Source organism: Bacillus sp. FSL R5-0585, from assembly GCF_038004545.1.
In the GTDB taxonomy this organism is placed as follows: Bacteria; Bacillota; Bacilli; order Bacillales; family Bacillaceae_G; genus Bacillus_A; species Bacillus_A cereus.
Genome location: NZ_JBBORJ010000004.1, coordinates 1 through 57,671 on the forward strand (window position 1 = coordinate 1; position 57,671 = coordinate 57,671).

The window sequence follows — 57,671 nt, forward strand, 5'->3', positions numbered from 1 at the left end:
CGCAATGCAAAAGCTAGGGGTTAAAGGACGTTCACAAGCAGTTGTGGAGCTTCTTCGTATGGGAGAGCTCGAATTATAAGAAAGCAGCCGACTTTTATATAAAAGTCGGCTATTTTTTTGTTTGCTTCACTTGCTATATGAATGATAAAAACGTTTCATACATAAATAGGTAATAAGGAGGGGATATGTTGAAAAGGATACTGTTAGTTTCAACAAGTGCTCATGATATGAATGGACACCCGACTGGTTTGTGGCTTGAAGAGCTCGCAGCTCCTTATCATGTATTAAAAAAGGCTAAGTTTGATGTTGATATTGTGTCAATAAAAGGCGGGAGAGTACCTATAGATAGAGTGTCTATTCCGAATGGTATACCTCGCGAATTCAAGCATGTAGCTTCTTTATTGCAAAATACGAGGCTGATTTCAAATGTTCATTTTTCGGATTATGATGCGGTTTTATTTGGTGGTGGGCACGGGGCGATTGTAGATTTTCCAGGTAATCCATATGTAGCAAATTTGATTGAGAATATGTATAACAATAACCGGATTGTAGCGGCTGTTTGTCACGGAGTAAGCTCTTTAGTCGGTGTGAAAAATAAGGATGGCTCGTTTTTTGTTGCGGGTAAGCGTATAACAGGTTATACAAACGATGAAGAAAGAGCTGTACATTTAGAAAAGCGCGTTCCGTTTTTGCTAGAAAGAAAGTTGAAAGAAGAAGGAGCTTTGTTTTATGTAGCACCCAATTTTACGCCGCATGTAGTAGTAGATGGTCATTTAATTACAGGACAAAATCCACAGTCTAGCGTGGAAATAGGTAAGGCTATAAAAAGGGCTGTAAATAAATTATAGAAAAAGTACCCGCTACTAACAAAGGTAGTGGGTATTTTTATACCTCTATTTTCCAGGTGGTAGGACCGCGATTGGTGAGGGCTAATAATCAGTGGGGGATGAACAAAACTCCCACTGAATAAAGTTTCACTTTATTCTAAAATTCCCGCCTCAAAATTGGTTTGTAACCGTCCAGTTGGTAATAATTGATTATAGTTTTTTATGTATAGTATATGAAAATGTAATAAACTAAAAAGGCATAATGAGTATAATAACTTCATTTATAATCATTCGTGAATTTGCTATACTATTTTGTATGGACAAAAGGGGAGGCTCTTTTAAATGAGAAAAGTCGCATGTGCAAATACTTATATTAATAAAATAAAGCCCATTATTAGAAAGACAAGTTTTAGCCAATTGAAAATAGATGAAATAGCGAAATATATGGATATTAGTAAAGCTACTTTATATAAACGTTTTTCTTCGAAAGATGAAATTATTGAGGCGGTAGTAGAGGATTTCATGAACTATCTACTCGAAGGTGATGCGGATAATCAAGATGAAAGTATGTCATTTACAGAACGTTTCCAAAAGACGTTTATCCATTCTTTAAAATGTGTGACATATATTTCGGATGTTTTTTTGCAAGATTTGAAAGAAGCATATCCGCATTTGTCGGATCAATTAGTCGCTGCCCAACAAAATCGTAATCATAATTTGCAAATGTTTTTTGAAGCGGGTATGGAACAAGGTTATTTTAATAAAATGAATGCACAATTATTTATGGTACAAGATGATGTGATGTTAAGACGTATTATAGATCATTCTTTTTGTATTCAGTACGATATTACGTTAAAGAAAGCGATACTTGATTTTTATCAACTAAAGAAGTATCAACTTTTTAAACCAGAGTATATAGAAGCAATTGATGATTCTGAAATTGAAAAACAAGTTATTGCTATTTTGCAAATGATTTCGTAAAAAAGCAGATCTCCCTTAATAGAGGAGAATCTGCTTTTTTAGTACATATTATTTTTGCAACTGTTTTAATACTAATTCGGCTACTGGACCACCTGAAGCTGGGTTTTGACCAGTGATAACACGATTATCTTCTAGAGCATAAGCTTCCCACGGTTGCGCGGCTTTTTCGTAAAGTCCTCCATTTTTAATGAGTTCATCTTCTGTTAAAAATGGAACGAATTGATCTAATTCAGCTAATTTTTCTTCTTCATTTGAAAAGCCTGTTACCTTCTTATCGCTAATTAAACGATCCCCATTGCTTAATGTAATATGAAATAAACCAGCAGCTCCATGACAAACGGAAGAAACAATTCCGCCGTTTTCATAAATATTGCGGCTAATATTTTGAAGTTCTTTATTTTCTGGGAAGTCCCAAATAACCCCGTGGCCACCTGCGTAATAAATAACAGCGTAGTCTTCTGGATTCACTTCACTTGGTTTCATTGTAGAACCGAGGCGATTCATAAACTCTTTCTTTTGATACCATTCCCAATCGATGCTCTCCGCCATTGCTAAACTATGTGGATCAATTGGTGTATAACCGCCTTGTGGACTGACGTAATCAACTTCGTAACCCGCTTCTTCTACTTTTTTTACGAAATGTACAGCTTCACCAAGCCAAAGTCCGGTAGCCCTATTTAAATTTGGATATTTTTCTACGCTTGTTAATACAACTAACATTTTTCTCTTCATCATAATCCCCCTATAATGTCTCTTCTATATAAAAGTTCTGTATGCGTTTCATTTTATTAAGTTAAAAAATGTAAATTTTAATAATCATGCCAGTCCTCCTTATATCGGCTTCGAAATTAGTGTATAATAACTTTTGAACAAAGTAAACTAAAAAGACTTAATTAGTTTACTTTGTATATTTTTCGTTGACAAACTGTAATGCTGAAACTATGATAGTTCCATGAATATCGAACAACATACGTGTTTCGTTTCGAATTCAATTTACCCCGCTATTTTCCGGGCAGTAAGACCCCCATCTCAAAATTCAGCGGAAGCAAAGAAGTTAGGTGGGGGTTGGGCTGCCCGTAAAAGCCCGATTGGTGAGGGCTAATAATCAGTGGGGGATGAACAAAAACCTCACTGATTAAAGTTTCACTTTATCGCGCGATAAATTAGCAACTTTTACACATTTAATGAAGTTGTTTAGTGGTGATACAACATTTAAATAACTTCATTTTTTTATCTATAGTTTGACAGTTTTAAAATTGCAATCAGGAGAGTGTTACACATGGGGAAAGATATAAGAAACCATTCGAAATGGTTTGTTTTTACATTATGTTTTATTGTTTTGTTAGGACCGATGAACGCTGTGTTATTTAATGTAGCGCTAGAGGATATTGCCAATGATTTATCAATTAGTCAATCGAAAGTAAGCTGGGTTGTAGTAGGGTATTCCTTAGTTGTCGGTATTGGTTCGGTAATATATGGAAAGCTGGCTGATCGTTACAGTGTAAAAAGACTATTAATTATTTCTATTATCATATTTGTAGCTGGTTCTATTGTTGGATTTGTGAATCAATCTTATGAAATTATCATTTTCGCAAGGTTAGTGCAGGCGAGCGGGGGAGCAGCGTTTATTGCGCTTAGTATGATTGCGGTGGCGAAATTAGTTGCTCCAGCTAAAAAAACAGGTGCGTTAGCAATGATTAGTTCTTCTATTGCATTAGCGGTTGGTATTGGACCTTTAGTAGGTGGGGCAATTACAAATACGTTAGGGTGGCCGTATTTATTTTTATTTATGGTTATTTCAATGATTGGTATTTTCTTACTCGTAAAATTTATGCCAGAAGAGGCGCGACATACAGATGAAGTGTTTCGCTTTGATTTCATTGGAGCAGTTTTATTATTTGTATTGATTACGACCATTTTATTAGGAGTTAATATTAATAGTTGGCTTTTTGTGTTATCTGTTGTTTTTCTATTTTTATTTAAGGCTCATATGAAGAGAACAGAGTCGCCGTTTATTGATATTGAGTTATTTACAAATAAACCATTACTTCGTTTAATAGCGGTCGGATTTATCATTAATGTGGCGTTATGTGCTAGTTTATTATTATTACCATTACTGTTAGGAAGAGGACATGGATTGTCTCCATTCGTTATTGGAATTGTATTGTTTATTGCATCTCTCTTTGGTATTGTATCTAGTTTTATTACCGGAAAGATTATTCCTTCGTTTGGGAATGTGAAGATGATGTATGTAGCTTCTGTAGCTATGATCATTGGCTTTTTAATTTTAGGGATTATTCCGGACGGGAACTTACTCTTTATTTTATTTGCGGTTATTTTAACATTTATGAGTTATTCGGCAATTCAAGTATCATTAAACACATTTATCCCCAAAACATTAAATCCAGCTAAAGTTGGAGTCGGTCTTGGTTTATATAATTTAATTAACTTTTTCGGTATGGCATTTGGACCAGCTGTAGCGAGCAAAATTATGGAATCTACAAATAGTTATCGATTGAATTTTATTTTGATCGTCATTTTAATTGCTGCTCATTTCTTCTTATTAATGGGAATGTCTTCTTTTCAAAAAAAGATGGAGCAATGAATATGCACTTTATATAGAAGAAACCGACTTTCTTATAGAAGGTCGGTTATTTTTCTATCTTGCAAATTACGAAAAAAAGGAGCAAAATAAAAAAGGTCCTAGTCTATACATGGGAAAATGAAAATTTTCATACAGAAGCATTTGAAGTGAGCGAACTTAAAGTGTGTAAAATATAATGATAAACATAAAAGATGATGAATGAGAAAACGGGTGATGAAGTTGAATAGAGCAATCGGTGTTATCGATTCAGGAGTTGGCGGTTTAACAGTAGCGAAGGAATTAATTCGTCAGTTGCCGAAAGAGCGTATCATATATTTAGGAGATACAGCACGTTGTCCTTATGGTCCACGTTCTCGAGAAGAAGTACGTCAATTTACGTGGGAAATGACAGAGCATTTACTAGATTTAAATATTAAAATGTTAGTTATTGCGTGTAATACAGCAACTGCAGTTGTATTAGAAGAGATGCAAAAACAATTACCAATTCCAGTAGTAGGAGTTATTCACCCAGGATCACGTACAGCTTTAAAAGTGACAAACACGTATCACGTTGGGATTATTGGAACGATTGGAACGGTGAAAAGTGGTGCATACGAAGAGGCGTTAAAGTCTATTAATAACCGTGTTATGGTAGAGAGTTTAGCTTGTCCACCTTTCGTTGAACTTGTAGAGAGTGGGAATTTCGAAAGTGAAATGGCGTATGAAGTTGTAAGAGAAACGTTGCAACCACTGAAAAGTACCGATATTGATACACTTATATTGGGGTGTACACATTATCCGATTTTAGGACCTGTTATTAAAAAAGTAATGGGAGATAAAGTGCAACTAATTAGTTCTGGTGATGAAACAGCACGTGAAGTAAGTACAATCTTATATCATAGTAAAATGTTGAATGAAGGAGAAGAACAAAGCGATCATCTCTTCTTAACAACAGGAAAAATAGGCTTGTTTAAAGAAATTGCATCAAAATGGTTCGGTCAACCGATTGAAAATGTGAAGCATATTCATTTAGAAAAAGAATAATAGTAGAATTTATATAAGTGAGCTCCTGAGAAATCAGGAGTTTTTGTTTTATCTTGCTATTTGCTGGGGAGTAAGACCCCTGTTGATTAAAGTTTCAATTTATAAGAGGCGCAGCTTGTTCTAAAACGTGAAACAGCTCGTATACATAATAGTACAAACTTAGATTTTAGGGGGGAATGGCATGCCTAAATCCACTTTTAAATGGGTTGTTGGTGCTACTGTGAGTGCTGTTTTACTAACAGGGTGTGGCTTTATAAATCAAGAGAAAGCAACTGAACAAATTGATCCGCCAAAACAAGTTACGTATACAGAGGGTGGGAAGAAAGAAGTAGCTAAAAAAGATAAGCAAGGGCAAATGGTAAATAGAGAACTATACCTTGTTGATAAAAATGGTTATGTTGTACCACAAACGTTAGCTATACCTACTCCGAAAGCAAATGAGACTGTGAAGCAAACGTTAGAATACCTTGTGAAAGATGGACCGGTAACAAATTTATTACCGAATGGGTTTCGTGCAGTCATTCCGGCGAATACAACGATGACCTTAGATTTGAAAAAGGACGGAACGGCAGTTATTGATTTCTCTAAAGAAATGAAAAACTATGCGAAAGAAGAAGAGCGTCAAATCGTTGAATCTATAGCTTGGACGTTGACGCAATTTACAGAGATAAAACAAGTGCAGTTCCAAATAAATGGTGAGAAATTGGCAAAGATGCCGGTTGGTGGTACACCGCTTGGTGAAGGAGTGAGCCGTGCAAATGGTATTAACTTCGATGATGAACAAGTAGCAGATGTAACAAATACAAAACCAGTCACACTGTATTTTATGGCGCAAAATAATAATAAACAGCAATACTACGTACCAGTCACACGCCGCGTTGCGGAAGGTAAAGAAAATGACTATGCAACAATTATAGATGAACTTGTAAAAGGTCCGATCCATCAATCGCTCCTGAATGATTTTAATCCAGGCGTTAAGCTTATTACGAATCCGAAATTACAAGACGGAAATCTTACATTAAACTTTAATGAAAATATATTTGTAAACCCAGATAAAAATATGATCTCAAATTACGTATTGAAGTCGTTAGTTTTATCTTTAACAGAAAAGAAAGGTGTGAAAAATATTTCTATTGAAGTGAATGGAAAAGCAAATCTTATAGATGAAAAGGGCGGAAAGTTAATAAAACCTGTAGATCGTCCAGAAAACGTGAATACAGGTAGTTTTTAATCGTCAATAATTTGATATACTTAAGTAAGAAAGAGGAATTGCTTTTTGGGTTCCTCTTCTTTTATTGTATACATATCATACATTTAAATTTGGCTATACTAACAAGTAGTTATGAGGAGGTTATTTTTATGCGAGTAGATGGTAGAGAGAAAACAGAATTACGCCATATACATATTCATACGAATTATTTAAAACATCCAGAAGGATCAGTGTTAATTGAGGTTGGGGATACAAAGGTAATTTGCTCAGCGACAATTGAAGAGCGTGTCCCGCCATTTATGCGTGGAGAAGGAAAGGGCTGGGTAACAGCTGAATATGCGATGATTCCACGTGCGACAGAACAACGTACAATTAGGGAGTCAAGCAAAGGGAAAGTAACAGGACGTACAATGGAAATCCAGCGCTTAATAGGACGAGCATTACGTGCGGTAGTTGATTTAGAAGCGCTTGGCGAGAGAACAGTTTGGATTGACTGTGATGTCATCCAAGCAGATGGTGGAACGAGAACAGCTTCTATTACAGGTGCATATGTAGCGATGGTATTAGCTTTCGAGAAATTATTACAAGCAGAAAAAGTATCTAAAATTCCAGTAAAAGATTATTTAGCAGCAACATCAGTAGGAATTGTTGAAGAGCAAGGTGTTGTTTTAGATTTAAACTATGCAGAAGATTCTAAAGCAGACGTTGATATGAATGTAATTATGACTGGAAAAGGTCAGTTCGTTGAAGTGCAAGGAACTGGAGAAGAAGCGACGTTTAGTAGAGCACAGTTAAATGAATTACTTGATGCAGCAGAACAAGGCATTTTCCAACTGATTGATATGCAAAAAGAAGCGTTAGGTGACATCGTATCTCATATAGAGTAGAGGTGGAAAGTATGAAACAAGTTGTTGTAGCGACAAAAAATATGGGGAAAGTACGTGAATTTGCTGAGTTATTTGAGCGATTTGATTTAGAAGTGAAATCATTACACGATTTTCCTCATATTGAAGAAGTCGAAGAAACTGGTGAAACATTTGAAGAAAATGCGATCTTAAAAGCGGATAGCTTGAGTAGACAGTTGAATGCAATTGTAATTGCGGATGATTCAGGTCTTATTGTAGATGCGTTAAACGGGAAACCAGGCGTGTATTCAGCTCGTTTTGCTGGAGAGCCAAAAGATGATCAAGCGAATATTGATAAAGTTTTACAAGAATTAAATGAAATACCGTTTGATAAGCGTAAAGCTCGCTTCTACTGTGCATTAGCAGTAGCTTTCCCTGAAGGTGATAAAAAGCCTGTCATTGTAAACGGGACATGTGAAGGATTTATTTTAGAACAACGCCGCGGAGAAAATGGCTTTGGATACGATCCGATCTTTTATGTGGAAGAATACAAAAAAGCAATGGCGGAATTAAGTTCAGATGAAAAAAATGCTATTAGTCACCGCGGACGTGCTCTTCGTAAGCTAGAAGAAAAAATCCCTGAATGGTTTTTAGGAGAATAAGGGAGAGAGATTGATGAAAGCTTTAATCGTAAGCGATAGTCATAGCTCTGTGAAGGAATTACAGCAGTTAAAAGAGAAGTATGAAGGGAAAGTAGATATCATGATTCATTGCGGTGATTCAGAGCTAACGCCTGCTCATGAAGAGCTGCAAGGTTTCCATGTTGTAAAAGGAAATTGTGATTATGCTAACTTTCAAGATGAAATTGTAACTGATGTAGATGGAATTCGCTTCTTAGTTGTACATGGGCATCGACATAATGTAAAAATGACATTACAAACGCTAGCGTACCATGCTGAAGAAGTGGGAGCGCAAGTTGCATGCTTCGGACATTCTCACGTATTAGGTGCGGAATTAATCGAGGGCGTTTTATTTATTAATCCAGGCAGTATTTTATTACCACGTCAGCGTGTAGAAAAGACATTTGCTTTATTAGAAATGGATGAAAATCAAATGGAAGTTCGTTTTGAAACGTTAGACGGACAACTAGTTGAACAGGCAATTTTTAAAAGAGGATAAGAAAATTTATCCTCTTTTAAAAAAGGTGTTGACTTTATGTGTGGTTATACATATAATAAATATTGTCGATAGGGCAACGGCGCTAACGAAGAAAATGAAATAACATATGCGGGTGTAGTTTAGTGGTAAAACAAGAGCCTTCCAAGCTCTGGTCGAGAGTTCGATTCTCTTCACCCGCTCCATGTCCCAGTAGCTCAGCCGGATAGAGCATACGCCTTCTAAGCGTACGGTCGGGAGTTCGAATCTCTCCTGGGACGCTAACAAAACCTTGTTATCTTTTGATAACAAGGTTTTTTGTTTGGGTTATAAGTGTAGTTCATGCTTAATATCTGCGACCTTTCCTTTGATACTAAGCAGTTGCATATGTACTTCTTTTTCTTAAATAAAAAGAGCGCCATTTATGCGCCCTATTCATCTTATTTAATTTAAAGAATTAATAGGTTTATGATGGAACTCAAATCCATATCCAGATTCTCTTAATTGTTTATTTACAATATTATAAAACTCTTTACCATTCTAGTACGGTTGAGCAGCAGTTATCGGAACTTATCCCCGGCAGTGTGTTACAATTAATAAAAGCGGAAAATGAGAATCTCCAATTGACTGGACCTGTGATTGGTTAGATGGTTTAAGAAGGTCGTATAAAAAAGGGAGATGGCGCAAAGATGGCGAGATCAAATGAGAATGATTTAACGGAGAAATTGGCAGAAGGCCACCGAAAATATGGTGATGGCAATTTTACAGTGCAGAACATCGGTGATGAAACTAACCCGAATTGGACTGTCGTAAAAAATGTGAGGAAGGGATCGGCAGGCATTCGCGAAGGAGAAGATATATTAAGACTGCGATCAAAATATATAAAATAGTACGGAAATGGGCGGAGCGGGAGTTCGAATCTCTCCTGGGACACTAACAAAACCTTTTGCGATGACTTCAAAGTCGGCAATATATAAGCTCTCTAATTCGTAAGTTGAATCGTACAATGTGCGGTCGCTAACGAGTTAGGGGGCTTTTTTTTTTCAAAAAATGTGATTCTTTAATGATTAGTGAGAACTTATCGAATATTTTGGGGGATAGATTGAAAAGTGATCAGCGAAAGAAAGAGACTGCAGAAAATCGTTATACGTTCAACCTAACAATCGGTAAAGCGCTCGAGATAATTGTGCGTTAAATAAAAAATACACCCCCAATTGTTAGTTATGTCTAACAATTGGGGGTGTTGTTGGCAGATGTTGCTGGATTAGCAGTCACATGTTCTTCAGATTTTTTTGTATGCTTCAAAAAAACTTTGATGAAAAATCACATACATAAAAAACCTCATCGGATTTTATGCCTTCTACAAAACAAACCGTTCGTTTTTCATCAATTGTGTAACCGTGGATTAAAGTTTCTAATTTTTCTTCGGCTACTATAGTAATAATATATTGTGAAGGTTTCTTATTTCTTGTTAGGTTATTCATTGGGGTTTGTATACATGCCAAAATTAAAATAAGAAGTACTATGGAAGGTATCATCTCATAATTCCATTTCCTAAAAATTTGAATAGTAATGAGATAGGAAAAAATAATTACACTACTTATGATTTGAAGGGAAATTAAAACTTTAAGAATAATATTAAACTTCTTGTTTTTATGCAGAGAAAACAAAAACAGAAAATATAGTACAACTAATAGAATAACACTAATAATTAAAGCTCCTCCGATGTACCAAACTTTTTCGTTGTTACGCCAAGTTTTATTAAGGTTATCATATAATCCAAAGTTAAAAACACAGCAGCAAATAGATATAAAATAGCACCTAACAGTGTAAATAAAATTACATTCCAAAAATTCAATTTTACTAGTGTGGCTTTATTTAAATACAATTTATCAATTTCCTTAGTTGTTGCCGCTATTACAAATTGATTAACACTATATAATACAGCTGGTATAAGTAAGGTGGCTATAATTGTAGTGAATACAGGTGCAAACTTGCCTATTGTCTCTATTGTTAGTCCGCTAAACATTTTCGTTGTTTAACCCTTTCAAAGTTAAAGTTAGATAAAAAAGAACGCTGTCCTAAGAATAGGTAAGCGTCCTATGTTTTTAATAAATCAACCTGTATCACCATCAGCTAAACTTTGTATAATATTAATAGTTGTTTGAGTGTTAACTGAGGTATGTGTGCCTATTGTTACAAGTGTAATCAATAGCATTCCTAATAATACTTTCTTCACTTTAACGCCTCCTTTTTAAAAATTTCTTTTTTAGCTTCATAACTTAAATAGAAATATTTACTTCCTTGTTCAAAGTTTCCTTCGTTATGAAATTGGACTGCGACTGCTTCCGCGTATTCTTGGACATACTCCCATAATCTTTCGTTTTTAAAGTAGTTCATTCCTGCTAGCACAGCTTGTTCTAATTTTTCGGCAGTAACTTTTTTATTAATTTTTCTTAGAATTGTAAAGCGGTATTGATATTCTTGATTTCCTAATTCATTGCAGATAGTTAAACCTTTTTCAATGAGTTGAGATGCAATTTCTTCTTCATCTAGCTTGACGTGTTCCTTGGCTTTAACAAAAATAGCTTTATAATTATGAGGTTTCTTTTCGACAACTTCTGAAAGGTATCGAATTGCCGAAATAGAGAGGTTTTGACTCGCATACATTAAGCCTAAATTATGGCGAACTAGTAAGATTGCTTTCTCATTTTTTTGCTTTTGGAATGTGTTCATTGCAGTAACAAAGTATTCTTCAGCTAGTTCAAATTCTCTTAAATGCGTACAAGCTAATCCTAATAAATTATCGCAATAGGCTGTTTTTAATTCATAGCTTTCATGTTTAGAAAATATGTCCCTAGCTTTTGTACTGTGCTTAATGGCTAAAAGTGCTTGATAAATATGATAATGATATGTTGCTAAGTTATAATGAAATTCTGCTTTTTCAAGTTCATCAGGAATGTGTTTAAGTAAAATTTCTGCTGTATCATAATGTTCTTTAGCAAGGCTATAATTACCGATTGCGTTAGAATGAATAGCCTTATAAAAATGGTAGTAGTAAGATAAAAAGTTATCTGTGGGAATATTAAAAGATTCAATTTTATCAAAGCTATTTTTTGAAATACTTAAATTATCCACTAAATATTTATAACCGAAATCTAAAAGGTAATAGTAGAGTAACAATTTTGGGTCTGCTTCGTTAGTGTGAATGATCGAATTAATTTCTTCTTTTAAACAATGGGCATTATCTATATTACGTGAACGTATTTCTTGATACCATCTGTTAAGTAGTTTTGAAATTTGTTCATTCCCCTTTATTAGAACGTCCATGAAATCCCACCCCTTTTTGAATATTCTTATAAATAATGATAGCAAGAATAGAATTTGATGGGAATTGAATTTCAATATTTCTCAACATTTGTGTAAAAAATTTATTTTCAATTATGTAACTAATTGCATTCATTCTCTCTGTTAGTAATTTCAAATATTGGGCACAGTGAAATAACCAGACATAATATAATCTTCTTATAAAATACTTTATAAAGATGGAAGGTTAACACTTCAAAATATCCTAAAGGCGATTGAGGAAGCGAAAGAAGCTCGTGAAAAATTAAAACTATTCTCACCATCAGAAGTAGTGTGGGACATTGAAGGTTTATCTAAGCAACTACCATGGAGAGATAAATCTTCAACAAATATAACAGATCTATCTAACTACTTTTACACAAGTGGTGGTAAAGACATGTTTGAAATGTTATTTAAAGCATGTGACGAAGCTCTAGAATTAGAAGTAGATTTAGAAATAGAGACATTATAATAGGAAAAAGCTTCATCTTGACGATAAGGTATATAATAAGGCAGAATTTTAACAAATGGTTAGTTAACCGAAACAATGAACGATTCAATAAACGAATTATACTAGCGTTTATATATTTTGGTTAAAGACGAAGCGGGAGCTCGAATTTCTCCTGGTACGCTACAAAAACCTTGTTATCTTTTGATAACAAGGTTTTCTGTTTAGTTATTAATAAACTTCTCAAATACAAAACCATAATCTTTCACATTATATTGTTTCTTCGTATCAACAAGCCAGTTAAAGGCAATCTCGTTCATTTCTTTAAATTGCTCTGCTAAATTTACTTGTGCGTTTGAAATGCGGCTAAAGGCATTAGATGCCATATCTAAACTTTTATGTGCATATTGTAATGTAATATCGTTGTCGTATGAAATTTCTTCGATTTTAAGTAAAGCCTTATATAAATCTTTTAATTCTTCAATATGTTTTTTATGAACATCAATTGAGTAATGTTCATCGCCCATTTGAAACTTAATTTCTACATCTAAATCAATCGTTCCTGCAGTTTCAAGTGCTACGTTTTTAATTTGGTATTTACTATAACTAAAGCGGCGTAGTGTACGTTTTTTACTTGTTGCGCTTGTACCGTCTAAGTGAATTAACCCTTTGTTTGTGAAGCAATATTCATCTGATTTCGATTTAATTAGAAAGTAAATTTTCTCCCCATCTTCATGCATTACATAATCATCGGCATCGACCTTATCATAGTCTTTAGGTGTAATAACAGAACCTACATCGCTTAGTCCTAATACATCTGTGGCCATTTTTTTAAACATATATAATCCCCCTTGTAAATTAAATTCTTAATTGTACAAAAATATATTAACATGATTTTCATCCTTTGTTTTCTTGTAATACGAAAATATCTGAAGGTAAGTTAAGAAAAGTAATGAATAATTATTTTGATCCTAAATCATTTAGTAAATCTATTAGTTTAAGAGTCGATTCGCCGAAAAATAACCAAGAGAAAAAAGTTAATTTTGCAAGTGATTATAAATAAATTCCGTGAAAGCACCTCAAGTGATATGAGGTGTTTTTCAATCTCTTTTTGAAATCTTACAATTCTGTAAGGTAACTGTAAGGTAGTTCGATGGTAACAAATTGCTAATCTTTTATAATGAAGATAACAACGATAAAACGAGGAGGCAGAAATGATGAAAGGTTTAGTTGTAACGGGCTTAACGGTTGCTTTTGGATTTGTAGCGTATGAGAAATTAACGTATGTAGTTGATGTTGTGAAACATTTGATTGCTTAGAGAAAACAGCCATAAGAGGGAAAGGGAATGAGTGAATGAATGGAATGGTTATTTGGAATTATAGGTACTTGTAGTGTAGTGTTATTGTTCTTTGTCCCAAGTGGTATACTTAGTTCGACAACAAGTTTGTTCTTCTTAAGTTTGTTTGCTTGTACGATGCTTATTATTATGTTTTTAATGAAGCGAAGTAAACCAATCTTCTATTTTAGCATGATTGTTATGGCAATTATTGTTCTCCAAATTATTACCCTTGTAATATACCCCACAATTATAAAAGCTTTCCATTAATGATGAATCCTCTGCGCTTGTTGCTGGGGATTTTTATTTGTACAATTTTAATTTTTAGTAGAGATTTATTCGTATTGGAATATAAAAATTAAATATTTTTATATTTCAAACAAATGGTTTTGGGATGTTGTGTTCTCATTACGCATTTGATATATTTACTTTGAACATAATTAAAATCAAGAAAAAGAGGCGGACGTATGGATAAAAAAGAAAATACGGTCGTATTGTTTCCACAACTATCAGAGCGCTATATTGATGAAGGTTTTTTAGCGCTGAAAGAGCGGAAGTTCGAAGATGCATTGCGCTGCTTTGAAATATTACGTCAGTATAATGCGGAAACGGAACAAACGGAATTAGCTTCAGTTATTTGTTTACTCGAATTAAAACGTATGGAAGAAGCGAAAGACAAATGTGAACAGTTGCTTAAAACAGGAGTTGTCTTATTTGGTGATATTCTTGAAACGTACGTGACTATTTTAGTTCAAACAAATGATTATGAAGGTGTTATTGAAACTGTTGAAAAGGTTTTACAAACGAAAGATATAATGCCTGATCAAAAGGAAAAATTAGCGCAACTTGCTTTATTTGCAGAAGGTATGCTCAATGAGGGAGACGCATCGCTAGTGGATTCAAATTTTGAGTTGGATGAGTTTACTAATGAAATTTTTGGAGAAAACTTTGGACAGAAGCTAAGAGCGATTCAGCGACTTTCGTTAAAAGACTTAGATCTTGCATTACCTGCTTTAAAGAAATTTTTAATAGAAGAAGAGCAACACCCCTATTTGAAAACTTCTATTTTGTATAAAATGATAGAAAGTCAGGTAGAAGAGGAAATAGAGGTAGAAAAGTTTGGGAATACGATTAAGGTAATTCCAGCATTTACAGGTCATAATGAGGAGCAATCCAATAACATTATACATAAATTATCAAGTCGATTAGAGCAAAATTATCCCGATATATTTGAAGCAATGGTTACATATTGGAAAGAATTGCAAATTAGTGTTTTCCCATTTGCTCTATTAATGGATAAGGAAGAGATTTGGTCAGCTGTTTTAGAGAGAATTGGAAGAAAGCGTTTCGGATTGGCTATTGATGAAGAAGAGCTTATGGCAGCATACAATATCGAATTGGAAGAGTTTCATATTGCCTATCAATGGTTATTACGTGTTGAAAGAGAAGGATATTTGCCCGTATAATTATGAAAAAGAATCGTTCAGTTCTTGAAACGAGCATATTCTATGTTATAATGTAAGGGTTGCAAAAGGCAGAAAACTGCCTGTTTGTAAGAGAAGAGAAGTGTAATTCTCTTACTTAATATGTTTCATATTATTCTCGAACAAAATATACCGTAGTTGTCTTCTGGGCAATTAGTAGATTGGAACATTATATCTGAAAGCTTTTGCTAGAGGATTATTTGTGTATTTGTTATTTCAAAAAAGAGATAATGAAGATCTTAATCTATAGAGGTATGTGCATACATTATTATAGTTGGAGGGAAAGAATAAATGTCTACAAAATGGGAAAAATTAGAAGGTAACGTTGGCGTTTTAACAATCGAAGTTGATGCTAAAGAAGTAAACAACTCTATCGACGCTGCGTTCAAAAAAGTAGTAAAAACAATTAACGTACCAGGTTTCCGTAAAGGAAAAATGCCTCGTCCATTATTCGAACAACGCTTTGGTATTGAATCTTTATACCAAGATGCTTTAGATATCATTTTACCAAAAGCATACGGTGAAGCGATTGAAGAAGCTGGTATCTTCCCAGTTGATCATCCTGAAATCGACATCGAGAAGTTCGAAAAAAATGCTAACCTTATCTTCACTGCAAAAGTTACAGTGAAACCTGAAGTTAAATTAGGTGAGTACAAAGGTTTAGCAGTAGAAAAAGTTGAAACAACTGTAACTGACGAAGATGTAGAGAACGAATTAAAATCTTTACAAGAACGTCAAGCTGAACTAGTTGTTAAAGAAGAAGGAACTGTTGAAAACGGTGATACAGCTGTAATCGACTTCGAAGGTTTCGTTGATGGCGAAGCATTTGAAGGCGGAAAAGGCGAAAACTACTCTCTAGCAATCGGTTCTGGTACATTCATCCCAGGTTTCGAAGAGCAAGTAATCGGTCTTAAATCTGGTGAGTCTAAAGACGTTGAAGTATCATTCCCAGAAGAGTACCATGCTGCTGAATTAGCTGGCAAACCAGCAACATTCAAAGTAACAATTCACGAAATCAAAACAAAAGAACTTCCTGAGTTAAACGACGAGTTCGCTAAAGAAGCAGACGAAGCGGTTGCAACTCTTGATGAATTAAAAGCAAAACTTCGCACAAACTTAGAAGAAGGCAAAAAGCACGAAGCTGAGCACAAAGTACGTGACGAAGTAGTAGAATTAGCTGCTGCTAACGCTGAAATCGAAATTCCAGAAGCTATGATCAACACTGAGTTAGATCGTATGGTTCGTGAATTCGAGCAACGTTTAAGCCAACAAGGTATGAACCTTGAGCTTTACTACCAATTCACAGGTACTGATGCTGACAAATTAAAAGAGCAAATGAAAGAAGATGCACAAAAACGTGTAAGAATCAATCTTGTTCTTGAAGCTATCATTGAAGCTGAAAACATCGAAGTTACTGAAGAAGAAGTAACTGCAGAAGTTGAAAAAATGGCTGAAATGTACGGTATGCCAGTAGACGCTATCAAGCAAGCTCTTGGAAGCGTAGATGCTTTAGCTGAAGATCTTAAAGTGCGTAAAGCTGTAGACTTCTTAGTAGAAAACGCTGCATAATAAAATAACAAGGCACGATTAAAATCGTGCCTTGTTTTATAAATATAGAAATATATTTATAAAACTTTTCGATGGAGAAGGAAAAGTTCCTTTACAAGTCGAATATACATATTTCAAAAGTTTTAAAAAATTTTTATTTGTACATAACTAGTCATATTATTTGTATTTCTCGCCACGTAGTGACATAATATGTATTTACATACGATACATTTATCGTGTACATACGAAGGCAAGAGGTTAGCACTTTGTAAGGGGTGTGAAAATATGTTTAAATTTAATGATGAAAAAGGGCAATTAAAATGTTCTTTCTGTGGTAAAACACAAACGCAAGTTCGAAAGTTAGTGGCAGGTCCAGGTGTTTACATTTGTGACGAGTGTATCGAACTTTGTACTGAAATTGTACAAGAGGAGCTTGCGAAGGACGAAGAAGTAGAATTCAAAGATGTACCGAAACCGGTAGAAATTCGTGAAATCTTAGATGAGTATGTCATCGGGCAAGATAGCGCGAAAAAAGCACTAGCGGTAGCGGTATATAACCATTACAAACGCATTAATTCTAACAGTAAAATTGATGATGTAGAATTAGCGAAGAGTAATATCGCACTTATCGGGCCAACAGGTAGTGGTAAAACATTACTGGCACAAACTTTAGCGCGTATTTTAAATGTTCCATTTGCAATCGCAGACGCAACATCTTTAACAGAAGCTGGATATGTTGGGGAAGATGTAGAAAATATCTTACTAAAGTTAATTCAAGCAGCTGATTATGATGTAGAGAAAGCGGAAAAAGGAATTATTTATATTGATGAGATTGATAAAGTGGCACGTAAGTCCGAAAATCCATCAATTACACGTGATGTATCTGGTGAAGGTGTGCAGCAGGCACTTCTGAAAATTTTAGAAGGTACTGTAGCAAGCGTTCCACCTCAAGGTGGTCGTAAGCATCCGCACCAAGAGTTTATTCAAATTGATACAACGAACATCTTATTCATTTGTGGTGGAGCGTTTGATGGCATTGAGCCGATTATTAAACGTCGCCTTGGTGAAAAAGTAATTGGATTTGGTTCTGAGAAGAAAAATGCTGATGTAAATGAGAAGCATGTTTTATCTCACGTATTACCAGAGGATCTTTTAAGATTTGGTTTAATTCCAGAGTTTATCGGTCGTCTTCCAGTTATTGCGAACCTAGAGCCACTTGATGAAGATGCTCTTGTTGATATTTTAACGAAACCGAAAAATGCACTTGTTAAGCAATTCCAAAAATTATTGGAGCTTGACGATGTTGAGTTAGAGTTTGAAGAAGGTGCACTAATCGAAATTGCGAAAAAAGCAATTGAACGTAAAACGGGTGCTCGTGGACTTCGTTCTATTATTGAAGGCTTAATGCTTGATGTAATGTTCGAACTTCCATCTCGTAAAGATATCGAGAAGTGTATTCTTACAAAAGAAACAGTAGCTGATAATGAGCCGCCAAAATTGGTGTTACAAGACGGTACTGTACTTGATACAAAAACATCTGCATAATGCGAAAGGGAAACAGCAATTTTTATAATTGCTGTTTTTCTTTATGTTTAGCTACGTTCCTCCGCGGAAATACTAAGAGATAAAATATTGCGGGAGGAAATAAATAATGAGCTGGACAAATATATTTTTAGTTGTTCAACTTGTTTTTGGTGTAATTGTCGGATTGTATTTCTGGCATTTACTTCGAAATCAACGAACACAAAAAGTTTCAATTGATCGAGAATCGAAAAAAGAATTAGAACAGCTTCGTAAAATGCGTGAGATTTCTTTAACAGAGCCGCTAGCAGAAAAGGTGCGTCCTACAACCTTTTTAGATATTGTAGGGCAAGAGGACGGAATTAAGTCGTTAAAAGCGGCTCTTTGTGGTCCGAATCCGCAACATGTAATCATATATGGCCCGCCAGGTGTTGGGAAAACAGCGGCAGCACGTCTTGTATTAGAAGAAGCGAAACGAAATCCTAAATCTCCATTTCGTACGAATGCAACATTTATTGAACTTGATGCGACAACAGCTCGGTTTGATGAACGTGGTATCGCAGACCCTTTAATAGGTTCGGTGCATGATCCGATTTATCAAGGTGCTGGGGCGATGGGGCAAGCAGGTATTCCGCAACCGAAAAAAGGTGCTGTAACAGATGCACATGGTGGTATTTTGTTTATTGATGAGATTGGCGAGCTCCATCCGATTCAAATGAATAAAATGTTAAAGGTGTTAGAAGATCGAAAAGTATTTTTAGAAAGTGCGTACTATAGTGAAGAAAATACGATGATCCCAACATATATACATGATATTTTCCAAAAAGGCTTACCGGCAGATTTTCGCTTAGTTGGAGCAACGACACGTTCGCCAGAGGAAATTCCTCCTGCTATTCGGTCACGTTGCTTAGAAGTATTTTTCCGTGAATTAGATACAGAAGAAATTCAAAAAGTAGCGAAAAATGCCGCGGAAAAAGTGGAAATGCAAATAGGTGAAAATGGTATTGAAATGATCGGGATGTATGCAAGGAATGGACGAGAAGCGATTAATCTCGTGCAAATCTCTGCTGGTATGGCGATAAATGAAGAACGTTCTTTCATTAAGGATGAAGATATAGAGTGGGTTGTTCACTCAAGTCAGCTTACACCGAAATATGAAAAGCACATTTATCCGATTCCAAGGATTGGTCTTGTAAATGGTCTTGCTGTATACGGACCAAATACAGGTGCGTTATTAGAAATTGAAGTAACAGCAATCAAGGCGAAAGATAAAGGATCGGTAAATGTTACCGGAATTGTAGAAGAAGAAAGTATTGGTAGTCAAACGAAATCGATTCGTCGTAAAAGTATGGCGAAAGGCTCTGTTGATAATGTATTAACAGTACTTCGTTCTTTAGATGTGTTGCCAGAAGGATATGATATACATATTAATTTTCCAGGTGGTATCCCAATTGATGGACCTTCTGCAGGAATCGCTATGGCAACAGGTGTATATTCTGCGGTGCACCGCACGTATGTAAATAATGAAGTAGCGATGACAGGGGAAATAAGTATACACGGAGAAGTAAAACCTATTGGTGGCGTGTACGCGAAAATAAAAGCTGCGAAAAAAGCGGGAGCTAAGAAAGTCATTATTCCTGCTGAAAATATGCAACCATTTTTGTATACGATCAAGGGAATTGAAATTATTCCTGTCCGTAAGTTAAAAGAAGTATTTGAGTTAACGTTTATGCAAGAAAATATGCATAGAGAGCTAGATGTACATACTCACGTAGACGAAACAGATGCACAATCTATGTAAAAATAAACAATAATAAAATTTGCCAGACTTCGTTTAAGTTTGTATGCTTAATCGGAGTCTTTTTTCTTTTCGTGAGGTAGAAAAACAAGCTATTTACAATTGCGCGGAATCTCAGCAATTGCATCTAGGTGTATTGTAATATAAAATAGTTGAACAGGAGTTTAATTTATTATGGAGGTGCTATGTCTAGTATGAATACGAACGAAAGAATCGTGCCCCTCCTACCATTAAGAGGCGTTCTCGTATATCCAACGATGGTTTTGCATCTTGATGTAGGACGTGATAAATCGATACAAGCACTAGAGCAGGCGGCAATGGATGAAAATATCATCTTTTTAGCAATGCAAAAAGAAATGAATATCGATGATCCGAAAGAAGATGACATATATAGTGTAGGTACGGTGGCGAAAGTGAAGCAAATGTTAAAATTGCCGAACGGTACGCTTCGTGTCCTTGTGGAAGGTTTACATAGAGCAGAAGTAATAGAGTTTATCGAAGAAGAAAATGTAGTACAAGTGTCTATTAAAACGGTAACTGAAGAAGTAGAAGATGATTTAGAAGAGAAAGCTTTTATGCGTACGTTACTGGAGCATTTCGAACAATATATTAAAGTCTCGAAAAAAGTTTCAAATGAAACATTTGCAACGGTAGCTGATGTGGAAGAACCAGGGAGATTAGCTGATCTAATTGCTTCTCACTTGCCGATTAAAACGAAGCAGAAACAAGAGATTCTAGAGATTGTATCTGTAAAAGAACGATTACAAACACTTATTTCAATTATTCAAGATGAACAAGAGTTACTTAGCCTAGAAAAGAAAATTGGGCAAAAAGTGAAACGTTCCATGGAGCGCACGCAAAAAGAATATTTCTTACGTGAGCAAATGAAGGCGATTCAAACTGAACTTGGCGACAAAGAAGGCAAGGGCGGAGAAGTAGAAGAACTTCGTGAGAAAATTGAACAGTCAGGAATGCCGGAAGAAACAATGAAGGCTGCGCTGAAAGAATTAGATCGTTATGAAAAGTTACCAGCAAGTTCTGCGGAGAGTGGTGTTATTCGCAATTATATTGATTGGTTATTAGCGCTTCCGTGGACAGAGGCAACAGAAGATATAATTGATCTTGCTCATTCGGAAGAGATTTTAAATAACGATCATTACGGTCTTGAAAAAGTGAAAGAGCGTGTACTTGAATATTTAGCTGTACAGAAGTTAACGAATTCATTAAAAGGACCTATCCTTTGTTTAGTAGGCCCTCCTGGGGTCGGCAAAACTTCGTTAGCGCGTTCAATTGCAACATCATTGAATCGTAACTTCGTCCGTGTATCTCTTGGTGGTGTGCGTGATGAATCTGAAATTCGTGGTCACCGCCGTACATATGTTGGAGCAATGCCAGGACGCATTATTCAAGGTATGAAAAAGGCGAAAACAGTTAATCCAGTCTTCTTATTAGATGAGATTGATAAAATGTCTAACGATTTCCGTGGAGATCCATCAGCGGCATTACTTGAAGTATTAGATCCAGAACAAAACCATAACTTCAGTGATCATTACATTGAAGAACCATATGATCTATCAAAAGTTATGTTTGTAGCAACTGCTAATACACTTTCAAGTATTCCAGGTCCATTACTTGACCGTATGGAAATCATTTCGATTGCTGGCTATACAGAACTTGAAAAAGTACACATTGCTCGTGAGCATTTATTGCCGAAACAATTAAAAGAACATGGCTTACGAAAAGGTAATTTACAAGTGCGTGATGAAGCGCTGCTTGAGATTATTCGTTATTATACACGTGAGGCTGGTGTTCGTACGCTAGAGCGCCAAATTGCAAAAGTTTGCCGTAAAGTAGCGAAGATTATCGTTACAGCAGAACGTAAACGTATCGTTGTGACAGAGAAAAAGATTGTTGATTTACTTGGTAAACACATATTCCGTTATGGGCAAGCTGAAAAAACAGACCAAGTTGGTATGGCAACAGGTCTAGCTTACACAGCAGCAGGCGGCGATACACTTGCCATTGAAGTTTCTGTAGCGCCAGGAAAAGGGAAACTAATTTTAACAGGGAAACTTGGGGATGTTATGAAAGAATCAGCACAAGCTGCGTTTAGTTATATACGTTCTCGTGCAGAAGAGCTTCAGATCGATCCGAATTTCCATGAGAAAAATGATATTCATATTCACGTTCCAGAAGGAGCAGTTCCAAAAGACGGACCGTCAGCAGGTATTACGATGGCAACGGCACTTATTTCTGCGCTAACAGGTATTCCTGTAAGTAAAGAAGTGGGTATGACAGGTGAAATTACACTTCGTGGTCGTGTATTACCAATTGGTGGTTTAAAAGAAAAAACATTAAGTGCTCACCGCGCAGGCTTAACAAAAATTATTTTGCCAGCAGAAAACGAGAAAGATTTAGATGATATTCCAGAGAGCGTAAAAGAAAACCTTACGTTTGTGCTTGCATCTCATTTAGATGAAGTATTGGAGCACGCATTAGTAGGAGTGAAACAATGAAAGTAACAAAAGCAGATATTGTAATTAGTGCTGTTAAACCAGAACAATATCCAGACAGTGATTTACCAGAAATTGCATTAGCAGGTCGTTCAAATGTGGGGAAGTCTTCCTTTATTAATAAAATTTTAAATCGTAAAAAGTTAGTACGTATTTCTTCTAAACCAGGAAAAACGCAAACGCTGAACTTTTTCTTAATTAATGAGATGATGCATTTTGTTGACGTTCCAGGTTATGGATATGCGAAAGTATCTAAATCGGAGCGCGCTGCATGGGGGAAAATGATTGAAACGTACTTTACAACGCGTGAACAATTAGACGCAGCTGTATTAGTAGTTGATTTACGTCACCAACCAACAAGTGATGACGTGATGATGTATGATTTCTTAAAGCATTATGAAATCCCAACAATTATTATTGCGACGAAAGCCGATAAAATTCCGAAAGGGAAATGGCAAAAGCATTTAAAAATTGTAAAAGAAACGCTTGCTGTTGAAATTGGCGATGAAATTGTTCTATTCTCTTCTGAAACAGGACTTGGAAAAGAAGAAGCGTGGAAAGCAATTCATAAATTTACAAAAACAAAAAACGCGTGACGAATGTCGCGCGTTTTTGTTTTGCTAAATTTTTTAGCGTACGTTTAATGTAACTTCAATATTTCCTCGTGTTGCTTTCGAATAAGGACATACACCGTGAGCCGCTTCTACAAGTTCTTGTGCTTCGCTATGTGAAACGCCAGCCACATGTACATCAAGTACAGCAGATAGGCCGAAACCACCATCTGTATCTTTTCCGATAGAAACGTGAGCAGTTACTTCTGTACTTTCTACTTTCACACGTTTTGTACGAATGACAAGTTGTAATGCACTATCGAAACAAGCTGCATAACCAGCTGCAAATAGTTGTTCTGGATTTGTTGCTTCTCCGCCTGCACCACCTAGTGCTTTCGGCATTTTTACATCAAGATTTAATATGCCATCATCTGAAAATACTTTCCCATTTCTTCCACCTGTTGCTGTTACTGAAGCAGTATATAATTTATCCATATTTATTCCCCTTTTCCATCATTAATTGTTTTCATTGTGTCAATCAGTTTATTTAGTTGAATTAATAAAGAGCGATATTCTTGCTCTGTAATTCCTAAGTTTGTAGCCATCGTTGTCGGTAATGAACAAGCCTTTTTCTTTAAATCTTTGCCCTGTTCTGTTAATTCAATACAAACTTTTCGCTCGTCTTCTTTGGAACGAACACGTTTTACAAGTTTTAATGATTCCATACGTTTTAACATAGGTGTTAACGTACCAGAATCTAAAAATAGACGTTCTCCAATTTCTTTTACTGTTAGTCCATCTTGCTCCCATAGTACGAGTAAAGTAATGTACTGGGGATACGTAATACCCATTTCTTCTAAATAAGGTCGATAAAAACGAGTAACCTCTCTAGAGCAGGCGTAAATAGAAAAACAAAGTTGGTTATCTAGATGCAAAGAGTCTTCTGTCATAAATAACTCCCTTCTAATTAAGTTGTGCACAATTTAATTTTGTAAAACTAATATAACGAAAAAGAAATGCAATGTCAAATACATTTTATTGAGAAAGTCTTTGTTACATTTTGGAACAATCATACATATTTTCCTTCATGATGAAAGAAGATAGGGAAGATGATGTTATAATTTATATGGAATAGTTTCCATCACTTGATTATGAGGGCTTTTTTTGGTAACGTACAAATAGAGTTATTAATTTATAATCATTATAAAGTAGAATTTTTTTTATTAGTGTTACTGAATCTCCTTTATTACATACGGAGAATAATTAAAAAATAATCGGTTGTTCACACGATTGTCAGATTCATAAGAGGAAAGTTGTATTATGATAGTAGATAAAGTGATAAAACGGGTGAAGGGGGACATGCTGCGTGCATATTCTTGTTGTTAGTGTAAATTATCGAACAGCCCCTGTAGAATTTCGTGAGAAACTCACATTTCAGGCAGCAGAACTAGAGCGAGCGATGACTACATTACAAAATCAAAAGAGCGTGTTAGAGAATGTCATTGTGTCAACTTGTAATCGCACTGAGATTTATGCTGTTGTCGATCAATTACACACGGGACGGTATTATATTAAGAAGTTTTTAGCTGATTGGTTTCAGCTTGAAATAGAAGAAGTCGCGCCATATTTAACTATTTTTGAACAAGATGGCGCAATAGATCATTTATTCCGCGTAACGTGCGGTTTAGATTCAATGGTAGTCGGAGAAACGCAGATTTTAGGTCAAATAAAAGATAGCTTTTTAGAAGCGCAACAAGTTAAAGCAACAGGCACAATTTTTAATGAATTGTTTAAGCAAGTCATTACATTAGCAAAACGTGCCCACTCAGAAACAACAATCGGGGAAAGTGCAATGTCTGTTAGTTATGCTGCTGTTGAGCTTGGAAAGAAAATATTTGGCGAGTTAACAGATTGTCATGTGCTTATTCTTGGTGCTGGTAAAATGGGCGAACTTGCACTACAAAACTTATATGGAAGTGGTGCTCGTAAAGTAACAGTTATGAATAGGACGCTTTCGAAAGCAGAAGTAATGGCTGAGAAATATATGGGACATGCAAAATCGTTAAGCGAATTACAATGTGCATTATTAGAAGCAGATATTTTAATTAGTTCAACTGGTGCATCGGAGTATGTCATTACGAAAGAGATGATGACAAAGGTAGAGAAAATGCGCTCTGGTCGCCCTTTGTTTATGGTTGACATTGCAGTGCCACGTGATATTGATCCAGCGATTGATGAGCTAGAAGGTTCTTTCTTGTATGATATTGATGATTTACAAGGAGTAGTGGAGGCAAACCGTGCTGAGCGTTTGAAAGAGGCAGAGAAAATTCAATTTATGATTGAAGAGGAAATTGTTCTATTTAAAACGTGGTTAAGTACACTTGGTGTTGTTCCATTAATATCAGCTCTTCGTGATAAGGCACTTGCAATCCAAAGTGAAACGATGGTAAGCCTAGAGCGAAAAATACCAAACCTTAGTGATCGTGAGAAAAAAGTTATTAGTAAGCATACGAAAAGTATTATTAATCAATTATTAAAAGACCCAATTTTAGTAGCGAAAGAAATAGCTGCTGAAGAGGGAGCGAGCGAAAAATTAGCGTTATTTGCAAAGATTTTTGATTTAGAAACGGAAGACGTAGAGAGTCGTGCGGAAGAAGTAGAACATAAAAGAGTGTGGACACCATCCGTTCCATCTTTATAATTTGGAAGGATGATCGGATGAGTTTTTTAAATAACAGTATTATTTATCATATTGCAATTATTTTATATGCTTGTAGCATTAGTTTATATTTTATAGATTATTTCCAAAGTAACCGAAAGGCGAACCGATTTGCTTTTTGGTTACTTGCGATTGTATGGGTCCTGCAGTCTATTTTTATGTTGCTTAGAGCTACAGATTCAGAAACGAATCCTATTTTAACTTTATTATCAGGGATTTATTTTTATGTTTGGTTATTGATTACGATGTCGTTAGTCATTAATCGATTTATGAGGATTGACTTTTTAGTCTTTTTTACAAATGTTGTTGCATTTGGCGTAAGCGCTTTTTCTATTTTTACACCGCTCGGAAAGATGTCGCCAGTACTTGCGGAACAATTAGTTTCAGAACTTGTATACGTGCATGTCGGTATGGCAATTATTTCTTACGCAACGTTTACTGTATCGTTCATTTTTTCTATTATGTACTTATTACAATATCGCCTATTAAAAAAGAAAAAATGGAATGCGAGATTAAGAAGGTTAGGGAATTTACCGAAGCTAGAATCGATGTCTTACGGATTAAATTTATTTTCTGTTCCATTTTTCTTACTAGCAATTTTATTAGGATGTATATGGGGATATACAAAATTGGATAATTTCCATTGGTATGATACGAAAGTAATCGGATCTTTTGTCGTTCTATTTGTGTATTGCACAGGTTTATATTTACGAGCGGCAGATGTGTTGCAAGGTAAGAAAATTGTACAGTGGAATATCGGATCGTTTCTCGTAATGCTAGTAAACATTTTTCTATTAAGCAGTTTATCCAATTTCCACTTTTGGTATTTATAATGAGGAGAGAGAATTATGCGCAAAATTATTGTAGGATCACGAAAGAGTAAACTAGCATTAACGCAAACAAACTGGTTTATTGATCAGTTAAAAGCCCTAGGTCTACCATATGAATTTGAAGTGAAAGAAATTGTCACAAAAGGTGATGTTATTTTAGATGTTACTCTTTCAAAAGTAGGCGGCAAAGGCTTGTTTGTAAAAGAGATTGAACATGCGCTACTTACGAAAGAAATCGATATGGCTGTACATAGTATGAAAGATATGCCAGCCGTACTTCCAGAAGGTTTAATGATTGGCTGTACACCAAAGCGTGTTGACCCTCGTGATGCTTTTATCTCAAAAAATGGAGCATCGTTTAAAGAGTTAGCGGAAGGTGCTATTTTAGGTACGAGTAGTTTAAGACGTAGTGCACAGCTACTCGCTGCGAGACCAGATTTACAAGTTAAGTGGATTCGCGGGAATATCGATACACGTTTACGTAAATTAAAAGAAGAAGATTACGATGCGATTATTTTAGCGACAGCTGGATTACAAAGAATGGGCTGGGATGATGAAGTTATTACAGAACATTTAGATGAAACGTTATGTGTACCTGCTGTAGGACAAGGTGCATTAGCGATTGAGTGTCGTGAGGATGATAAGGATTTATTGCAATTGTTAGCGCATATTAATGATACGATAACAGAAAGAACAGTGGCAGCGGAGCGAGTATTTCTTCATAAACTTGAAGGTGGATGCCAAGTTCCAATTGCTGGATATGCAACCCTTACAGAAAACGATGCAATCGAATTAACAGCTCTTGTCGGCTCTATGGATGGCTCTGTTTTATTAAAAGAGACAGTAGTGGGTACTAATCCTGAGGAAGTAGGATTAGAGGCCGCGGACCGTTTAATTAAGCAAGGCGCCCAAGAACTCATTCTTGCTGCAAATAAGGAGCAACAATAAATATGAACGCTCTCGCTGGAAAAACGGTATTGATTACACGTGCCCAGCATCAAGCGAAACAAATGAGTGTAGCAGTGAAAGAAAAGAGCGGAATTCCATTGGAAATTCCGCTTTTGCGTATGGAAGGTATGTCTCATAGGCAAATTCAACATACTGAAGAGCAGCTACATTCATACGACTGGGTTATTTTTACGAGCAGAAATGGTGTAGCTTTTTTTCTAGATAGTTTAAAAAAGAAACTACCACTAACCATTAAAATCGCTGCGGTAGGTGTGAAAACAAAATTAGAGTTAGAAAAAAGGGGCTATCAAGTTCATTTTGTTCCGACTTCATTTGTTGCAGAAGCATTTGCAGAAGAGTTTCTAAAAGAATTAAGTGGAAATGAACGTATTTTATTTCCGAAAGGGAATTTAGCAAGAGAGGTAATTCCGGTTGCACTTCGGGAAATTGGTGTTTCTCTAGATGAGCTAACCGTATACGGTACGAAAGTGAATATAGAAAAAAAGCAAGAGCTTATAGCGGCATTGAAGTTAGGGAAAGTAGACATTATTACATTTACGAGCCCTTCAACTGTTACTAGTTTTGTTCGTTTACTTGAGGGTACAAACTGGAGAGAATGGACAAAAAAATGTACAATTGCTTGTATAGGACCTATTACGGAAAAAGAGGCAAGTCTTTATTTTCCGTCTGTTATTGTGCCGAGAGAGTACACTGTAGAAGCATTACTACAATATGTTTGTGAATCTATAAAATGAAAGAATGGGGATAGAAATCTATGAACTCTTTACAATTTAATCGTCATCGTCGTTTAAGACAAAGCGGGGGCATGCGTGCACTTGTGCGTGAAACGTTTTTACATACGGAAGATTTTATTTACCCTATTTTTGTATTAGAAGGTGAAAATGTTCGTAATGAAGTTCCTTCTATGCCGGGCGTATATCAAATGTCTTTAGATTTATTGCAAGCTGAAATGCAAGAAGTTGTTGATTTAGGTATTCGTTCTGTTATTGTATTTGGTTTACCTGCTGAAAAGGATGAAGTTGGATCATCAGCATATTGTGATCATGGAATTGTACAACGTGCTATTCAGCAAATTAAAGGTGATTTCCCTGAGCTAGTAGTAGTTGCAGACACATGTTTATGTCAATTTACAAGCCATGGCCATTGCGGTGTAATTGAAGATGGGATTATTTTAAATGACGAGTCTCTTGCAGTTCTTGCGAAAACAGCTGTAAGTCAAGCGAAAGCAGGAGCGGACATTATTGCGCCATCAAACATGATGGACGGCTTTGTAACAGCAATTCGCCATGCATTAGACGAAAATGGTTTTGGACACGTGCCAGTTATGTCGTACGCTGTGAAATATTCATCAGCATTTTATGGACCATTCCGTGATGCTGCGCACGGTGCACCGCAATTTGGTGACCGTAAAACATATCAAATGGATCCGGCAAACCGTATGGAAGCATTCCGTGAAGCAGAATCAGATGTAATGGAAGGTGCAGATTTCTTAATCGTAAAACCAGCTCTTTCTTACTTAGATATCGTTCGTGATGTGAAAAATAACTTTAATTTACCAGTTGTCGCTTATAATGTAAGTGGTGAATATTCGATGATTAAAGCGGCAGCGCAAAATGGTTGGATTAATGAAAAAGAAGTTGTTCTTGAAAAATTAATTAGTATGAAACGTGCAGGAGCAGATTTAATTATTACGTATCATGCAAAAGATGCAGCAAGATGGTTACAAGAAGGAGGCGCTAAATAATGAAAAAGTTTGATAAGTCAATTGTAGCGTTTGAAGAGGCGCAAGACTTAATGCCTGGTGGCGTAAATAGCCCGGTTCGTGCCTTTAAGTCTGTTGGGATGAATCCGTTGTTTATGGAGCGTGGAAAAGGCTCTAAAGTATATGATATCGATGGAAATGAATACATCGACTACGTATTATCATGGGGTCCTTTAATTCATGGTCATGCAAATGATCGTGTTGTAGAAGCGTTAAAATCTGTTGCTGAAAGAGGTACAAGCTTCGGTGCACCAACAGAAATTGAAAATAAATTAGCAAAACTTGTTATTGAGCGCGTGCCATCAATTGAGATTGTGCGTATGGTTAACTCTGGAACGGAAGCAACAATGAGTGCACTACGTTTAGCTCGTGGTTATACAGGTCGTAATAAAATCTTGAAATTTATTGGTTGTTACCACGGTCATGGTGATTCGTTATTAATTAAAGCTGGTTCTGGTGTGGCGACTTTAGGTTTACCAGATAGTCCTGGTGTACCAGAAGGTGTAGCGAAAAATACGATTACAGTAGCTTATAACGATTTAGAAAGCGTAAAATACGCGTTTGAACAATTCGGTGATGATATTGCTTGTGTAATTGTAGAACCAGTAGCAGGAAATATGGGGGTTGTTCCTCCGCAGCCTGGATTTTTAGAAGGTCTTCGTGAAGTAACAGAACAAAACGGTGCATTGCTTATTTTTGATGAAGTAATGACAGGGTTCCGAGTCGCTTATAATTGTGGCCAAGGTTATTATGGCGTAACGCCTGATTTAACATGCTTAGGTAAAGTAATCGGTGGTGGTTTACCAGTAGGAGCATACGGTGGTAAAGCGGAAATTATGCGCCAAGTTGCGCCAAGCGGACCGATTTACCAAGCTGGTACTTTATCAGGTAACCCACTTGCAATGGCGGCAGGTTATGAAACGTTAGTACAGTTAACGCCAGAATCATATGTAGAATTTGAGCGTAAAGCTGAAATGTTAGAAGCTGGATTACGTAAAGCAGCTGAAAAACATGGCATTCCTCACCATATTAATCGTGCAGGCTCTATGATTGGTATTTTCTTTACAGATGAACCCGTTATTAATTACGATGCAGCAAAATCTTCAAACTTAGAATTCTTTGCGGCTTACTATCGTGAAATGGTAGAACAAGGTGTATTCTTACCGCCATCTCAATTCGAAGGTTTATTCTTATCGACAGCACATAGTGATGCAGATATTGAAGCGACGATTGCAGCAGCTGAAATTGCAATGTCAAAATTAAAAGCGTAATGTATTAGAGAAAATCGCTCTCCATAAGGGGAGCGATTTTTTTTATTCATAAAGTAAGCTTTCCGCACATAAATCTGTAATGACATATAGTTTGGGAGGGGGAAAAGAAGTGGCTGCAGATCATTCATTACGATTTTCATTAAAAGAATCTGTGTGGTTCCAAAAAGGACAGGAAGTCGAAGAACTTTTGTCAATTTCGTTAGATCCAGACGTTGAGATAGAAGAGCTTGATCATGAAGTAATCGTGAGAGGACAATTAGATTTAACGGGAGAGTATGTTGCACGAAAAGATGATTCGGCGTATTCATTAAGAGAACTATCGCCAGCAAAGTCAATTGATTATGTAGAAACAAGAGAAGATGGGGTTAATGAACTTGTACATTCCTTTCCACTTGAAATATCAATTCCGAGAAATCGAGTGAAAGTAATTGAAGAGCTATATGTATCAATCGAGGAATTTGATTATGAATTAAAGGAAAATGGTTGCTTACAATTATTAGCGGATATATCTATTACCGGTTTGTGTGATGAAGAGAGAAGCGAGGATGAAGTTGAAGAGGAAGAAACGGTGTATGCTGAGTTAGAAGAAGATTCAGCGCAAGAGGATGAAAATAGACCGGCGCCGCATGTAGAAGAACCAGCATATAAGGAATCAGATGAGTGGGAAGATTACGCATTTGAACCGTTCCAATTAGAGGAAAGAAAAGAGCAGGAATTAGAAGAAGAGAAAATAGAAGAACATGAATTTGTGGAACGTGAAGAGGAGCAAGAAACAACGCCACAATTTGAACTGTTCGGACGAAAAGATTTCAAGAAAGAAAAAGCGAAAAAGCAGGAAGAACAAGAAGAAGAGTACTCACAGCGAGATGAAAATGCGCTTTATTTAACAAAACTATTTACGAAAGAACCGGAAGAAGAATTTACAAAGTTAAGAATGTATTTCGTGCAAGAAGGGGATACAATTGAATCTATTGCAGACCGTTATGAAACGTCTGTACAAAATTTACACCGTGTCAATCAAACAGAAGATATATTTTTAAATACGGGGCAAATTATTTATATTCCCGTTTCAAGGGTAAAGACGAAATAAGGAAGTGAGTGTTTTCACTCACTTCCTTTCTTAGAGGCTATGTTTTGAATAGAAAGGGTTATTCGTATGGATATTGAGTTGCGAAATCACTATGAACCTATTGTGAGGCAATATAGATTGGATACGCAGCATATGGAAGAGCACGGAAATGTAATGAAAATTTATACGAATCAAGGTCCATATGCACTCAAGAAAATAGAAGGCAGAAAGTTAGAGCGGAATAACTTTCTGCATCATATTCAATATTTGAAGGAGAAAGGTTTTTCAAATTATGTACCTATATATCATGCGACGGATGGAAGTTATATTTTAAGTGACGGGACGTATAATTATTATTTAATGCCTTGGTTAGAACGTGCAGAAGGAAACGGTGAGGACAATGATCAATACCATAAAATGTTTCAGACACTTGGAACGTTGCACCAAAAAACTGTGAAGGAAGAAACGTATACGGAAGAAGATTTAGAAAAACATTATACAAGTATATCCGATCGTTGGGAAAATGATGGTGAGATGTTAGAAGAGTTTCTCGTAGAATCTGAATCAAAATGGTATATGTCCCCGTTTGAATTGCAATATTGTACGTACTATCATCATGTAATGAGAGCGCGTGAATTTGCAACGAAGCAATTAAATGAGTGGAACGATGCGATGAAAGAAAAAGAGAAAACGCGTATTACTTTTGTGCATGGTAATGTGTCACTTAATCATTTTTTATTTGACTATGAGCGGAATGGCTATTTTATTAGTTTAGAAAAATCGAAGTTTGCAACGCCTGTGCAAGATATAGTAGGTTTTTATTCACGGTCTTTAAACACATATCCAATCGCAAGAAGTGATCGGTTTGAATGGTTTCAAATGTATCAAAAAAATTTCCCTTTTACGAAAGAAGAGCAACTACTTATGTTTGCGTATATGACGTATCCATCGCAATTTATTCGGCAAATCCAGTCCTATAAGAAAAGAAGAGATAATCGCAACGAGGAAAATGAACTGCGCGGAGTAAAGAGTTTGCAACAATCGCATTGGCTCGTTAGCAATATAGAATATTTCCTGTCACAATTACAAGCTGCCCAGCAAGGGAACGGGTAAAGTAAAACTTTAATCAGCGGGTGGTGCCAACCTAACTTCTTTGCTTCAGCTGAATTTTGAGGTGGGGTCTTATTGCCCGCAAATAGCGGGATAAAGAAGATAAGTAGAGAATGCTACTTATCTTCTTTATATTCACCCGAAAAGTCATAGTTTTAAATTTATCTTGACGAATAAGGTTTCGTTTTTTACACTATTGTATATAATAATTAACAATCATATAAATGCCTTGAAGGGGAAGAGTATAACATGAAACGTCTTCAGAGAGGAGAATCAGTAGCTGGGAGATTCTCTAGATAGTTATGTTAGAAGGTAGCCCTGGAGCATCTTTTCTGAACAGAATAGTTCTCATTAGGAAAAGACGGATTTGTCCGTTATCAAATTAAGAGTATAAGCAAATTATGAATTTGTTTGTAAATAAAGGTGGTACCGCGATGTCCCTCGTCCTTTTTGGATGAGGGACATTTTTTATTTTAAGGAGGGAAAATAATGTCAAACACGGAAAAGAATTTACCAACTAAATATGATCATATGTCCGTTGAAGAAGGCCTTTATCAATGGTGGCTTGAAGGCAAATATTTTGAAGCAACAGGAGACGAGAAGAAACAACCGTATACAATTGTAATTCCACCTCCGAACGTAACTGGTAAGTTACACTTAGGTCATGCTTGGGATACAACTCTTCAAGATATTTTAACTCGTACGAAGCGTATGCAAGGATACGATGTACTATGGCTTCCAGGAATGGACCATGCTGGTATCGCAACACAAGCGAAAGTAGAAGGAAAACTTCGTGAAGAAGGTATTTCACGTTACGATCTTGGCCGTGAAAAATTCCTTGAAAAAGCTTGGGAGTGGAAAGAAGAGTACGCTTCTCACATTCGTCAACAATGGGGGAAAGTTGGTTTAGGACTAGACTATTCTCGTGAACGCTTCACATTAGACAAAGGTTTATCAGATGCGGTTAATAAAGTATTCGTTCAATTATACGAAAAAGGCTTAATTTACCGTGGTGAATATATCATCAACTGGGATCCAGCAACACGTACAGCTCTTTCTGATATTGAAGTAATTCATAAAGAAGTTCAAGGTGCATTCTACCATATGAACTATCCGTTAACAGATGGTTCTGGTCACATTCGTCTTGCGACAACTCGTCCAGAAACGATGCTTGGTGATACAGCAGTAGCAGTTCATCCAGAAGACGATCGTTACAAGCATTTAATCGGAAAAACAGTTACACTTCCAATCGTAGGCCGTGAGATTCCGATTATTGCTGATGAGTACGTAGAAAAAGATTTCGGAACGGGCGTTGTAAAAATTACACCAGCTCATGACCCGAATGACTTTGAAGTAGGTAACCGTCATGACTTACCACGCATTTTAGTAATGAACGAAGATGGAACAATGAACGAAAAAGCTGGTAAGTATAACGGTATGGATCGTTTCGAATGCCGTAAAGAATTAGTGAAAGACTTACAAGAAGCTGGCGTATTAGTAGAAATCGAGCCACATATGCATTCAGTAGGTCATAGTGAGCGTAGCGGTGCAGTTGTTGAGCCTTATTTATCAACACAGTGGTTCGTAAAAATGGCTCCACTTGCTGAAAAAGCAGTAGCGCTTCAACAAAAAGAAGAAGAAAAAGTAACGTTCGTACCAGAGCGTTTTGAAAACACATATTTACGTTGGATGGAAAATATTCATGACTGGTGTATTTCTCGTCAATTATGGTGGGGACACCGTATTCCAGCTTGGTACCATAAAGAAACTGGTGAAGTATACGTAGGTACAGAAGCACCAGCAGATATTGAAAACTGGAATCAAGATAACGATGTACTTGATACATGGTTCAGTTCAGCATTATGGCCATTCTCCACACTTGGTTGGCCAAATGAAGATTCAGCAGACTTCAAACGTTACTATTCAACAGATGCACTAGTAACGGGTTATGATATCATCTTCTTCTGGGTATCTCGTATGATTTTCCAAGGTTTAGAGTTTACAGGCGAGCGTCCATTTAAAGATGTATTAATTCACGGTTTAGTTCGTGACGAGCAAGGTCGTAAAATGAGTAAATCTCTTGGTAACGGTATTGACCCAATGGATGTTATCGAGAAGTACGGTGCAGATGCAATGCGTTTCTTCTTATCAACAGGAAGTGCACCAGGTCAAGATTTACGTTTCAGCATGGAAAAAGTAGAATCTACTTGGAACTTCATTAATAAAATTTGGAACGCATCACGTTTCGTATTAATGAACATGGATGATATGAAGTATGAAGAAATCGATTTAACTGGTGAAAAATCAGTTGCGGATAAGTGGATCTTAACTCGCTTAAACGAAACAATCGAAAGCGTAACACGTAACATGGATAAATATGAGTTCGGTGAAGCTGGTCGTTCATTATACAACTTCATTTGGGACGATTTCTGTGATTGGTATATTGAAATGGCGAAACTTCCACTATACGGTGAAGATGAAGCAGCTAAGAAAACGACTCGTTCTATTTTAGCTTACGTATTAGATCAAACAATGCGTCTATTACACCCATTCATGCCATTCGTAACAGAGAAAATTTGGCAACATTTACCGCATGAAGGCGAATCTATTACAGTAGCTGCGTGGCCAACAGTTCGCGAAGATTTACAAGATACGGAAGCTGCGGCAGAAATGCACCTTCTAGTTGATATCATTCGCTCTGTTCGTAACATTCGTGCAGAAGTAAATACGCCAATGAGCAAAAAAGTTCAAATGCAAATTAAAGCAAAAGATGAGGCTGTACTTGCTCAACTTACGAAAAATAGCTCTTACATTGAGCGTTTCTGTAACCCAAGCGAATTAACAATTCAAACGGACTTACAAGCGCCAGAAAAAGCAATGACTGCAATCGTATCAGGTGCAGAGTTATTCTTACCGTTAGCTGATCTTATCAATCTTGATGAAGAGAGAGCTCGTCTTGAGAAAGAACTTGAGAAGTTCGATAAAGAAGTAGAACGTGTACAGAAGAAACTTTCTAACCAAGGTTTTGTAGCGAAAGCTCCTGCAGCGGTTATTGAAGGAGAGCGTGCGAAAGAGCAAGATTACCTAGAAAAACGCGAAGCAGTTCGTCAACGTCTAGCAGATCTTGAAAAGTAAAAATATTTTTAGAGACTCACTATATTGGTGAGTCTCTTTTCTTTGCGTATAATAGAACTATGAAAGTTGTCTTTTGAAAGGGGAAAAGCATACGTGATACATACATACGAAGAAGCGATAGGGTGGATTCATAGCCGATTGAAATTTGGTATTAAACCAGGATTAGAAAGAATGAATTGGATGCTAGAAGAGCTCGGAAATCCAGAGCGTCATATAAAATGTATTCATCTTGCTGGTACAAATGGAAAAGGTTCAACGTTAACATATATGCGTTACATGTTAGAAGGCGCGAAATATAAGGTAGGAACGTTTACCTCTCCTTACATCGAAACATTTAATGAACGCATTAGTGTGAATGGAACACCAATTGCAGATGAAGAGATTACTGAACTCGTAAAGATGGTAAAACCAGTCGTGGAAAAACTAGATGAAACGGATTTAGGGGAAGCGACTGAGTTTGAAATTATTACTGTTATGGCAATTTGCTATTTCGGTAAAGTCAATTTCTGTGATGTTGTTTTATTTGAAACAGGGCTCGGTGGACGTTTTGATTCTACCAATGTTATACACCCTGTTCTCACGATTATTACGAATATCGGTCACGATCATATGCATATTTTAGGGAATACACTAGGAGAAATTGCATATGAAAAGGCGGGGATTATTAAGTCTGGTGTGCCGGTAATTACTGGTGTAAAAGATGAAGAAGCTTTGCAAGTCATTCAAAATGTTGCAAAGGAAAACCATGCAAACTTATACGAACTTGGCAAGCATTTTACAGTGTTACATAAACAGTCTAACGAAGATGGGGAACAGTTTGATTTTACTTGTCCTTTTACCGCATTTGAAGATTTGCAAATCTCAATGAAAGGTATTCATCAAGTAGGAAATGCAGCACTTGCGCTTATGGCAGTCATGTATGTAAAAACATACTTATCATTTTTAATTGAGGAAGAAGAAATAAGAACTGGATTACAGGAAGCGTATTGGGTGGGGCGCTTTGAAAAACTGCAAAGTAATCCAGATATTATTATAGATGGTGCTCATAATCCAGAAGGTATCGAAAGCCTTGTGAAAACAGTAGAAGCGCATTACAAAGATAAAAATGTAATAGTGTTATTTACTGCCCTTGGTGATAAACAATTACATAACATGGTAGGCCAATTAGAAACCATTGCAGATGAAATTATTTTTACAACATTCGCCTTTGATCGTGCTATTTCTGCTGATAAGCTTGCATCATATTCACAGAAAGAATCAAAATTAGTTTTTGAAAATTGGAAAGAGGCAATTGATACAAAAGTTGAAATGATAGCAGAAAATGATGTTTTTATCATAACAGGTTCTCTTTATTTCATTTCTGAAGTACGAAAATATATTCGCGAGAAAAACTAGATAGTCTTTGCTATCTAGTTTTTTTGTTCTACAAATGAAGTCAAATGCATACATATAAGATAAATATATAGGGTTATTTGGCGAATTCCTCTGACAAATATCTCGTTTTTTTATGAAATGAATATGATATGATGCGGACAACGATAAGAGGTGAGGTGTGAGTGTATGGACAAGCAATCACGAACGATCTCAGTGAAAGTGAATGGAACAGAAGCGAAGTATGAGGAAAAAAAGAAAGATGAATTTGAATGGATGGTAGTAGAAAGTGAACGACCGAAAAATGTTGTTCCGTTTCAAAAAGCGAAATCAATGTCTGTGGAAAAATACCGAAAGAAGTGGAGTAATACATTAATTGTAATCGTTACAACTGCAATCATTATCGGTACGGCGTTTGGAATGGGGATGCTTCATTTACTTACTGGACAAGGAACGACAGGAGGAAGTGAAGTGACAGCTTCAAGGCCGACTGGAAATGGAGAATCAAAGGTGGGTGGAACGGCAGAACAAACACCAGCACCGAAAGAAGAAAAACAAAAAGCACAAGCAGGAACGTCATTGGATCCAATGAAATTATTTTTTGTTCAAGGGGGGCTTTATTCTTCTGAAGAAAAGGGACAGGCAGCTCTTGAAGAATGGAAAGGCAATGGGGGCATTGGTGCTTTGAGACCGAGCGGTGATAAGTATGCAATAGTTGTTGGTATTGCTAGCGATGAACAGTCTATAAATCAATTAATGACTAAGTATAAAAATGATGGTGTCTCCGTTTTAAAAAAGAACTGGGATATAACAGATAAAGCATTGCTGAAAGATGATAAAGAAGTAGGAACATTTTTAACAAAAGTGCAGCCATTATACACTCATTTAGCAAAATATGCTTCTAGCGTACAAGTTGGTGGAAAAAGCAGCGCAAAAGATATAGAAGCAATTGAAAAAGAATGGAAAAAGGTTGAAAAAGAAGGGAAAAGTATGAAACAAGAAGAAGCAAAGAAACTGTATATGTATACGTCGGTAGCTGTACAAACAGTAAAAGATGGGAAGATGGATAAGGAATCTTTGGCGAAATTAAATCAAGTTATTATTGATGGTTTACTCTCGTATGAAAAAATTGTTTCGTAGAAAGTGAAATGATAGGATAATAAAATGAGTAAGAAAGAAGTACATGTACTTCTTTCTTTTCTTTTGAATTTAGAGCAAAGTGCTTTCTCTATGACAGGAATATAATCGTATGCAATAAAGAAGTGTTATTTTAGTTAGAGAAATTAATATTTCTTTCATTTGTGGGCAAACTATTCCTTTGATACGATTAATATAAATTGTTCTGCTTCATGTGAGAAAGGAAGGAGAAAATATGAGAAAAATAATTTTAGCTTCAGGGTCACCTCGGAGGAAGGAATTGCTTGAGTTAGCTAGTGTGCCATTTGAAATCGTTGTAAGTGAAGTAGAGGAAACAATTGGTGCATATTCATCGCCTTCTGATATTGTAATGTCGCTTGCCTTGCAAAAAGCATCAGCGGTGGCAGAAAATAATAGTGATCACATTGTGTTAGGTGCAGATACAATTGTTACATATGAGTCGCGTATTCTTGGTAAGCCTTCTAATGAGGATGAGGCGAAAGAGATGTTACAATTACTATCAGGGAAAACACATGAAGTGTATACAGGTGTTGCGATTATAGCAAAAGAAAAAACGGTTACTTTTTATGAGCGTACAGAAGTTACATTTTGGGAGTTAACAGAAGAGGAAATTGATACATACGTCGCATCGAAAGAACCTCTTGATAAAGCTGGTAGTTATGGGATTCAAGGTAAAGGATCTATTTTCGTTCAAAATATTCAAGGGGACTACTATAGTGTAGTTGGCTTACCAATTGCACGTCTCGTTCGGGAATTAAAACAATTTGATATTGATGTAACCCATGCGTAAAATTGCATGGGGTTTTCTTTGAGAGAACAAATAAAGGGGTGGAGAGATGAACGGTATTCGTGATGTTGTAAGAGAAGAACAGCCACGGGAGCGTTTATTGTTAGAAGGTGCTGGAAGTTTATCAAATCGAGAGCTTCTCGCAGTGTTACTCAGAACAGGTTCTAAAGAAGAAACAGTTTTAAAGTTGTCAGATAAAATTTTACACCAATTTGATGGCTTACGTATGTTGAAAGATGCAACATTAGAAGAGCTAATTAGTATACATGGTATTGGGATTTCAAAGGCATCGCAACTTATGGCAGCCTTTGAACTAGGCAGAAGAATGGTACGTTTAGAATATCAAAATAGATATAGTATTCGAAGTCCAGAAGATTGTGCGAAATACATGATGGAAGAAATGCGTTTTTTACAACAAGAGCATTTTGTTTGTTTATATTTAAATACAAAAAATCAAGTTATACATAGGCAAACGATCTTTATTGGAAGTTTAAACACGTCAATTGTACACCCGAGGGAAGTTTTTAAAGAAGCCTTCCGTCGTGCAGCAGCCTCTATCATATGTCTTCATAACCATCCCTCAGGAGATCCCACGCCGAGCCGTGAAGATATTGCAGTAACAAAACGCTTAGTAGAATGCGGCCAGATTATCGGAATTGAAGTGCTTGATCATATTATAATAGGTGACCATAAATTCGTGAGTTTAAAGGAAAAAGGTCATATTTAAGACTATGCTTTTTACTTATTTTGTTTTATAATGTGATTTATGAGTTTTTTGTAGAAATTTATCTACAAAAAGGATAAAGATATAAAAAACGTACTGTTTTTATAATATAAAGTAAGAAAAAATGAGTCCGTGAAAACAAGAAAGGAAGATAAATAATATGTTTGGATTTGGTGGATTTACTCGCGATCTTGGAATAGACTTAGGAACTGCGAACACGCTTGTATATGTAAAAGGAAAAGGTGTAGTTTTACGTGAACCTTCAGTAGTTGCGTTACAAACTGATACGAAACAAATCGTTGCTGTAGGTAGCGATGCAAAACAAATGATTGGTCGTACACCAGGGAACGTTGTGGCACTTCGCCCGATGAAAGACGGTGTAATTGCTGATTATGAAACAACTGCAACAATGATGAAATATTACATTCAACAAGCTCAAAAATCAAACGGTTTCTTCTCACGTAAGCCGTATGTAATGGTATGTGTACCATCTGGTATTACAGCTGTAGAAAGACGTGCAGTAATCGATGCGACTCGTCAAGCGGGTGCTCGTGATGCTTATCCTATCGAAGAGCCATTTGCAGCAGCAATTGGTGCAAACTTACCTGTTTGGGAACCAACTGGTAGTATGGTTGTTGATATCGGTGGCGGTACAACAGAAGTTGCAATTATTTCTCTAGGTGGTATTGTAACAAGCCAGTCAGTCCGTGTTGCTGGTGATGATATGGACGATTCAATCATTCAGTACATTAAGAAAAGCTATAACTTAATGATCGGTGAAAGAACAGCTGAAGCATTAAAATTAGAAATTGGTTCTGCAGGCGAGCCAGAAGGTATCGAGCCTATGGAAATTCGCGGTCGTGATTTAGTAAGTGGTTTACCAAAAACAGTACTAATTCAGCCAGAAGAAATTGCAGATGCATTAAAAGATACAGTAGATGCGATTGTAGAATCGGTTAAAAATACGTTAGAAAAAACTCCACCTGAATTAGCGGCTGATATTATGGACCGCGGTATCGTATTAACAGGTGGCGGGGCATTACTACGTAATTTAGATAAAGTAATTAGTGAAGAAACGAAAATGCCAGTTCTTGTTGCAGAAGATCCATTAGATTGCGTAGCAATTGGAACAGGTAAAGCATTAGACAATATCGATCTTTTCAAAACTGCTGCTCGATAATATTGCAAAATAAAAATCAGTGAAATTAAGAGGGTGTGAACGTGCCACAGTTTTTCTTAAACAAAAGATTAATTGTTTTGTTGGTTAGTATTATTCTTCTCGTGGCATTGATTGGAATCTCATTGAAAGAACGGAACAGTTTAACATGGCCAGAGCAGTTTGTTAAAGATACTGTCGGTGTTGTAGAACGTGTATTCCAAAAGCCAGCGAAATACGTAGCTGGATTCTTCGAAAATGTAGAGGATGTAAAGCGCACGTATGAAGAGAATAAAGAATTAAAAGCAAAATTAGATAATTATGCAGGTCTATCAGGGAAAGTAAAACAATTAGAAGATGATAACAAGAAGTTACAAGAGCTAACTGGTAAAAAAGAGTTAAATAGCGGGTATACTGAAATTCCAGCTACTGTTGTTTCTCGTAATCCAGATAAATGGTACGATTTAATTGGAATTGATAAAGGGGCACAGCAAGGAATTAAAAAAGATATGGCTGTAGTAACTTCACAAGGGTTAGTTGGAAGAGTGAAAAGTGTATCTCAGTTTACATCATCAGTAGAATTACTAAGTTCTATGAGCCGAACAAATCGCGTTTCTGCTATTGTACAAGGGCAAGAGAAAATCTTTGGATTGATTGAAGGTTATGACAAAGAAAAGCAATTACTTCTTTTCACAAAGATTGGCTCTGATGCACCGGTAGAGAAAGATCAACTAGTTGTAACATCTGGACTGGGTGATATTTTCCCGAAAGGTCTTGTAATTGGAAAAATCGTTGAAGTTCAGCCGGATGCATATGGCTTAACAAAAACAGCTTATGTAAAACCTGCCGCTGATTTAAATGACGTAGAGCATATTACGGTTGCTAAACGTGCAACACCTTCAGCGCCATTAGAATAGGAGGAGAAGAAGAGATGATGAAGATATTAAAAAGAGCAGCTCTTCCTCTTTTGCTCCTTTTTGTGTTTCTATTTGAAAATATGTTTGCTACTGTTGTTCCAACGGATGTGTTTTGGAAAGACAGCATAGCAGCACCGCATTTCTTTATAATCGTCTTATGTTTTATTACAGTGTATTATAGTCCGGTCCAAGGGATTTATTACGGACTATTATTTGGCTTCTTATTTGATACCGTATACACAGAACTTGTCGGGATATATATTTTTGCTTATCCGATTTTAGCTTATTTAGTATATAGTGTGATGAAAGTACTACAATTGAATTTATTTATTGTTGTTTCTATCATATTAGCTAGCGTTGTAGCACTAGAGTATTATGTGTATGGATTCTTAACTTTATTAGGACGTACTCATATGCCAGCGTATGTCTTTTTCACAGATCGTCTCCTTTCTACTTTATTGTTAAATGCTATTTTCTTATTGATAGTTTGTTTCCCACTGAGACGATATATAGTGCGTCTTTCAAAAGCGATGGAAGAAAAAGAAAAAAGGATTTTCTAATTTTATGTCGAATTGAATCGGTGGGGTGAACTTTAGTGGAAGAAAAAAAGCAACAAAATGTAACGATAAAAGGGACAAAAGATGGGATAACGCTTCATTTAGATGATTGTTGTTCATTCTCAGAATTATTGATGGAATTAGACGAAAAACTTTCTACACATTACTACGATGGTGATGGGCGCTCATTAATTGAAGTGCATGTGAAAGTAGGAAATCGTTATTTAACAGAAGTCCAACAAGAAGAGATTCGTACGTTAATTCGTAATAAAAAGAATCTTGTTGTGGATTCAATTGAAAGTGATGTTATCACTAAAGCAGAAGCAATAGCTTGGAAAGAAGAAACAGAAATTGTCCCTATTTCCAAAATTGTTCGCTCTGGACAAGTTTTACATGTAAAAGGAAATTTGTTGTTAATTGGAGATGTTAATCCAGGCGGAACGGTTATCGCTGGGGGGAATATTTTTGTCGTAGGATCATTAAGAGGAATTGCACATGCTGGGTATTATGGGGATTCGGATGCTGTAATCGCTGCATCTGTTATGAACCCGATGCAACTTCGAATTAGTGATGTGGCAATGCGGGCTCCGGAAGAGAAAGAAGACGGAGCGGAGGCGGCAGAATGTGCGTATATTAATGAGAACAATCACATTGTTGTCGATCGCCTGCAACTTCTCACTCATCTTAGACCTAATTTAACAAAGTTAGAAAGGGGAATTGTATAGCTGTGGGAGAGGCAATAGTAATTACATCTGGAAAAGGCGGAGTAGGTAAAACTACTACATCTGCGAACATTGGTACGGCCCTAGCGTTATCTGGAAAGAAAGTGTGCTTAATTGACACAGATATCGGTCTTCGAAATTTGGACGTAGTAATGGGGCTGGAAAATCGTATTGTATTTGATCTTGTTGATGTCGTTGAAGGGCGTTGCCGTTTACCTCAGGCTCTTATTAAAGACAAACGTTTTGATGATCTTTATTTATTACCTGCAGCACAAACGAGTGATAAATCAGCGGTAACACCTGAACAAATGGATGAATTAATACAAGTATTACGTCAAGATTATGATTACATATTAATCGATTGTCCTGCGGGGATTGAGCAGGGATTTAAAAATGCGGTAGCTGGTGCGGATAAAGCAATCGTTGTTACGACTCCAGAAGTATCCTCAATGCGCGATGCGGATCGTATTATTGGGCTTTTAGAAAAAGAGGATATTGAACCACCAAAACTTGTTATTAACCGTGTACGTAGTCATATGCTTCATGAACAGGATATGTTAGATGTTGATGAAATTGTACGTACATTGTCAATCGAGCTTCTTGGTGTTGTCGAAGATGACGATGAAGTTATTCGAGCTACAAATACAGGTGAACCTGTGGCGTTGCAACCAAGCGGAAAAGCAGCGTTGGCTTATCGTAATATTGCAAGACGCTTGTTAGGTGAGAATGTACCATTACAAGCATTTGAACAAGAAAAGGTATCGGTATTTGCAAAGGTGAAAAACTTCTTTGGAATCCGTTAAGAGCACTTCGCACATATGCGAGGTGCTTTCTTTTTTCTTCACACGAATATCTTTCTTTCTTAGCTCATACATATGTACAAACTGTATACAACTGTTTCTAATGAAATTAGCTTAACGAAAGAAAGGAGACAGTATGAAGAATAGACGCGTAGAAGAAATTAAAAAGCGGATTGCAAAAAGGAAGGCCGAGCAAGAAAGGATGGAGGAAGAGCAGTATTTTAACGGAAGGAATTTTGATAGTGAAGCAGTATTTATTGAAGATGGAGAAAAGGAAATGCATCCTTTATTTCGAAAGGAAGTCTTTTTCTTCAAAGTTTTATTATCAGCAATATTAGTTCTTTCGGTTGCTATTTTATATAAGAATGCTCCTTCTTCATTCAATGGAGCTAAAGCTGTTACAGAAAAAGTGATGAAAGAGGAATTTCAGTTTGCTACTGTAGCGAAATGGTACGAAAAGCAATTTGGAAAACCGCTTGTATTCTATTCGCCGAACGAGAAAAAAGAAGGAAGTATTCAGCAAAAAGATTATGCAATTCCTGCTTCTGGAAAGGTAATGCAAGGGTTTCAAAAAAATGGCCAAGGTGTATTTGTCCAAACAGCTACAAATGCAAAAGTGGAGTCAGTAAATGAAGGGTTAGTTGTTTTTGCAGGCAAGAAAGAGGAACTTGGAAATACAGTTCAAATTCAACATGCAGATGGTACGGAGTCATGGTATGCAAACTTAAACGATATGTCAGTGAAATTATATGATTACGTTTCAAAGAAACAAAAAATTGGAACGGTGAGTAATGATACAAATGATAAAAATGGAAAGTTTTATTTCGCGATAAAAAAGAATGAGAAATTTATTGATCCGATCCAGGTGATATCATTTGATTAAATATAGGGACGTTTTAACGAAAATTTCCGTGCATCCATTATTTTGGGTTATTATTGTCATTGGTATTTTTACTGCGCGTTTTAAAGAGTTACTACTGTTATTTTGTATTGTTCTTATTCATGAACTTGGGCATGCTTTTGCAGCAGCACACTATAATTGGCGTATAAAAAGAATTCAGCTTTTGCCGTTTGGTGGCGTTGCCGAGCTTGAGGAACATGGTAATAAGTCATTGAAAGAGGAACTTGTTGTCGTAATTGCAGGACCGATTCAACATGTTTGGATGATGCTGGTAGGTTATATGTTGTTCAAAGCTGGTTGGCTGAATGCAGATTTATATTATTTCTTTATGTGGAATAATATAATTATTTTAGCATTTAATTTACTTCCTATTTGGCCGTTAGATGGCGGGAAAGTATTGTTTAATGTATTATCATATCGTTTCCCTTATTTACAAGCACATGAAAAGATGATGCAATTGTCATGTGTTTTTTTTAGTGTAATATTAGGATGGCAGTTACTCTGGAATAGTAACAATATTATGATGTGGGTACTACTCATATTTTTAGCAGTGTCATTATATCAAGAGTGGAAACAAAGACGGTATGCATTTATGCGTTTTTTATTAGAACGTTATTATGGAAACAAAAGAGGAATCGAAAAGATTGCACCTATTGAAGTGCAAACCGAAGATCGTTTATATACGATCTTCACAAAATTTCGTAGAGGATATAAGCATTCTATTATTGTCCGTGGAAAATATAAAGAGCATTACACATTGGATGAAAATGAATTGCTCTATGCATATTTTACTGAAAAACGAACAACTTCATCAGTTGAAGAATTAATCGGTTAGTGTTGACGATAGCACTAACCTTTTATTATTGTAAAAGCAAAGAAGATTATAAAGTGAGGAAATAATTTTGAAAACGTTATATGTGAATTACGCTGGTTCGGAAAAGCGCGTTGCAATTGAAGAGAAGAAAAAAATTGTTGAGTTTTTATGGAAACGTAATGAAGAGCAAGAGATTGTTGGGCATATTTATGTTGGACGTGTCGTAAGAACAATTGCTGGAATGAATGCAGCTTTTGTAAACATCGGTTTAGAAAAACATGCTTACCTTTCATACGATGATGTACCATCTTCTTATCGTATACATGAAGGGCAAGCGATACTCGTACAAGTTGCGAAAGAGGCAATTGATACGAAAGGGCCAAAATTGACAGCGAATATAGAATTTACCGGGAAATATGTCGTTTATATGCCGTTTGATGAGATGCGCGCTGTTTCTCGAAAAATAAAAAATAATAAAAGAAGACAACAGTTACTCCAAATTGAAATAGAGGGAACGGGGGGATACATTTTCCGTTCTGCTTCTGAAAAAGGAGCAATTGAAGAAATACAAGCTGAAATGCAAGGGTTACAACAGTTGTATGAAGAGTTAAAAAGAAAAGAGGGTCAAGGAAAGGCGCCGTTATTACTTCATCGACCGGCGACCTTTTTAGATCGTGTATTTCAAGAGAACCCAATTGAAACAATTGAAAAAGTAGTTGTAGATACAAGAAGTATAGTAAAGGAATTAGAAGACAAAGTTGGAAAAGAAAAAGTATCTTTTTATAATGAAAAGTCTTCGATGTTTAACCATTTTGGAATAGAGCGTGAGATTGAGAAAGCACTCCAAAAAATTGTTTGGCTTCCAAATGGTGCTTATTTAATTGTAGAACAAATGGAGACGATGACTGTAATTGATGTGAATACGGGCAAGTTTACGGGAAAACAAAATTTACAAGATACAGTACTTCGCACAAATGAGCTAGCCGCTGAAGAAATTGCACGCCAATTAAGACTTCGTGATATTGGTGGTATGATATTAATTGATTTTATTAATATGAAAAAAAGAGAAGATAAAGAAAAGGTAAGAGAATGTCTTATAGCTGCTATGCAAGATGACCGCACATATACAAGGGTGCTCGGCTTTACGGAGCTAGGGATTTTGGAAATGACACGTAAACGTAAAAAGCATTCTTTACGGGACGTATTATTAAAAGAGTGTGTACCTTGCAAAGCGACGGGTTATGTGATGTCGCATGAAACAATTGCGTATGAGTTAGAGAGAGAACTAATCACATATGGCAATATAGAAGATGAAGCGGTATTAATCGCTGCGCCTAAAGAACTGCAAAAACAGTTTTTGCAAAAAGAATTACAAAAAAATATTCCATTTGAAATTTATTTCAAAGATGATAATATCGAAAAGTATGCTATCGTTCGTTTTGGAAGTAAAAAAGAAATTGTAGAGCGGAAAAAATAGTTAGCAGAACATTTATTGACAACCGTCTATGATTCATGATAACATCTTTATGTTATAGTTTATAGCACCTAAACGGCTATATGCTACAACCGCACAAGACAGGTTCCCTAAAGGCATTTATGTCTACCTCGTTTTTGGCGAGTCTTAGTAATTAAGAGGAGGTGCAAGTATGTACGCAATTATCGAAACAGGTGGAAAACAAATTAAAGTTGAAGCTGGTCAAGCAATCTACATTGAAAAATTAGATGTTGAAGCTGGTGAAACTGTTACTTTTGACAAAGTTCTTTTCGTTGGTGGCGAAAACGTTAAAGTTGGTAGCCCAGTTGTAGAAGGTGCAACAGTTACTGCGAAAGTTGAAAAACAAGGTCGCGCTAAGAAAATTATCGTTTTCAAATACAAAGCGAAAAAGAACAATCGTAAGAAACAAGGTCATCGTCAACCTTACACTAAGCTAGTTGTTGAAGCTATCAACGCTTAATTCTGGTTAACATGATTAAAATTACGATAAGTCGCACGAAATTAGGAAGTATCCAATCATTTAAAATGACTGGACATGCCGATTATGCGCCACATGGACAAGACCTTGTCTGTGCTGGAACTACAGCGGTTGTGTTTGGTTCTATAAATGCAGTGGAAGAACTTTGTAATGTGCAAGCAACTATTGAACTCGGAAGTGATGGCGGATTCTTAACGTATGAATTGCCTAATGATTTAGACGTTCATACAGCAGAAAAAGCACAAACGCTTTTAGAAGGATTAGTTGTTTCGCTTAAGACGATCGAACTTGATTACGGAAAGTATATCCGTTTAATAGAAAAAGTGCAGGAGGTGTAACGTATGTTAAGATTAGATCTTCAGTTTTTCGCATCTAAGAAAGGTGTAGGTAGTACAAAGAACGGTCGTGACTCTCAGTCAAAACGTCTTGGTGCTAAACGCGCAGATGGTCAAACGGTTACAGGTGGTTCAATTCTTTACCGTCAACGCGGTACAAAAATTTATCCAGGTGTTAACGTTGGTCGTGGTGGCGATGACACTTTATACGCGAAAGTTGACGGCGTAGTACGCTTTGAGCGTCTTGGTCGTGACCGCAAACAAGTGAGCGTATATCCTGTTGCTCAAGAAGCATAAGAACTCACGGAAAACTCTAACCTGAGTGCAGGTTAGAGTTTTTCTATATTAAGGGGTATCTAAATGAATGAAAAATGGACAATTATAGATGCATTGCGCCATTCAAGACATGATTGGCTCAATCGTATGCAGATGGTGAAAGGAAACCTTTCCCTTGGAAAAGTGGAAGAAATTCATAGTCTCATCGATCGTTTTGTCCAAGAAGCGAGACAAGAATCCAATCTGATGGGGCTATCAATGCCTTTATTTTCAGAGTGGATTTTAACATATAATTGGAAACAGCAGCCGTGCTTATTGGAATACGAAGTATTAGGGAAATTACATAACTTATCTCACTTAGATGAGACTGTATGTACATGGACGAATCAATTTTTCTCGATGCTTCAGCATAGTTTAGACGTATATGTTGAAAATTATGTTTGTATCACAATTGAATGTGACGCGGATAATGCTCGTTTCTTTTTTGATTTTCGTGGTAAGCTAACGAGTGTAGAAGAACTACAGAATTGGCTTGCGATCCAAAACAATAAATGGTATTCCATTTCTTATACAGTGCGAGACGAAGAAGTCTCAGTTATATTACAACCAATTGAAAAAAGTGTGGTGAAATAATGTTTGTAGATCAGGTCAAGATATATGTAAAAGGCGGCGACGGTGGTAATGGTATGGTTGCGTATCGTCGTGAGAAGTATGTACCAAAAGGTGGCCCAGCAGGTGGCGACGGAGGTAAAGGTGCAGATGTTGTTTTCGTAGTTGAGGAAGGCTTACGTACATTAATGGACTTCCGCTACCAACGTCATTTCAAAGCTGATCGCGGTCAGCACGGAATGAGTAAAGGTCAGCACGGACGTAAATCTGAAGATTTACTTGTAAAGGTTCCGCCAGGAACAGTAGTAAAAGATGAAAAAACTGGTCAAATTCTTGCCGATTTAGTAACGCATGGACAAACTGCTGTAATTGCAAAAGGTGGCCGTGGTGGCCGTGGTAACTCACGTTTCGCAACAGCTACGAACCCAGCGCCAGAAATCGCTGAGAACGGGGAACCAGGTCAAGAGCGTGATGTTATTCTAGAACTTAAAGTACTAGCAGACGTTGGACTTGTTGGATTCCCAAGTGTAGGTAAATCTACATTATTATCTGTTGTATCATCAGCGCGTCCGAAAATTGCAGAGTATCACTTCACAACAATCGTTCCAAATCTTGGTGTTGTTGAAACTGGTGATAACCGCAGCTTCGTTATGGCTGACCTTCCAGGACTAATTGAAGGCGCACATGCTGGCGTCGGACTTGGACACCAATTCTTACGTCATATTGAGCGTACACGTGTAATCGTGCATGTTATTGATATGTCTGGTTTAGAAGGCCGTGATCCATATGAAGATTACGTAACGATTAATAATGAATTAAAAGAATACAATCTTCGCTTAACTGAGCGTCCACAAGTTGTTGTTGCAAATAAAATGGATATGCCAGATGCAGAAGAAAACTTACAAGCATTTAAAGAGAAAGTGGGAGACGAAGTAAAAATCTTCCCAATCTCAGCTGTAACAAGACAAGGTGTTCGTGACTTACTGTTTGAAGTAGCGAACTTAATAGAAACAACACCAGAATTCCCAATACATGAAGTTGCGGATGAGTCTGATACAAGTGTAATGTACAAATTTGATACTGAAGGTGTTAAATTTGAAATTACACGTGAAAGTGATGGCACGTTTGTTATCTCTGGTTACGATATCGAGAAAACATTCAAGATGACAGACTTCTCACGTGATGAATCTGTACGTCGTTTCGCTCGTCAAATGCGCGGAATGGGTATTGATGAAGCGCTTCGTGCACGTGGTGCAAAAGACGGAGATATTGTAAAAATTCTTGAATATGAATTTGAATTTATCGATTAAGACTGCCGAAATACGGCAGTCTTTTTTTATATCGTAAAAATCGGATTTGTATAGGAAAAAATCCCCACTAATTAAATTTTCAATTTATAATGGAAAAAGGAGTAAATGTAGAAGAATTCTTTTATGGGGAGAAAACGAACATGTATAAAATATTAATTGTAGAAGATGATGAGAAAATCGCGGGAATATTAGAAGAGCATTTAGAAAGGTATGGCTATCAATCATTTAGAGCAAGTGATTTACGTCAAATAAAAGATGAGTTTGTAAAAGTGAATCCTCATCTCGTGTTACTTGATATTAATTTACCGTACTTTGACGGTTTTTATTGGTGTCGTCAAATTCGTACTGTATCGAATGCACCAATTATTTTTGTTTCTGCAAGAACAGGAGAAATGGATCAAGTAATGGCGATTGAAAATGGCGGCGATGATTATATTACGAAGCCATTCCATTTAGATATCGTAATGGCAAAGGTGAAGAGTGCACTTCGCCGTGGTTACGGAGAGTATGCTTCTGCCGCTGAGAGTGATTGTTTAGGTGTAAATGGACTGTTGTTATTCCCGTCTCAGCATATTGTTGAGTGGCAAGGACAACAAACTGAACTGACAAAAAATGAGTTTTACTTATTAGAGTGTTTAATGAAACAGGTGAATCAATATGTAACGCGCGAAGAACTGTTAGAAGCCCTATGGGATGAAGTAGCATTTGTGGATGATAATACATTAACCGTAAATGTAAAACGTGTAAGGAAGAAACTAGAGGAGTTAGGCATTAAAAATGCAATTGTAACGAAACGTGGATATGGTTATGCGCTTTTTACGGAGTGGAGCGAAGGGCATGAAGGTTAAAAATTACCTTATGGACCGCTTTTCTTTAATTCTTTCTTATATTGTTAGCCTTTGTTTATTTGGGCTCGTTTTACAGCTGCAAAGTCTTTTAGAAAAGAAATCCATTGATTGGAGTACGTGGTTATATGGACTTTTATTAGGAACAGTTGTGTTTACTGTATACCTCATTTACGATTACCGAAAACGGAGTGTGTTTTTAAAGAGGATCGAAAAGTATGTTACTGGTGGAAATACATTACATGACTCTTTACTTATTGATGAATCTTATACATCAGAGCAAGAAATGGTCGTTGAATCTTTTACGTTATTAAGACAGCAATATATGAATGAAGTTCATAAACAGCATGTGAAAGAGCAACAGCAAATGATATTTATGAACCAATGGATTCACCAAATGAAAACACCAGTATCTGTTATTGAATTATTGCTGCAAAAGTTTGGCAAAGAGCATCGTGAGGCAAGAGCAACAGTTGAAAGTATTCGTGAAGAAAATAACCGTATACTAAATGGTTTAGATTTAGCGTTACATATGGCAAGACTAGAGCAGTTTGCGAAAGATTATAAGATAGAAGTAGTAAATGTTATAGATGTCGTGCGAGGTATTATTAATGAAAATCGGAAATCCTTTATTCAATCGTCTGTATTTCCGAAAGTTATGTTTGAAGAAGATACTTGTATGGTTGCATCTGATAGAAAATGGCTGAGCATTGCTATAGGTCAAATTGTTGTAAACGCAATCAAGTATACAAAAATTTCAGCGGCAGAGAAAAAAGAAATTCAATTTCAAATTGAAGAGAAAAATCAAAAGGTGTTATTACATATTAAGGACAATGGAATCGGTATTCCAGAGCAAGATGTAAAGCGCATATTTGATCCATTCTTTACGGGGGTAAATGGCCGTAAAACGAGAGAAGCGACTGGAATGGGTTTATATATTACGAAGGAAATTTGCGATAATTTACATCATGGAATGTATGTCCAATCGGCTGAAGGAGAAGGGACAACATTCACGTTCCAATTTGCAAAAGATGAAGAATATCATACATTGATGAGAAAAATGACAAAACTGTAAGATAACAAAACGTTTTGTAAGGGAAATCACTCGTTTCTTTTTCTTATTTTTCTTATAGTAAATGTAAGAAGAAAACACGTAGGGGGATTAGAAATGAGTGTTCTTGAAGTAAAAGGATTAACGAAGGTGTACCAATCAAAAGGTTCAGTAGCGACGACTGCTTTAAACGATATAAATTTTAAAATAGAAGAAGGCGAATTTGTAGGGATTATGGGTCCTTCAGGAAGCGGGAAAACGACGCTTTTAAATTTATTAGCAACAATTGATAAGCAAACTTCAGGTCATGTGCTTGTAAATGGTGAAGAAATTAATCAAATTCGTGCTGCAAAATTAGCGGAGTTTCGCCGTACACATTTAGGGTTCATCTTTCAAGATTTTAATTTACTTGATACGTTATCCATTAAAGAAAATATTATTTTACCACTTGTAATGGCGAAGAAATCTGTAAATGAAATCGATGCGAAAGTACTGGAAATTGCGAAGTTTTTAAACATCGAAGAAATTTTAAATAAAAAAGTATACGAAGTATCTGGGGGACAACAACAACGTGCAGCAGCAGCGAGAGCAATCATTCATGAACCGACGTTAATTTTAGCAGATGAGCCAACTGGAAACTTAGACTCGAAGTCAGCGAAATCGCTAATGGGCGCTCTGCAAGATTTACACGAGCAAAAGAAAGTAACGATTGCAATGGTTACGCACGATCCAGTAGCGGCTAGTTATTGTGAACGTATCCTTTTCATACGCGATGGGGAAATTTTCTCGGAAATACATAAAGGAAGAACGAAACAAGCCTTTTTCCAAGAAATTCTGGACGTACTTGCGATGCTAGGAGGAGAATATCATGAACTTTCGCCAGCTCGCGCTTAATAACGTAAAAGGAAATTGGCGTAACTATAAAGCGTTTCTTATAAGTAGTTGTTTATCGATTGTCGTATTTTTCATGTATGCTTCTTTTATTTATCATCCAGATGTCGTAAGCGGTAATATTAGTATGAGAAAGATGATCACAAAAGGATTAGAATCGATGAATTATATTGTGGTCATCTTCTCGGCACTCTTTATTTTATATGCAAATTCAACGTTTTTACGAGCAAGAAAAAAAGAGTTTGGTCTACTAACATTAATAGGCGGAACGAAATCGCAGCTCGGCCGAATGATTATATTAGAGCAACTGATGTTAGGTAGTATTGCAATTGTAATTGGTATTGGGGTTGGAATGCTTTGTTCAAAATTATTTTTCCAAGCGTTAAGCGTATTATTGAAAATAGATAAGACACTTCCACTTGTTTGGAATAGTAAAGCAGTTCTTATTACAGCTGGCGTATACTTTATCCTATTTTTAATCCTATCATTGTTTAGTGTTTGGACAGTAGGACGCTTGCAAATTATTGATTTATTAAGAGAAGCTAGAAAGCAAAAAGTAGAGCCGTTTGCATTTACATGGTTATGTGTAGTTGGTATAGGATGTATTATTGTTGCATATGTACTTAGCTTCCAAGTAACGTTTCTGAATTTCCTCCTCCTCTTTTTACCGGTGGTAGGACTGACAATTGGCGGAACGTATTTACTATTTACACAAGGTAGTACAGTTGTATTAAAAGCATTACAAAAAAGAAAGCAATCTTTTTATACGTACCCAAATATGTTCGTCCTTAGCAACCTTATTTATAAAATGAAAGATAATGCTCGTTTTCTATTTGTAATTTCTATCATTACGGCGGTAGTATCTTCAGCGGTGGGTACACTGTACGTATATTTTGAAAATATGAGTGCGAAAACGGTAGAACTTACACCACATGCTATTTCATATGAGGAAAAGGGGTTAAATACGCATAACCTTATTAATGAAGAAAAGGTACAGGAGCTTGTGAAGAGACACGGGTTTGAAGATGCGCGAAAAGTAACATACGTTAAACTACCGGCAACACAGAAAATAACGTTGTTTAATAGTGAACATGAAGTACCGATGACGATTATTTCAGAAAAAGAATATAATGCAGAAGTGCGCAAACAAAAGAGAGAGCAACCTACAGAAGTTCATAATGCACCAGGTAGTGCAACGATGGTTATGGTTGATATGTCAAATGAACTGATGAAGATAGATCGTACGAAACCGTATGAATTTACAATTAATGGACAAAAGCAGTCTGTTCAATTAAATAATCCAACGCAGTATTCTGTTTTTAATGATAGTGAATATCTCATTGTAAATGATCAAGATTTTGAGAAATATGCAACACTCGTACCAGATGAAGAAAAGACAAAATATTACGGTTATTATATTGAGGATTGGAAAAGTACAGAAAACCTTGTATTAGATTTGAAAAATGAAATTGTACCAGAAAAGCAAGGGGAATTGAGAAATTCAGTGTTTGCGTATAAGGATATAAGAGAAGGTGGAGCAATTACAATGTTCATCGGTTTCTTCGTAGCGGTACTGTTCTTCTTCTTCGCTTGTAGTATGACATACTTTAAATGGTTTAACGATAAAGAACAAGATCGTATTCAATTTAAATCGTTAAAGAGAATTGGTATGACAGATAAAGAAATTCGCAAAATTGCGATTCGACAAATGGGAGTTATCTTCTTTATCCCAATTTTAATCGGTTCCATTCATAGTGGATTTGCTCTTCATACGTTAGGAAAAATGCTTTATATTAATTTGTGGAAATCAGGTGCGCTTGTAATTGGAGCATACATTTTAGCTTCTGCCATTTACTTTATGATCGCGCAAAGAGGATATTTAAAACACGTAAAAAGCTAGGGGAACCTCTAGCTTTTTGCCTATGTAGTAAGTTACAGGAGGACGATAGATGAACATTCGGCAACTAGCGCTGCAAAATATAAAAGGAAATTGGCGTAATTATAAAGTGTTTTTCTTAAGTAGTTGTTTTGCAATATTTGCTTCTTACGCATATATGTCTGTCATTGTGCATCCATATATGCAAGAGACGATGTGGTATCAAAACGTACGCTGGGGACTTATTATATGTAATGTTATAATCATTTCTTTTTTCGTCATATTTATTTTGTACTCTACTTCTATTTTCATAGAAGCACGTAAGAAAGAATTAGGGTTATATATGTTAATGGGAGCAACGAAGTCTAACGTAATAGGAGTGATTATGACCGAGCAAATTTTAATCGGGGTCTTCGCGAATATTTTCGGTATTGGGCTTGGTATGATATTTTTAAAACTCTTTTTTATGGTATTTAGTATGTTACTGGGGCTTCCGAAAGAATTCCCTGTCATATTTGACGTAAGGGCGATTGGTGTAACATTTATTACATATATGGTCGTTTTTATTTTGTTATCTTTTATAAGTGCTTTACGTATATGGAATATAAAAATCATTCGGTTATTGAAAGAATTTCGAACAGATAAAAAAGAGAAGAAAACATCAAAGTGGCTCTGTTTATTCGGTTTTGCTTGTTTAGTGGGCGGGTATGCATTGGCGCTACAAGTGACGATGGCTACGATAGCGATATACTTTTTCCCTGTGTCTATACTTGTCTTTTTTGGAACGTACTTTTCTTTTACACATGGAGCTACCCAAATGTTAGAAATAATAAAGCGAAATAAAAAGATTATGTATACATATCCGTATTTATTTATAGTGAATCAATTGTCACATCGAATGAAGGAAAATGGTCGCTTTTTCTTTCTGATGTCTATGGCAACGACGTTTGTAGTTACAGCAACAGGTACGGTGTTCTTATATTTTTCTAGCATGCAAGATATGTGGCGAACTGGAGGGGTACACTCGTTTTCGTACATAGAAAAAGGTATTTCTACTCATGAAGTCTTTGAGGAAGGTGCGGTTGAAAAATTACTGCATCAATATGGGTATGACGATTTTCAATATATGAGTTTTGTTGGAGTGTATGCATCCTTTCAGTCTAGTAAAGGAGAAACAACAATAGTACCGCTTATAAAAGAAAGTGAATATAACCAAGAAGCAAGGAAACAAAAACAGAAAACGTATCGTCCTAAAAAAGGTACAGTGACACTCGTTTATTATAATAAATACAATAATTCGAATGTATATAATCAAAAAGAGATTCAATTGCAAGTAATGAATCAACCATATCAATTCGTATTTAACGGTCAGAAAGAAGGGGTTCAATTTAACCATCACCCTTCGTACATTAATGGTCTGTTCTTTGTTATGAATGATGAAGATTTTGATAGTATAGCAAATCAGGTTCCTGATTCTGAAACAATGATATATAGAGGCTACACATTACCAAATATCGAAAAGACGAAGAAATTAAATGAAGATTTACGGAAACATATGAAACAAGATAATAATAATGCATTTCGAAGCAATATGGAGTTGTATGTAAATATGAAAGAAGGCGGCGATATTACTCTATTTGTAGGCTCATTTATTAGTATATTATTCTTTCTCACTTCATGTAGTATCGTATATTTTAAATGGTTTCATAATATTGCATCGGACCGAAAGCAGTATGGTGCACTCTCAAAACTTGGAATGACGAAGGAAGAAGTATGGAAAATTTCTCGTTGGCAATTATGTATGCTATTTTTTGCACCAATTATAGTAGGGAGTATGCATAGTGCAGTTGCATTATATACGTTTCATAATACGCTTTTTATGGATGGATCATTAAGAAAAGTAGGTTTGTTCATTCTGTTTTATATCGCAGCATGTATCATTTATTTCTTCTTCGCTCAAAGAGAGTATAAGAAACATTTAGACTAGCGAATGCTAGTCTTTTTTTAATATTCGAAATTTACATAGAAGAATATAAAAAAGTATGGTATAACAGTAAGAAAACGAAAAAGAGGGGAAAAGACGATGATTCGAGTAGGATATTTAGGACCAGAAGCAACATTTACAAATATGGCGGTGAGTCGTTTTTTTCCGGAAGCAGAGCATGTACCGTATCGAACGATTCCAGATTGTATAGATGCAGCTGCAAATGAAAATGTAGACTTCGCAGTTGTACCGTTAGAAAATGCAATAGAAGGTTCAGTGAATATAACGGTTGATTACCTTGTACATGAGCAGCCGCTTTCCATTGTAGGAGAAATTACAGTACCAATTCAGCAGCATTTACTTGTACATCCGCAGTATGCAGAAGTGTGGGATGAAGTATATGCAGTGCATTCTCATCCGCATGCCATTGCACAGTGCCATAAATTTTTAAATGAAGAATTAAAAGGAGTAACTGTTCGAGATATGACATCTACAAGTGCTGCTGCACAATATGTGAAAGAACATCCTGAAGAGAAAATTGCCGCTATTGCAAATGAA

At 36.2% G+C, this 57,671-nt stretch carries 57 protein-coding genes, 2 tRNA genes, 2 pseudogenes and 2 other annotated features (1 of these 63 running past the window's edge); of the genes and pseudogenes, 52 read left to right on the plus strand and 9 right to left on the minus strand.

Annotated features, from left to right (window positions below):
* From gerE to MKY38_RS28695, 3 genes and pseudogenes are all read left to right on the plus strand, one after another.
* A pseudogene (gene gerE / locus MKY38_RS28685) lies at nt 1–79 on the plus strand (spore germination transcription factor GerE); the annotation flags it as partial.
* 106 nt (nt 80–185) lie between these two features.
* The gene (locus MKY38_RS28690; protein ID WP_065222778.1) at nt 186–848 is read left to right on the plus strand and encodes a type 1 glutamine amidotransferase domain-containing protein; all 663 of its coding nucleotides are present in this window, start codon (nt 186–188) and stop codon (nt 846–848) included.
* 321 nt (nt 849–1,169) lie between these two features.
* Nucleotides 1,170–1,808, plus strand: a complete 639-nt coding sequence (locus MKY38_RS28695; RefSeq protein WP_070180528.1) for a TetR/AcrR family transcriptional regulator — start codon at nt 1,170–1,172, stop codon at nt 1,806–1,808.
* A gap of 48 nt (nt 1,809–1,856) precedes the next feature.
* Here MKY38_RS28695 and MKY38_RS28700 read toward each other — a convergent pair whose 3' ends face one another.
* Nucleotides 1,857–2,540 (minus strand): type 1 glutamine amidotransferase domain-containing protein, encoded by a 684-nt coding sequence (locus tag MKY38_RS28700; RefSeq protein WP_065222779.1) that lies wholly within the window; start codon nt 2,538–2,540, stop codon nt 1,857–1,859.
* A 547-nt stretch (nt 2,541–3,087) separates the two neighbouring features.
* On the opposite strand from MKY38_RS28700, the gene MKY38_RS28705 reads away from it, so the two are divergent.
* From MKY38_RS28705 to MKY38_RS28740, 8 genes are all read left to right on the plus strand, one after another.
* Nucleotides 3,088–4,413: an MFS transporter gene (locus tag MKY38_RS28705; protein ID WP_114556228.1), complete on the plus strand. Its 1,326-nt coding sequence runs from the start codon at nt 3,088–3,090 to the stop codon at nt 4,411–4,413.
* 213 nt (nt 4,414–4,626) lie between these two features.
* Entirely contained in the window at nt 4,627–5,436 is an 810-nt protein-coding gene (gene racE, locus MKY38_RS28710) for a glutamate racemase (RefSeq protein WP_000774005.1), read from the plus strand.
* A 181-nt stretch (nt 5,437–5,617) separates the two neighbouring features.
* The gene (gene gerM / locus MKY38_RS28715; protein WP_001126748.1) at nt 5,618–6,667 is read left to right on the plus strand and encodes a spore germination protein GerM; all 1,050 of its coding nucleotides are present in this window, start codon (nt 5,618–5,620) and stop codon (nt 6,665–6,667) included.
* 128 nt (nt 6,668–6,795) lie between these two features.
* On the plus strand, nt 6,796–7,533 hold the full coding sequence (gene rph / locus MKY38_RS28720) for a ribonuclease PH (protein WP_001261765.1): 738 nt from the start codon (nt 6,796–6,798) through the stop codon (nt 7,531–7,533).
* A gap of 11 nt (nt 7,534–7,544) precedes the next feature.
* Nucleotides 7,545–8,153: an XTP/dITP diphosphatase gene (locus MKY38_RS28725; RefSeq protein WP_000815939.1), complete on the plus strand. Its 609-nt coding sequence runs from the start codon at nt 7,545–7,547 to the stop codon at nt 8,151–8,153.
* A gap of 13 nt (nt 8,154–8,166) precedes the next feature.
* Nucleotides 8,167–8,670, plus strand: a complete 504-nt coding sequence (locus MKY38_RS28730; RefSeq protein ID WP_065222781.1) for a metallophosphoesterase — start codon at nt 8,167–8,169, stop codon at nt 8,668–8,670.
* Between the two features lie 108 nt (nt 8,671–8,778).
* Nucleotides 8,779–8,852: transfer RNA gene (locus MKY38_RS28735), tRNA-Gly, on the plus strand.
* 1 nt (nt 8,853) lies between these two features.
* Nucleotides 8,854–8,927: transfer RNA gene (locus MKY38_RS28740), tRNA-Arg, on the plus strand.
* Between the two features lie 163 nt (nt 8,928–9,090).
* On the opposite strand, the pseudogene MKY38_RS29420 reads toward MKY38_RS28740, so the two are convergent.
* Nucleotides 9,091–9,183 (minus strand): annotated as a pseudogene (locus MKY38_RS29420) (DUF6572 domain-containing protein); the annotation flags it as partial.
* Between the two features lie 152 nt (nt 9,184–9,335).
* Here MKY38_RS29420 and MKY38_RS28745 point away from each other — a divergent pair.
* Nucleotides 9,336–9,536, plus strand: a complete 201-nt coding sequence (locus MKY38_RS28745; protein WP_000124460.1) for a hypothetical protein — start codon at nt 9,336–9,338, stop codon at nt 9,534–9,536.
* 411 nt (nt 9,537–9,947) lie between these two features.
* On the opposite strand, the gene MKY38_RS28750 is transcribed toward MKY38_RS28745, so the two are convergent.
* The 4 genes from MKY38_RS28750 to MKY38_RS28765 all read right to left on the minus strand — a co-directional run bounded on the left by MKY38_RS28750 (nt 9,948) and on the right by MKY38_RS28765 (nt 11,976).
* Nucleotides 9,948–10,130, minus strand: coding sequence for a hypothetical protein (locus MKY38_RS28750; protein WP_341050956.1), 183 nt, complete (start codon nt 10,128–10,130; stop codon nt 9,948–9,950).
* A gap of 227 nt (nt 10,131–10,357) precedes the next feature.
* Nucleotides 10,358–10,675 (minus strand): hypothetical protein, encoded by a 318-nt coding sequence (locus MKY38_RS28755; RefSeq protein ID WP_033697427.1) that lies wholly within the window; start codon nt 10,673–10,675, stop codon nt 10,358–10,360.
* 87 nt (nt 10,676–10,762) lie between these two features.
* Nucleotides 10,763–10,885: a hypothetical protein gene (locus tag MKY38_RS28760; protein WP_000756803.1), complete on the minus strand. Its 123-nt coding sequence runs from the start codon at nt 10,883–10,885 to the stop codon at nt 10,763–10,765.
* The gene (locus MKY38_RS28765) at nt 10,882–11,976 is read right to left on the minus strand and encodes a response regulator aspartate phosphatase (protein ID WP_000382781.1); all 1,095 of its coding nucleotides are present in this window, start codon (nt 11,974–11,976) and stop codon (nt 10,882–10,884) included. Before MKY38_RS28765 ends, MKY38_RS28760 begins: the two co-directional genes overlap by 4 nt.
* Before the next feature lie 202 nt (nt 11,977–12,178).
* Between MKY38_RS28765 and MKY38_RS28770 the strand changes: the two genes are divergently transcribed.
* Nucleotides 12,179–12,463 carry an Imm70 family immunity protein gene (locus MKY38_RS28770; RefSeq protein WP_087944812.1) on the plus strand — a complete coding sequence of 95 codons (285 nt, stop codon included), beginning with the start codon at nt 12,179–12,181 and terminating at the stop codon, nt 12,461–12,463.
* 200 nt (nt 12,464–12,663) lie between these two features.
* Here the strand turns inward: MKY38_RS28770 and MKY38_RS28775 are convergent, their stop codons facing one another.
* Nucleotides 12,664–13,278, minus strand: coding sequence for a PH domain-containing protein (locus tag MKY38_RS28775; RefSeq protein ID WP_065222796.1), 615 nt, complete (start codon nt 13,276–13,278; stop codon nt 12,664–12,666).
* A 519-nt stretch (nt 13,279–13,797) separates the two neighbouring features.
* Here MKY38_RS28775 and MKY38_RS28780 point away from each other — a divergent pair.
* The 7 genes from MKY38_RS28780 to ysxC all read left to right on the plus strand — a co-directional run bounded on the left by MKY38_RS28780 (nt 13,798) and on the right by ysxC (nt 23,236).
* A complete protein-coding gene (locus MKY38_RS28780; protein WP_001983650.1) occupies nt 13,798–14,046 on the plus strand; it encodes a hypothetical protein in 249 nt (82 codons plus the stop codon).
* 197 nt (nt 14,047–14,243) lie between these two features.
* Nucleotides 14,244–15,242 (plus strand): hypothetical protein, encoded by a 999-nt coding sequence (locus tag MKY38_RS28785; protein ID WP_065222797.1) that lies wholly within the window; start codon nt 14,244–14,246, stop codon nt 15,240–15,242.
* A 309-nt stretch (nt 15,243–15,551) separates the two neighbouring features.
* A complete protein-coding gene (gene tig / locus MKY38_RS28790; protein WP_000105215.1) occupies nt 15,552–16,829 on the plus strand; it encodes a trigger factor in 1,278 nt (425 codons plus the stop codon).
* 264 nt (nt 16,830–17,093) lie between these two features.
* Nucleotides 17,094–18,353 carry an ATP-dependent protease ATP-binding subunit ClpX gene (clpX, locus tag MKY38_RS28795; RefSeq protein ID WP_000472289.1) on the plus strand — a complete coding sequence of 420 codons (1,260 nt, stop codon included), beginning with the start codon at nt 17,094–17,096 and terminating at the stop codon, nt 18,351–18,353.
* 106 nt (nt 18,354–18,459) lie between these two features.
* Nucleotides 18,460–20,130 (plus strand): ATP-dependent protease LonB, encoded by a 1,671-nt coding sequence (lonB, locus tag MKY38_RS28800; RefSeq protein WP_000119170.1) that lies wholly within the window; start codon nt 18,460–18,462, stop codon nt 20,128–20,130.
* 182 nt (nt 20,131–20,312) lie between these two features.
* Nucleotides 20,313–22,643, plus strand: coding sequence for an endopeptidase La (gene lon, locus MKY38_RS28805; protein WP_000097285.1), 2,331 nt, complete (start codon nt 20,313–20,315; stop codon nt 22,641–22,643).
* Complete coding sequence (ysxC, locus tag MKY38_RS28810; protein ID WP_065222799.1) at nt 22,640–23,236, plus strand: ribosome biogenesis GTP-binding protein YsxC; 597 nt, start codon at nt 22,640–22,642, stop codon at nt 23,234–23,236. The genes lon and ysxC overlap by 4 nt, the downstream gene beginning before the upstream one ends.
* A 33-nt stretch (nt 23,237–23,269) precedes the next feature.
* On the opposite strand, the gene MKY38_RS28815 is transcribed toward ysxC, so the two are convergent.
* Both MKY38_RS28815 and MKY38_RS28820 read right to left on the minus strand, forming a co-directional pair.
* The gene (locus MKY38_RS28815; RefSeq protein ID WP_000359767.1) at nt 23,270–23,686 is read right to left on the minus strand and encodes an organic hydroperoxide resistance protein; all 417 of its coding nucleotides are present in this window, start codon (nt 23,684–23,686) and stop codon (nt 23,270–23,272) included.
* 2 nt (nt 23,687–23,688) lie between these two features.
* Nucleotides 23,689–24,141, minus strand: a complete 453-nt coding sequence (locus MKY38_RS28820) for a MarR family winged helix-turn-helix transcriptional regulator (protein WP_065222800.1) — start codon at nt 24,139–24,141, stop codon at nt 23,689–23,691.
* A gap of 416 nt (nt 24,142–24,557) precedes the next feature.
* On the opposite strand from MKY38_RS28820, the gene hemA reads away from it, so the two are divergent.
* From hemA to pheA, 32 genes are all read left to right on the plus strand, one after another.
* Nucleotides 24,558–25,892 carry a glutamyl-tRNA reductase gene (gene hemA / locus MKY38_RS28825; protein WP_078385146.1) on the plus strand — a complete coding sequence of 445 codons (1,335 nt, stop codon included), beginning with the start codon at nt 24,558–24,560 and terminating at the stop codon, nt 25,890–25,892.
* Nucleotides 25,893–25,909: 17 nt separating this feature from the next.
* The gene (locus tag MKY38_RS28830; protein ID WP_000008991.1) at nt 25,910–26,743 is read left to right on the plus strand and encodes a cytochrome c biogenesis protein; all 834 of its coding nucleotides are present in this window, start codon (nt 25,910–25,912) and stop codon (nt 26,741–26,743) included.
* Between the two features lie 15 nt (nt 26,744–26,758).
* On the plus strand, nt 26,759–27,688 hold the full coding sequence (gene hemC / locus MKY38_RS28835; RefSeq protein ID WP_001226402.1) for a hydroxymethylbilane synthase: 930 nt from the start codon (nt 26,759–26,761) through the stop codon (nt 27,686–27,688).
* Nucleotides 27,689–27,690: 2 nt separating this feature from the next.
* Nucleotides 27,691–28,443, plus strand: coding sequence for a uroporphyrinogen-III synthase (gene hemD / locus MKY38_RS28840; RefSeq protein WP_065222802.1), 753 nt, complete (start codon nt 27,691–27,693; stop codon nt 28,441–28,443).
* 20 nt (nt 28,444–28,463) lie between these two features.
* Complete coding sequence (gene hemB, locus MKY38_RS28845) at nt 28,464–29,453, plus strand: porphobilinogen synthase (protein WP_001087065.1); 990 nt, start codon at nt 28,464–28,466, stop codon at nt 29,451–29,453.
* On the plus strand, nt 29,453–30,742 hold the full coding sequence (gene hemL / locus MKY38_RS28850; RefSeq protein WP_065222803.1) for a glutamate-1-semialdehyde 2,1-aminomutase: 1,290 nt from the start codon (nt 29,453–29,455) through the stop codon (nt 30,740–30,742). Before hemB ends, hemL begins: the two co-directional genes overlap by 1 nt.
* Nucleotides 30,743–30,821: 79 nt before the next feature.
* Nucleotides 30,822–31,832 (plus strand): stage VI sporulation protein D, encoded by a 1,011-nt coding sequence (gene spoVID, locus MKY38_RS28855; protein ID WP_003285397.1) that lies wholly within the window; start codon nt 30,822–30,824, stop codon nt 31,830–31,832.
* 66 nt (nt 31,833–31,898) lie between these two features.
* Nucleotides 31,899–32,924 carry a spore coat protein YsxE gene (ysxE, locus tag MKY38_RS28860; RefSeq protein ID WP_000350658.1) on the plus strand — a complete coding sequence of 342 codons (1,026 nt, stop codon included), beginning with the start codon at nt 31,899–31,901 and terminating at the stop codon, nt 32,922–32,924.
* A gap of 217 nt (nt 32,925–33,141) precedes the next feature.
* Nucleotides 33,142–33,373, plus strand: a binding site (T-box leader).
* Between the two features lie 37 nt (nt 33,374–33,410).
* Complete coding sequence (locus MKY38_RS28865) at nt 33,411–36,056, plus strand: valine--tRNA ligase (RefSeq protein WP_000072250.1); 2,646 nt, start codon at nt 33,411–33,413, stop codon at nt 36,054–36,056.
* Between the two features lie 93 nt (nt 36,057–36,149).
* Complete coding sequence (locus MKY38_RS28870; RefSeq protein WP_065222804.1) at nt 36,150–37,451, plus strand: bifunctional folylpolyglutamate synthase/dihydrofolate synthase; 1,302 nt, start codon at nt 36,150–36,152, stop codon at nt 37,449–37,451.
* A gap of 165 nt (nt 37,452–37,616) precedes the next feature.
* On the plus strand, nt 37,617–38,567 hold the full coding sequence (locus MKY38_RS28875) for a stage II sporulation protein B (protein ID WP_070180525.1): 951 nt from the start codon (nt 37,617–37,619) through the stop codon (nt 38,565–38,567).
* A 232-nt stretch (nt 38,568–38,799) separates the two neighbouring features.
* Nucleotides 38,800–39,375 carry a Maf family protein gene (locus MKY38_RS28880; RefSeq protein ID WP_001226291.1) on the plus strand — a complete coding sequence of 192 codons (576 nt, stop codon included), beginning with the start codon at nt 38,800–38,802 and terminating at the stop codon, nt 39,373–39,375.
* A 46-nt stretch (nt 39,376–39,421) separates the two neighbouring features.
* Nucleotides 39,422–40,099, plus strand: a complete 678-nt coding sequence (gene radC / locus MKY38_RS28885) for a RadC family protein (RefSeq protein ID WP_001013390.1) — start codon at nt 39,422–39,424, stop codon at nt 40,097–40,099.
* 157 nt (nt 40,100–40,256) lie between these two features.
* Nucleotides 40,257–41,276 carry a cell shape-determining protein MreB gene (mreB, locus tag MKY38_RS28890; RefSeq protein WP_000466736.1) on the plus strand — a complete coding sequence of 340 codons (1,020 nt, stop codon included), beginning with the start codon at nt 40,257–40,259 and terminating at the stop codon, nt 41,274–41,276.
* 41 nt (nt 41,277–41,317) lie between these two features.
* The gene (gene mreC / locus MKY38_RS28895; RefSeq protein ID WP_001135488.1) at nt 41,318–42,169 is read left to right on the plus strand and encodes a rod shape-determining protein MreC; all 852 of its coding nucleotides are present in this window, start codon (nt 41,318–41,320) and stop codon (nt 42,167–42,169) included.
* Between the two features lie 14 nt (nt 42,170–42,183).
* On the plus strand, nt 42,184–42,729 hold the full coding sequence (gene mreD, locus MKY38_RS28900; protein ID WP_000975766.1) for a rod shape-determining protein MreD: 546 nt from the start codon (nt 42,184–42,186) through the stop codon (nt 42,727–42,729).
* 35 nt (nt 42,730–42,764) lie between these two features.
* On the plus strand, nt 42,765–43,451 hold the full coding sequence (gene minC / locus MKY38_RS28905; protein ID WP_000391521.1) for a septum site-determining protein MinC: 687 nt from the start codon (nt 42,765–42,767) through the stop codon (nt 43,449–43,451).
* Between the two features lie 2 nt (nt 43,452–43,453).
* Complete coding sequence (gene minD / locus MKY38_RS28910; protein WP_000503309.1) at nt 43,454–44,251, plus strand: septum site-determining protein MinD; 798 nt, start codon at nt 43,454–43,456, stop codon at nt 44,249–44,251.
* A 133-nt stretch (nt 44,252–44,384) separates the two neighbouring features.
* Complete coding sequence (spoIVFA, locus tag MKY38_RS28915) at nt 44,385–45,131, plus strand: stage IV sporulation protein SpoIVFA (RefSeq protein WP_341050962.1); 747 nt, start codon at nt 44,385–44,387, stop codon at nt 45,129–45,131.
* The gene (spoIVFB, locus tag MKY38_RS28920) at nt 45,124–45,984 is read left to right on the plus strand and encodes a stage IV sporulation intramembrane metalloprotease SpoIVFB (protein ID WP_000599058.1); all 861 of its coding nucleotides are present in this window, start codon (nt 45,124–45,126) and stop codon (nt 45,982–45,984) included. The genes spoIVFA and spoIVFB overlap by 8 nt, the downstream gene beginning before the upstream one ends.
* A gap of 67 nt (nt 45,985–46,051) precedes the next feature.
* Nucleotides 46,052–47,440 carry an Rne/Rng family ribonuclease gene (locus MKY38_RS28925; RefSeq protein ID WP_065222806.1) on the plus strand — a complete coding sequence of 463 codons (1,389 nt, stop codon included), beginning with the start codon at nt 46,052–46,054 and terminating at the stop codon, nt 47,438–47,440.
* Nucleotides 47,441–47,517: 77 nt separating this feature from the next.
* Nucleotides 47,518–47,595: a sequence feature (ribosomal protein L21 leader region), on the plus strand.
* 14 nt (nt 47,596–47,609) lie between these two features.
* On the plus strand, nt 47,610–47,918 hold the full coding sequence (rplU, locus tag MKY38_RS28930) for a 50S ribosomal protein L21 (protein ID WP_000270907.1): 309 nt from the start codon (nt 47,610–47,612) through the stop codon (nt 47,916–47,918).
* Between the two features lie 11 nt (nt 47,919–47,929).
* A complete protein-coding gene (locus tag MKY38_RS28935; RefSeq protein ID WP_002001054.1) occupies nt 47,930–48,274 on the plus strand; it encodes a ribosomal-processing cysteine protease Prp in 345 nt (114 codons plus the stop codon).
* A 3-nt stretch (nt 48,275–48,277) separates the two neighbouring features.
* Entirely contained in the window at nt 48,278–48,568 is a 291-nt protein-coding gene (gene rpmA, locus MKY38_RS28940) for a 50S ribosomal protein L27 (protein ID WP_000944958.1), read from the plus strand.
* 63 nt (nt 48,569–48,631) lie between these two features.
* Nucleotides 48,632–49,180, plus strand: a complete 549-nt coding sequence (locus MKY38_RS28945) for a sporulation initiation phosphotransferase B (protein WP_001003583.1) — start codon at nt 48,632–48,634, stop codon at nt 49,178–49,180.
* Nucleotides 49,180–50,466, plus strand: a complete 1,287-nt coding sequence (gene obgE / locus MKY38_RS28950) for a GTPase ObgE (RefSeq protein ID WP_000497128.1) — start codon at nt 49,180–49,182, stop codon at nt 50,464–50,466. The genes MKY38_RS28945 and obgE overlap by 1 nt, the downstream gene beginning before the upstream one ends.
* Before the next feature lie 140 nt (nt 50,467–50,606).
* Nucleotides 50,607–51,314 carry a response regulator transcription factor gene (locus MKY38_RS28955; RefSeq protein WP_341050968.1) on the plus strand — a complete coding sequence of 236 codons (708 nt, stop codon included), beginning with the start codon at nt 50,607–50,609 and terminating at the stop codon, nt 51,312–51,314.
* Nucleotides 51,304–52,386: a HAMP domain-containing histidine kinase gene (locus MKY38_RS28960; protein WP_341050970.1), complete on the plus strand. Its 1,083-nt coding sequence runs from the start codon at nt 51,304–51,306 to the stop codon at nt 52,384–52,386. Before MKY38_RS28955 ends, MKY38_RS28960 begins: the two co-directional genes overlap by 11 nt.
* Before the next feature lie 93 nt (nt 52,387–52,479).
* Complete coding sequence (locus MKY38_RS28965) at nt 52,480–53,256, plus strand: ABC transporter ATP-binding protein (RefSeq protein WP_341050971.1); 777 nt, start codon at nt 52,480–52,482, stop codon at nt 53,254–53,256.
* On the plus strand, nt 53,231–55,153 hold the full coding sequence (locus tag MKY38_RS28970) for an ABC transporter permease (protein WP_341050973.1): 1,923 nt from the start codon (nt 53,231–53,233) through the stop codon (nt 55,151–55,153). The genes MKY38_RS28965 and MKY38_RS28970 overlap by 26 nt, the downstream gene beginning before the upstream one ends.
* A 49-nt stretch (nt 55,154–55,202) precedes the next feature.
* Nucleotides 55,203–57,116 carry an ABC transporter permease gene (locus tag MKY38_RS28975; RefSeq protein ID WP_341050976.1) on the plus strand — a complete coding sequence of 638 codons (1,914 nt, stop codon included), beginning with the start codon at nt 55,203–55,205 and terminating at the stop codon, nt 57,114–57,116.
* A 96-nt stretch (nt 57,117–57,212) separates the two neighbouring features.
* Nucleotides 57,213–57,671, plus strand: partial view of a prephenate dehydratase gene (pheA, locus tag MKY38_RS28980; protein ID WP_000621701.1) — the 5' portion only. Its footprint extends 393 nt past the window's final position; the window shows 459 of its 852 coding nt (coding positions 1–459); it begins with the start codon at nt 57,213–57,215; its stop codon lies off the right edge, out of view.

What these genes read in the sequence shown, in the direction of transcription:
- MKY38_RS28690 (WP_065222778.1), top strand. Translation starts at nt 186, where the DNA reads ATGTTGAAAAGGATACTGTTAGTTTCAACAAGTGCTCATGATATGAAT.
- MKY38_RS28695 (WP_070180528.1), top strand. Translation starts at nt 1,170, where the DNA reads ATGAGAAAAGTCGCATGTGCAAATACTTATATTAATAAAATAAAGCCC.
- MKY38_RS28700 (WP_065222779.1), bottom strand. Translation starts at nt 2,540, where the DNA reads ATGAAGAGAAAAATGTTAGTTGTATTAACAAGCGTAGAAAAATATCCA.
- MKY38_RS28705 (WP_114556228.1), top strand. Translation starts at nt 3,088, where the DNA reads ATGGGGAAAGATATAAGAAACCATTCGAAATGGTTTGTTTTTACATTA.
- racE (WP_000774005.1), top strand. Translation starts at nt 4,627, where the DNA reads ATGAAGTTGAATAGAGCAATCGGTGTTATCGATTCAGGAGTTGGCGGT.
- gerM (WP_001126748.1), top strand. Translation starts at nt 5,618, where the DNA reads ATGCCTAAATCCACTTTTAAATGGGTTGTTGGTGCTACTGTGAGTGCT.
- rph (WP_001261765.1), top strand. Translation starts at nt 6,796, where the DNA reads ATGCGAGTAGATGGTAGAGAGAAAACAGAATTACGCCATATACATATT.
- MKY38_RS28725 (WP_000815939.1), top strand. Translation starts at nt 7,545, where the DNA reads ATGAAACAAGTTGTTGTAGCGACAAAAAATATGGGGAAAGTACGTGAA.
- MKY38_RS28730 (WP_065222781.1), top strand. Translation starts at nt 8,167, where the DNA reads ATGAAAGCTTTAATCGTAAGCGATAGTCATAGCTCTGTGAAGGAATTA.
- MKY38_RS28745 (WP_000124460.1), top strand. Translation starts at nt 9,336, where the DNA reads ATGGCGAGATCAAATGAGAATGATTTAACGGAGAAATTGGCAGAAGGC.
- MKY38_RS28750 (WP_341050956.1), bottom strand. Translation starts at nt 10,130, where the DNA reads ATGAATAACCTAACAAGAAATAAGAAACCTTCACAATATATTATTACT.
- MKY38_RS28755 (WP_033697427.1), bottom strand. Translation starts at nt 10,675, where the DNA reads ATGTTTAGCGGACTAACAATAGAGACAATAGGCAAGTTTGCACCTGTA.
- MKY38_RS28765 (WP_000382781.1), bottom strand. Translation starts at nt 11,976, where the DNA reads ATGGACGTTCTAATAAAGGGGAATGAACAAATTTCAAAACTACTTAAC.
- MKY38_RS28775 (WP_065222796.1), bottom strand. Translation starts at nt 13,278, where the DNA reads ATGTTTAAAAAAATGGCCACAGATGTATTAGGACTAAGCGATGTAGGT.
- MKY38_RS28780 (WP_001983650.1), top strand. Translation starts at nt 13,798, where the DNA reads ATGGAATGGTTATTTGGAATTATAGGTACTTGTAGTGTAGTGTTATTG.
- MKY38_RS28785 (WP_065222797.1), top strand. Translation starts at nt 14,244, where the DNA reads ATGGATAAAAAAGAAAATACGGTCGTATTGTTTCCACAACTATCAGAG.
- tig (WP_000105215.1), top strand. Translation starts at nt 15,552, where the DNA reads ATGTCTACAAAATGGGAAAAATTAGAAGGTAACGTTGGCGTTTTAACA.
- clpX (WP_000472289.1), top strand. Translation starts at nt 17,094, where the DNA reads ATGTTTAAATTTAATGATGAAAAAGGGCAATTAAAATGTTCTTTCTGT.
- lonB (WP_000119170.1), top strand. Translation starts at nt 18,460, where the DNA reads ATGAGCTGGACAAATATATTTTTAGTTGTTCAACTTGTTTTTGGTGTA.
- lon (WP_000097285.1), top strand. Translation starts at nt 20,313, where the DNA reads ATGTCTAGTATGAATACGAACGAAAGAATCGTGCCCCTCCTACCATTA.
- ysxC (WP_065222799.1), top strand. Translation starts at nt 22,640, where the DNA reads ATGAAAGTAACAAAAGCAGATATTGTAATTAGTGCTGTTAAACCAGAA.
- MKY38_RS28815 (WP_000359767.1), bottom strand. Translation starts at nt 23,686, where the DNA reads ATGGATAAATTATATACTGCTTCAGTAACAGCAACAGGTGGAAGAAAT.
- MKY38_RS28820 (WP_065222800.1), bottom strand. Translation starts at nt 24,141, where the DNA reads ATGACAGAAGACTCTTTGCATCTAGATAACCAACTTTGTTTTTCTATT.
- MKY38_RS28830 (WP_000008991.1), top strand. Translation starts at nt 25,910, where the DNA reads ATGAGTTTTTTAAATAACAGTATTATTTATCATATTGCAATTATTTTA.
- hemC (WP_001226402.1), top strand. Translation starts at nt 26,759, where the DNA reads ATGCGCAAAATTATTGTAGGATCACGAAAGAGTAAACTAGCATTAACG.
- hemD (WP_065222802.1), top strand. Translation starts at nt 27,691, where the DNA reads ATGAACGCTCTCGCTGGAAAAACGGTATTGATTACACGTGCCCAGCAT.
- hemB (WP_001087065.1), top strand. Translation starts at nt 28,464, where the DNA reads ATGAACTCTTTACAATTTAATCGTCATCGTCGTTTAAGACAAAGCGGG.
- hemL (WP_065222803.1), top strand. Translation starts at nt 29,453, where the DNA reads ATGAAAAAGTTTGATAAGTCAATTGTAGCGTTTGAAGAGGCGCAAGAC.
- spoVID (WP_003285397.1), top strand. Translation starts at nt 30,822, where the DNA reads ATGACATATAGTTTGGGAGGGGGAAAAGAAGTGGCTGCAGATCATTCA.
- ysxE (WP_000350658.1), top strand. Translation starts at nt 31,899, where the DNA reads ATGGATATTGAGTTGCGAAATCACTATGAACCTATTGTGAGGCAATAT.
- MKY38_RS28865 (WP_000072250.1), top strand. Translation starts at nt 33,411, where the DNA reads ATGTCAAACACGGAAAAGAATTTACCAACTAAATATGATCATATGTCC.
- MKY38_RS28875 (WP_070180525.1), top strand. Translation starts at nt 37,617, where the DNA reads ATGGACAAGCAATCACGAACGATCTCAGTGAAAGTGAATGGAACAGAA.
- MKY38_RS28880 (WP_001226291.1), top strand. Translation starts at nt 38,800, where the DNA reads ATGAGAAAAATAATTTTAGCTTCAGGGTCACCTCGGAGGAAGGAATTG.
- radC (WP_001013390.1), top strand. Translation starts at nt 39,422, where the DNA reads ATGAACGGTATTCGTGATGTTGTAAGAGAAGAACAGCCACGGGAGCGT.
- mreB (WP_000466736.1), top strand. Translation starts at nt 40,257, where the DNA reads ATGTTTGGATTTGGTGGATTTACTCGCGATCTTGGAATAGACTTAGGA.
- mreD (WP_000975766.1), top strand. Translation starts at nt 42,184, where the DNA reads ATGATGAAGATATTAAAAAGAGCAGCTCTTCCTCTTTTGCTCCTTTTT.
- spoIVFA (WP_341050962.1), top strand. Translation starts at nt 44,385, where the DNA reads ATGAAGAATAGACGCGTAGAAGAAATTAAAAAGCGGATTGCAAAAAGG.
- rplU (WP_000270907.1), top strand. Translation starts at nt 47,610, where the DNA reads ATGTACGCAATTATCGAAACAGGTGGAAAACAAATTAAAGTTGAAGCT.
- MKY38_RS28935 (WP_002001054.1), top strand. Translation starts at nt 47,930, where the DNA reads ATGATTAAAATTACGATAAGTCGCACGAAATTAGGAAGTATCCAATCA.
- rpmA (WP_000944958.1), top strand. Translation starts at nt 48,278, where the DNA reads ATGTTAAGATTAGATCTTCAGTTTTTCGCATCTAAGAAAGGTGTAGGT.
- MKY38_RS28945 (WP_001003583.1), top strand. Translation starts at nt 48,632, where the DNA reads ATGAATGAAAAATGGACAATTATAGATGCATTGCGCCATTCAAGACAT.
- obgE (WP_000497128.1), top strand. Translation starts at nt 49,180, where the DNA reads ATGTTTGTAGATCAGGTCAAGATATATGTAAAAGGCGGCGACGGTGGT.
- MKY38_RS28955 (WP_341050968.1), top strand. Translation starts at nt 50,607, where the DNA reads ATGTATAAAATATTAATTGTAGAAGATGATGAGAAAATCGCGGGAATA.
- MKY38_RS28960 (WP_341050970.1), top strand. Translation starts at nt 51,304, where the DNA reads ATGAAGGTTAAAAATTACCTTATGGACCGCTTTTCTTTAATTCTTTCT.
- MKY38_RS28965 (WP_341050971.1), top strand. Translation starts at nt 52,480, where the DNA reads ATGAGTGTTCTTGAAGTAAAAGGATTAACGAAGGTGTACCAATCAAAA.
- MKY38_RS28970 (WP_341050973.1), top strand. Translation starts at nt 53,231, where the DNA reads ATGAACTTTCGCCAGCTCGCGCTTAATAACGTAAAAGGAAATTGGCGT.
- MKY38_RS28975 (WP_341050976.1), top strand. Translation starts at nt 55,203, where the DNA reads ATGAACATTCGGCAACTAGCGCTGCAAAATATAAAAGGAAATTGGCGT.